This is a genomic window from Pseudomonas fluorescens (genome assembly GCF_041354075.1).
Classification (GTDB): Bacteria; Pseudomonadota; Gammaproteobacteria; order Pseudomonadales; family Pseudomonadaceae; genus Aquipseudomonas; species Aquipseudomonas fluorescens_CE.
In genome coordinates this window covers 1-55403 of the sequence record NZ_JARZGC010000007.1, presented here as the reverse complement: position 1 = coordinate 55403, position 55403 = coordinate 1, and the positions used below count along the sequence as shown (strand labels likewise).

Here is a 55403-nt window from a genome sequence, read left to right as displayed (position 1 = left end):
GAGAGGTTGCTGGCGCTGGGCTCGGCCAGCCTTTCGGATGCCGAGCTGCTGGCGATTTTCATCCGCACCGGCGTGTCCGGCACAAGCGCGGTGGATCTGGCGCGCCACTTGTTGAGTCAATTTGGCAGCCTGCGTTCGCTGCTGGAAGCCGATCAAACAACATTCAGCAAACATTTGGGCCTCGGCCCGGCAAAGTTCGCCCAGTTGCAGGCGATACTGGAAATGGGCCGGCGCCATCTGGCCGAGCGCGCGCGGCACAAGCCGGCGCTGGAAAATCCCCAGGCCGTGCGTGATTATCTGAAGTCGATGCTGCGCCACGAGCCACACGAAGTGTTTGGCTGTCTGTTCCTGGATTCGAAGCATCAAGTGCTGACGTTCGAGGCCTTGTTTCGCGGCTCCATCGACAGCACGAGCGTTCATCCCAGGCAGGTGGTCAAGCGCGCCCTGGCTCACAACGCCGCTGCGTTGATCCTGTGTCACAACCATCCCTCAGGCAACACCAACCCCAGCCAGGCCGACCGCGCGCTCACCAAGCGTCTGCGAGAGGCTTTGGAGTTGATCGATGTGCGGGTGCTCGACCATTTCATCATCGGCGATGGCGAGCCGCTGTCGATGGCGGAGTATGGGTGGATGTAGGAGGAGTAGGTGAACCTTGTAGGAGCGAGCATGCTCGCGATGGACGTCAACGATAACGCTGGGAACCTGATACCCCGAGGCGTTCTTCCGACCATCGCGAGCATGCTCGCTCCTACAGGGGGGGCGGTTACTTGAGCGTCACCTTCGAATAATCCTGGCGACCAAACGGGCTGACCGAATACCCGGTGACGTCCTTGCGCGTCAGGGCGGAGGCGGTCGGGTGGGCCAGTGGCAGCCAAAGCGCCTGCTGCTGGATCTGCGCCTGGGCCTGTTCATACAGCTTGGTGCGCACGCCTTGCTCCCCGGTGGTCTTGCCGGCGCTGATCAGCTTGTCCAGGTCCTGGTTGCAATAGCGGGCGAAGTTGGTGCCGGACTTGACCGCCGCGCAGGAAAACTGTGGCGTGAGGAAGTTGTCCGGGTCGCCGTTGTCGCCAGCCCAACCCATGAACAGCAGGTCGTGTTCACCGGCCTTGGCGCGGCGAATCAGCTCGCCCCACTCGATCACACGAATTTCGGCCTGGACGCCGATTTCCGCGAGGTCCGATTGCAGCATCTGGGCCCCGAGGCTCGGGTTCGGATTGAGCAGGCTGCCTGACGGGCGCGTCCAGATGGTGGTCTGGAAGCCGTCCTTGAGGCCGGCCTTGGCCATCAATGCCTTGGCCTTGTCGACGTCATGGGCGTAGCCCGGCAGGTTCTTCGCGTAGCTCCAGGTGTTGGGTGGGTAGGGACCGTTGGCCGCTTCGGCGGTGTCTTCAAACACGGCCTTGAGGTAGTTGGCCTTGTCGAACGCGAGGTTGATGGCCTGACGCACCTCGGGTTTGTCCAGCGGCGGGTGCTGGCTGTTGATGCCGACGAACGCGGTCATGAAGGCGTCAGTCTTTTCAACTTTCAAGGTCGGTTCTTTCAGCGCGGCCTGCACGTCCAGTGGCTTGGGTGACAGGGCGATCTGGCATTCGTTGCGTCGCAATTTTTGCAGGCGTACGTTGGCGTCCGGCGTGATGGCGAAAACCAGAGGGTCCACCGACGGTTTTCCGCCAAAGTAGTCCGGGTTGGCTTTGTAGCGAACCGAGGCATCCTTCTGGAAGCGCGTGAACACGAACGGCCCGGTGCCGATCGGCTGGCTGTTGAGTTTCTCGGGGGTGCCGGCCTTCATCAGCCGGTCGGCGTATTCGGCAGAATAAATCGAGGCGAAGCCCATGCTCAGGGTCGCCAGGAACGTCGAATCTGCATGGTCGAGTGTGAAGCGCACGGTCAAGAGGTCCAGCGCATCGATTTTCTTGATCAGCGTCGGCAACTGCATTGATTGTGCGTGCGGGAAGCCGCTCTGCGCGACTTTATGCCAGGGGTTGGCCGGGTCGAGCATGCGATCGAAGCTGAACTTCACGTCCTCGGCCGTCAGCTCGCGGGTCGGGCTGAAGTACTCGGTGCGGTGAAATTTCACCTGCGGATGCAGCTTGAACACGTAGGTCAGGCCGTCGGGGGAGACTTCCCAGCTGTCCGCCAGGGCGGCAACCACCTTGCCGCTGGCGGTGTCGAAGTCCACCAGGCGGTTCATCAGCACGTCGGCCGAGGCGTTGGTGGTTGTCAGCGAGTTGTATTGCACCACGTCGAACCCTTCCGGGCTGGCCTCGGTGCACACGCTCAGGGCGGCGGCATGGGCCAATGGGCTCAGCAGGAGCGGGGCAAGCAACAGCGGTAGGGCAGCAAGGCGCATGGTCGGATTCCTTTACAGATCGAAGGCCCATCTGCAAGTGCAGTCTGGAAAAGGCCTACCCTAGTGGGCTCGTTTGCAAATGACTATCCCCTTTTTCATTTTAAGAGGACGATGTGCGCTGGTTTTCTTCGGCGCTGAGTAGGGAAAACCCCTGGCTGGCGTGTAGGACGATTCTCGGCGACGAGCGGTTGCCAGCGTCGACAGCCTTTATTCAAGGCACTCGGCGCCCGAAAATCAGGGTTTTTATTGATTCAGCGCACAGCGAATGTTGTTGCTCTCCAGTCTTTCTGGTATAAAGCAGCGCTCTTTTCTAGGGGCCCGGTTCCTTCACTGTAGGTGTAGCCGGTAAGACCTCTAAAGAATCGCGGCGCCTGGCGCCACAATGACTAGAGATTAAGCGGCCAACCCATGCCGGGTTGGGCATGTGGTTTTAGAGGGCTGAGGCATGTCTAGAGTATGTCAAGTTACCGGTAAGGGTCCGGTGACTGGGAATAACATTTCCCACGCAAACAACAAAACCCGTCGTCGTTTCCTGCCGAACCTGCAGCATCACCGCTTCTGGGTTGAAGAAGAGAAACGTTTCGTGCGTCTGCGCGTATCTGCCAAAGGCATGCGTATCATCGACAAGCGCGGCATCACTGTCGTTCTGGCCGAACTGCGCAAAGCTGGCAAGGTTTAAGGGAGCTAATCATGCGTGAATTGATTCGTTTGATCTCGAGCGCCGGTACTGGTCACTTCTACACTACCGACAAGAACAAGCGCACTACCCCGGACAAAATCGAGATCAAGAAATTTGATCCGGTTGTTCGCAAGCACGTGATCTACAAGGAAGGCAAAATCAAGTAATTGATTTTTCCCGACTTACGAAAAAGGCCCGTATCGCGAGATACGGGCCTTTTTTGTTATCGCTACTCCGGTCACGAGCTAATCAGCAAAAGTTTAACCACACGAAATTTCAGTAATTTTCATGTCTGCATCAGTAACGATTCGCAGGCGATCAGGTACAAATTCTTGCGTATCGGGGTTGATCGCAACCCTGGTCGTGCCTGCTTCCCCGCGTGCCTGCTGCACAATCGCCGGTGTCAGATATTGGCCGATAAGGTAGCTGGCCTGTTGCGCATTGCATTGTTGCGGTTGCTCGGCATGCGCCTGCATCAAAGTCAGTGCAAGGGTGAGGCTTGCCAGAAAACCGCTGGTGAGGACTGTGTTCATGAATATTCGCTTCCTTGTGTACGATGAGGTTTGGCGCCTTTTTCAGGCGCCAGGCCAGCATCGGCAAAGGTTAGCGAAGGCGTGCGGTAACTATTTATCGCGAGTCTCAAAAGGCTTCTGTTCGAACGCCACATAAATCTTGCGGCACGGCTCCAATACTTCCCAGGTGCCCCTGAACCCGGCCGGAATGACGAAGCGATCACCGGCACGCACGGTCTTGCTGTTGCCGTCGTTGTCGCGCAGCACTGAGACACCCTGAACGATTTCGCAGTATTCATGTTCGGTGAAGTTCACCAGCCACTGGCCCACGGCACCTTCCCACACACCGGCATTCAACTGGCCGCAGGGGCTGTTGTAGTGGTTGTACACCACTTGCTCGGGGTCGCCCTTGAGCACCTTGGCCTGGTCCGGCCGGTAGCGCTCGGGCTCGGTGTTGGTCTGGCTGAAGTCGACGATGTTCTGGATGCTCATTGTTGTAATCCCCCGTGATTGCGGCGCGAGTGGCTGGAAGGTCCAAAGTCTATGTTTATTAAATTGAACACCGCAAGGCCGTTTGCCGACCTTATGTCAAATATATTGAAACAAACCCGGTCACTGGTTTAGGGTGGCGGTTGCGCCGGGCCAATTGCAGGTTGGCCGGGCAGAAAGGCTGGGGACGTCCGCGACAAACGCGGAGCGCTCGTATTCTAAAAGAGGAGGACACTCGAATGACCACCCTGACTCGTGCCGATTGGGAGCAGCGTGCTCGCGATCTGAAGATCGAAGGCCGCGCATTCATCAATGGCGAATACACCGATGCGGTCTCCGGCGAGACCTTCGAGTGCATCAGCCCGGTCGATGGCCGTCTGCTGGGCAAGATTGCCAGCTGTGACGCCGCCGACGCCCAGCGTGCCGTGGAAAACGCGCGCGCCACGTTCAACGCCGGCGCCTGGTCGCGTCTGGCGCCGACCAAGCGCAAAGCCACCATGATTCGTTTCGCCGGCCTGCTCAAGCAGCATGCCGAAGAGCTGGCCCTGCTTGAAACTCTGGACATGGGCAAGCCGATCAGCGATTCCCTGTACATCGACGTTCCCGGCGCGGCGCAAGCCCTGAGCTGGAGCGGTGAAGCCATCGACAAGATCTACGACGAAGTCGCCGCGACTCCGCACGATCAATTGGGCCTGGTGACCCGTGAGCCGGTCGGCGTGGTCGGCGCCATCGTACCGTGGAACTTCCCGCTGATGATGGCCTGCTGGAAGCTGGGCCCGGCGCTGTCGACCGGTAACTCGGTGGTCCTCAAGCCGTCTGAAAAATCACCACTGACAGCCATCCGCATCGCGGCCCTGGCCATCGAAGCCGGCATCCCGAAAGGCGTGCTGAACGTGCTGCCAGGCTACGGCCACACCGTCGGCAAGGCGCTGGGCCTGCACAACGACGTCGACACCCTGGTGTTCACCGGTTCGACCAAGATTGCCAAGCAGTTGCTGGTGTACTCCGGCGAGTCGAACATGAAGCGTGTCTGGCTCGAAGCCGGCGGCAAGAGCCCGAACATCGTGTTCGCCGATGCCCCGGACCTGCAAGCCGCCGCCGAAGCCGCGGCCGGTGCGATCGCCTTCAACCAGGGCGAAGTCTGCACCGCCGGTTCGCGCCTGCTGGTCGAGCGTTCGATCAAGGACAAATTCCTGCCACTGGTGATCGAGGCACTGAAAACCTGGAAACCGGGCAACCCGCTGGACCCGGCGACCAACGTCGGTGCGCTGGTCGATACCCAGCAGATGAATACCGTGCTGTCCTACATCGAGTCCGGCCAGGCCGATGGCGCCAAGCTGGTCGCCGGCGGCAAGCGCACGCTTCAGGAAACCGGTGGTACCTACGTTGAGCCGACGATTTTCGACGGTGTCAGCAACGCGATGAAAATCGCCCAGGAAGAGATCTTTGGCCCGGTCCTGTCGGTCATCGCGTTCGATACCGCTGAGGAAGCCATCGCGATTGCCAACGACACGCCTTACGGTCTCGCGGCCGCCGTGTGGACGCAGGACATCTCGAAGGCGCACCTGACCGCTCGGGCATTGCGTGCCGGCAGCGTATGGGTCAACCAGTACGATGGCGGCGACATGACCGCGCCGTTCGGCGGCTTCAAGCAGTCCGGCAACGGTCGTGACAAGTCGCTGCACGCGTTCGACAAGTACACCGAACTGAAGGCGACCTGGATCAAGTTGTAAGCCAGTGAAGAGGCCCTGGCGGGCCTTTGTGGGAGCGGGCTTGCTCGCGAATTCGGTGTGTCATTCAGCGATGATGTTGACTGACAGGCCGCATTCGCGAGCAAGCCCGCTCCCACATTTGCTTTGTGGCGCGTCAAACAATAAATATCCACAGGAGCGTGGAACATGCGTTGGGCGACTTATTTCGCCGTGTTGGCCTCTGTCTTGAGTGTTGGCCTGGCCCTGGGCGTCAGCATGCCGCTGGTGTCGTTTCGCCTGGAAGGCTGGGGCTACGGTTCGTTCGCCATTGGCGTAATGGCCGCGATGCCGGCGATTGGCGTGCTGTTGGGGGCGAAAATCTCCAGTCATCTGGCGGCGCGCTTCGGCACCGCCAACCTGATGCGTCTGTGCCTGTGGGCCGGGGCGTTTTCCATCGGGTTGCTGGCCTTGTTGCCGAGTTACCCGGTGTGGCTGCTGCTGCGCCTGATGATCGGCGTGATCCTCACTCTGGTGTTCATCCTCGGCGAGAGCTGGATCAACCAGTTGGTGGTCGAGCAATGGCGCGGACGCCTGGTTGCGCTGTATGGCAGCAGCTATGCCCTGAGCCAGTTGGCCGGCCCGCTGCTGCTGGGGGTGCTGGGTACCGAGCATGATTACGGATTCTGGGTCGGCGTCGGTCTGCTCATGGCCGCGCCATTTCTGCTCCTGGGCCGCAGCGGGGCACCCAGCAGCGAAGCCTGCAGCGTGACGTTCGGTGACTTGTGGGGGTTCTGCCGGGGGTTGCCGGCGATTGCCTGGGGTGTGTCGCTGTTCGCCGCGTTCGAGGCGATGATCCTGACCTTGCTGCCGGTCTACTGCCTGCGCCAGGGCTTCACCACCGAAATCGCCCTGGCGATGGTCAGTACCGTGGTGGTCGGGGATGCCTTGCTGCAATTGCCGATTGGCGCGCTGGCGGATCGCCTGTCGCGGCGCAGCTTGTTCATCGGGTGCGCCGTGGTGCTGCTGATCTCCAGCCTGGCCATCCCGTTGCTGCTCAATACATTGCTGATCTGGCCGTTGTGGGTGTTGTTCGGCGCCAGTGCCGGCGGGTTGTTCACCTTGTCGCTGATCCTGATCGGCGAACGGTATCGCGACGATGCGCTGGTGCGGGCCAACGCGCACATCGCGCAGTTGTGGGGGATCGGTTGCCTGATCGGGCCGCTGGTCGCCGGGGCGGGCAGCCAGTGGGTCAGCGGCCATGCGTTGCCGTTGTTCATGGCGGCGGGGGCGTTCGGGTTGGTGATTTTGCTGACGCGTCAGGGGGCGTTCGGCACGGTGGCCGAGCCGGCGTGAGCCTGGCGTGTTCCCCTCTCTGCGGGAGCGAGCATGCTCGCTCCTACGGAAGAGCTGCGTTGATCGTGAGGGCTACAACATCTTCTCCAACCCGACCGCATCGCTCATCCATGCATTGAGTCGGCGCCAGAAGCTCCCCGGTTCCTTGGTCAACGTGTGCATCTGGCCGTTATCTTCGGTGACCCAGACGATCCGCTCGTTTTCCAGTTTCACTTGGTAGCTCAGCGGTGGGGCCATCCCTTCCAGCGCTGCCCTGCGAACATGGGCCGCGAGTTCGGGGCTGTCGACCAGCACCCCGACCTCGGTGTTCCACAGCACCGAGCGCGGGTCGAAGTTGAATGAGCCGATGAAGGACTTCTGCTGGTCGAAGATCATCGCCTTGCTGTGCAGGCTGGAGTCGGAGCCGCGGAACGATTTGCTGTAGAAGATATGCGGTCCGCTACCGCCGCTGTCGCCGGGCTGGCGGCGCAATTCGTACAGCTTCACGCCGTGTTCCAGCAGGGCCCGGCGATAGGGCGCGTACCCGCCGTGCACCGCCGGTACGTCGGTGGCTTCCAGCGAGTTGGTCAGCAGGCTGACAGAGACCCCGGCATCGGCGCGCCCGGTGAGGTAGACCAGCCCCGGCTGCCCCGGCACGAAGTAGGCCGAGATCATGATCAACTCTTTGCTCACGCCCGTGAGTTCCGGTGCGAGCTGCGTGGTGAGCAGCAGGTGCGGGTCAGGTTCACCTTCTGACAGCACTTTGCTCGGTGCGTCCCACAAGGCCTGGTTCCAGGCCCAGATCAGCTCCCGGCGCCAGAGGTCCAGGCGTGGCTGTGTGGTGTAGGTCATCAGCTGTTGATAGAGCGCGTGGTTCTGCTTGCGCGTCTCCTCCAGCGATTCTTCCAGGCGGGTACGGGTGTTCTGCAGGTCTTTCTGTGTCGGTTTGCTCGACAGGAACTCGTCGATCGGCTTGCTCAGCGCACTGTTCCAGTATTGGTCGAAGCTGTGGCCGAGCTGCTCGGCGACCGGCCCGACGCTCAGCATGTCGATGTCGGTGAAATTGAGGTTCGGTTGAGCGTCGAAATATTCATCGCCCAGGTTACGACCGCCCACGATGGCGGCGCTGTTGTCCGCCAGCCACAACTTGTTGTGCATGCGTCGGTGTTGCTGCGACAGGTTGAACAGCCGGCCCATGGCCCGCGTGACACCCGTTGCACGCCCCAGGTGCAGAGGGTTGAACAGGCGGATCTGGATCTGCGGATGGGCAGCGAGCGTGGCGATGATCCAGTCCAGGCCGTCACTGGTGGTGTCGTCGAGCAGGATCCTGACACGCACGCCGCGATCGGCTGCCTTGAGCAATTCGTCCACCAGCATTCGGGTGCTGACCCCGTCGTGGACGATGTAGTACTGCAAATCGAGGCTGCTTTGGGCGTTGCGGATCAGTTCGGCGCGGGCCATGAAGGCTTCGCCGCTGTTGGACAGCAGGCGAAACCCGGATTTGCCCTGGTGGGGCTCGGCCTGGGCCTGGATCGAGCGGCCGAAGGCCGAGCCGTTGGCCGGCAGCGCCTGGCTCGGTTGTCGTTGCGCATCGACGCTGGCGCAACCGCCCAGGAGCGAGGCAAGCAGTAGAAGAGCGAGCAGGGGCTGTCTGACTCTCACGTAGGATCGTTCCACAAATGGCGGCAGGTGTCGGCATATGGACGCTGAAATGCGCTGAAAAGTCAGTCGATGAGACTGTCATTTTCCGCGAGCAATTTGATCGCTGCGGCGCCCACCTTGCGCACCGCTTCCTCGATCTGCGGTGTTGGTTTGGCAGCGTAGTTCATCCGCAGGCAATTGCGGTATTTGCCCGAGGCGGAAAAAATGCTGCCCACGGCAATCTGTACGCACTGGTCGTGCAGCGCACGGTTCAGTTTCAAGGTGTCGAAGCCGTCCGGCAACTCGACCCAGAGCATGAAGCTGCCTTGCGGGCGGCTGGCGCGGGTGCCCGCCGGGAAATAACGGCTGACCCAGTCGATCATCAGGTCTCGACTGCGCTGGTACTGGCTGCGCATGCGTCGCAGGTGCGGCTCGAAGTGGCCGGCCTTGAGAAACTCGGCAATGGCGATCTGCGGTTGCGGTGCGGTCGAGCCAGTGCTGATGTATTTCATGTGCAGCACGCGCTCCAGGTATCGGCCGGGCGCAACCCAGCCGATGCGCAAACCGGGCGCCAGGGTCTTGGAAAATGAACTGCAGAGCAGGACGCGGCCATCTTCGTCGAAGGATTTGATGGTGCGGGGGCGCGGGTAGTTGTAGGCGAGCTCGCCATACACATCGTCCTCGATGATTGCCACGTCAAACCGCTGGGCGAGCGTCAATAACGCGCGTTTGCGCGACTCCGGCATGATGTAGCCCAGCGGGTTGTTGCAGTTGGGAGTCAACTGTATGGCCTTGATCGGCCATTGTTCCAGGGCCAGTTCCAGGGCATCGAGGCTGATGCCGGTCAGCGGGTCGGTGGGAATTTCCAGGGCCTTCATGTTCAGGCCCTTGAGCGTCTGCATCGCCCCGTGAAAACTCGGCGAGTCCACGGCCACGATGTCCCCGGGTTCGCAGATGGCCCGAATGCTGGTGGACAGGGCTTCGTGACAGCCGGTGGTGATCACCAGGTCGTTGGCGGTCAGTTGCGAGCCGGAGGCGAGCATCAGGCGGGCGATCTGCTCGCGCAGCTCGGCGTTGCCGTGGATGTTGTCGTAATACAGGCCGGGCATGTCCTGCCGACGGCTGATGCGTGCGAGGTTGCGCAGCAACGGTTTCAGCGTTGGCGTGGTGATGTCGGGCATGCCGCGACCCAGTTGCACCACGTCCTTGCGCGGCACGGCGCGGATCAGCTCCAGCACCTGATCCCACTGCGAAATATCCACCGGACGTTGAGCCGGACGACCGATTGCCGGCAATTCCGGCAGCTTGCGGCCAGCGGGAACGAAATAGCCGGACTTGGGTTTCGGCATCGCCAGGCCGCTGTCTTCCAGCACCCGATAGGCCTGTTGCACCGTGCTCAGGCTGACCCCGTGTTCCACGCTCAAGGCCCGCACCGACGGCAGCCGGTCACCGGGGCGGTAGAAGCCCTGTTCGATCCGCGTGCCGAGCAATTCGGCGAGATTGACGTAAAGGGTCATGGCGCAGTCCAGGTTGAAGTGGTTCGGCTGACCAGTACAGATCGCGTGAAAAAAGCGGATTCAGTGATGAAACCGGCAAATCTGTATGGAGTTAATACCTGAGTATTGAATCTGTAATGCTTTGCAACGTCCGCGCATCATGAAAACTCTGGCTACCCAAGTAAACAGGAGCATTCAAAATGAACGGCTTGAGCGATGTGCGGCTGACGTTACACAGTCAGGAACTGGAGGCAGGGCAAAAAAACGATGCGCGCGAGGCGCAGTTGCGCAATGCGCCGTCCGGCCTGAGCCGCTGGGGCCTGTTCTGGCATCGTCTGCACACGCGCAAGGCGTTGCTGGCGCTGACGTCGGATCAGCTCAAGGATATCGGGCTGACCCGGGAGCAGGCGCGGGAGGAGGGGTTGAAGCCGTTTTGGAGAATTTGAACAAATCTTCCCCTGGAGGAGCGAGCATGTCGAACCGTCGCGATGGACGTCAACGATAACGCGGGGCTTCTGATGCCCAGCGGTGTTCTCGGGTTCATCGCGACGGTTCGACGCCTCGACATGCCCGCTCCTACAGGGTTCAGACCAACTCCTTGAGCCGATGCCACAGCATCCCCAACGCCAGCAACGGCGAGCGCAAGTGCTTGCCGCCGGGGAAGGTGATGTGTGGCACCTTGGCAAACAGATCGAACCCTCCACTGTGCTGGCCGCTGATGGCCTCGGCCAGCAACTTGCCCGCCAGGTGGGTGGCATTCACGCCATGGCCGGAATAAGCCTGGGCGTAGTAGACGTTCGGCTGGTCCTTGAGCCGGCCGATCTGCGGCAGGCGATTGGCGCCGATGCCGATCATGCCGCCCCATTGATAGTCGATCCTTACCCCGCCCAGTTGCGGGAACACCTCGAGCATCTTCGGGCGCATATAGGCCGCGATATCCTTTGGGTCACGTCCCGAATAGTGGCAGGCGCCGCCGAACAGCAAACGCCGATCTGCTGAAAGCCGGTAGTAATCCAGTGCCACTCGCTGGTCACAGACCGCCATGTTCTGCGGCAGCAGTGCCTGGGCCTGCTCCTCGCTCAAGGGCTCGGTGGCGATGATGTAGCTGCCGGCGGGCAGGACTTTGCCGCTGAGTTCGGGGTTGAGCTGGTTGAGGTAGGCGTTGCAGCCCAGCACCAGGGTCTTGGCGCGAACCGAGCCCTGGGCGGTGTGGACCCTGACCTCGGGGCCGTAATCGATACCGCTCACCGTCGATTGCTCGAACAGCTGCACGCCCAACTGCTGCGCAGCGACGGCTTCGCCCAGCGCGAGGTTCAGCGGGTGCAGATGCCCGGAGCCCATGTCGATCAAGCCGCCGACGTAGCGATCGGAGCCCACCACGGTGTGCATTTGATCGGCTTGCAGCAACCGGGTTTCGTAACGGTAGCCGAGGTTGCGCAGTTCTTCGGCGTCTTCGGCGAAGCCTTCCAGGTCGCGGGGCTTGTTGGCGAGGTCGCAGTAGCCCCACGTCAGGTCGCAGGGAATCTGAAACCGTTCGACGCGCTGTCGGACGATTTCCACCGCTTCCAGGCCCATGAGCTTCATCTGGCGTACGCCGTCCGCGCCGATGACGTTGGCGAACTGATCCAGGCCATGGCCGACGCCGCGAATCAGTTGCCCGCCATTACGCCCGCTGGCGCCCCAACCCACTTTGCGGGCTTCGAGCAGCACCACGCGAAGGCCGCGCTCGGCCAGTTCCAGCGCCGTGTTCAACCCGGAAAACCCGCCGCCGACCACGCATACGTCGGCCACCACGTCGCCTGCCAGCGCCGGGTAATCGGGCTGCGGCAGGCTGCTGGCGGCGTAGTAGGAGGCAGTGTGCTGGGCACGGGCATTCATGCGGCGTCATCCTGATGCGGGTGTCTGGAAAATTTGACGGAGCATAAGCCGGCCCTTCCGGCGCAGGCAACATTGGTCGGTTATGGCTGTCTGGATTGCGGCTTATACGGCAGAATCCTGCTCTATTCGCTTTTTGGGTCAGTGCTTCGATGAGTTGCAACAGTCAGAAAATTCGCACGCTGCGACAGCAGATTCCCACTTTCGAGTGCGTGCCCGGTTGTCATGACTGTTGCGGGCCGGTGACCACCTCGCCCGAGGAGATGGCCCGTCTGCCGCGCAAGACGCCCGCCGAGCAGGATGCGGCGATGGATGAGCTCAACTGCGTGCACCTCGGGCCCAATGGCTGCACCGTGTATGACGAGCGGCCGTTGATATGTCGGCTGTTCGGCACCACCAAAACGCTGCCATGCCCGAATGGGCGAGGGCCGGTGGAGCTGATTCATCCGCGGGTGGAGAAGCAGGTATTCGAGTACATGGCTTCGAACCGGCAGGTGCTTGTCTGACTGAAGACCGAGTCGCCTGCCTTCGCGAGCAAGCCCGCTCCCACAAGTGATTGGCGCCAAGGTGGGCGCGAGCCTGCTCGCGAAGGGCGACGAACAGGCGTCGCACACTCTCAATCCGGAATCGGCAGACTCAAGCTCTCCTTCACCTCTTCCATCACGATGTAGCTCTTGGACTCGCGCACATGGGGCAACTTGAGCAGGATGTCGCCCAGCAACTTGCGGTACGAGGCCATCTCGGAAATCCGCGCCTTCACCAGGTAGTCGAAATCCCCTGACACCAGATGGCATTCCAGCACGTGGGGCAGTTTCAGCACGGCGCGTCGGAACTCTTCGAAGGTATCCCCGGATTTGTAGTCGAGGCTGATCTCGACGAACACCAGCAGGCTGCCCTTGAGGTGCTGCGGATTGAGCCGGGCGTTGTAGCCCATGATGATCCCTTCACGCTCCAGGCGCCGAACCCGCTCGGTGCAGGGCGTGGTCGACAGCCCGACCTTTTCCCCCAGTTCGGTGAAGGAGATGCGCCCGTCCGCCTGCAGTATCCGCAGGATGTTGCGGTCGATCTTGTCCAGCTCGCGTTTGGTCTGGGTGTTGGTACGCATAGGGGATGCGCCTCCGTAAAAAGCGTTTTTGCCGAGAATTGTCGCCAAATATAGGCGCTTATATAGTGAAATGCACTGGCTGATCTTTTTTACACTGCCCACATCTACGGTCTGAACAACAAACGTCAGCGGCGTGCCGCGATGAGGGATATGAAAATGCGCGTTATGGTCCTGGGTAGCGGCGTCATCGGCACCACCAGTGCTTATTATCTGGCGCGCGCCGGGTTTGAAGTGGTGGTGGTCGACCGTCAGCCGGCTGCCGCCATGGAGACCAGTTTCGCCAACGCCGGGCAGGTATCGCCGGGTTATGCCTCGCCGTGGGCCGCGCCGGGTGTGCCGCTCAAGGCCATCAAGTGGCTGTTGCAGCGCCACGCACCGCTGGCAATCAAGGCCACTGCCGACATCGACCAATACCTGTGGATGGCGCAGATGCTGCGCAACTGCACCGCCAGCCGTTACGCGGTGAACAAGGAGCGCATGGTGCGCCTGTCCGAGTACAGCCGCGACTGCCTCGACGAATTGCGCGCCGAAACCGGCATTGCCTACGAAGGCCGCAGCCTGGGGACCACTCAACTGTTCCGCACCCAGGCCCAGCTCGATGGCGCCGCGAAAGACATCGCCGTGCTGAAAGAGTCCGGCGTGCCCTTCGAATTGCTCGACCGCGACGGCATTGCCCGGGTTGAACCGGCGCTGGCCAGCGTGACCGACATCCTCGCCGGCGCCCTGCGCCTGCCGAACGATCAGACCGGCGACTGCCAGATGTTCACCACGCGCCTGGCGGACATGGCCGTGAAACTCGGCGTGGAATTCCGCTTCGACCAGGACATCCAGCGCCTGGACTACGCCGGTGATCGCATCAACGGCGTGTGGATCGACGGCAAGCTGGAAACCGCTGACCGTTACGTCCTGGCGCTGGGCAGCTACTCGCCGCAACTGCTCAAGCCGCTGGGCATTCGCGCACCGGTGTACCCGCTCAAGGGTTACTCGCTGACTGTGCCGATCACCAACCCGGCCATGGCCCCGACTTCGACCATTCTCGACGAGACCTACAAGGTCGCGATCACCCGTTTCGACAACCGCATCCGCGTTGGCGGCATGGCGGAGATCGCCGGTTTTGACCTGTCGCTCAACCCGCGTCGGCGTGAAACCCTGGAGATGATCGTCAACGACCTTTATCCTCAGGGCGGCAATCTGGCCGAGGCCAGTTTCTGGACCGGCCTGCGTCCGACCACCCCGGATGGCACCCCGATCGTGGGCGCGACCCCGTTCAGCAACCTGTTCCTGAACACCGGTCACGGCACGCTCGGCTGGACCATGGCCTGCGGTTCCGGCCGTTTGCTGGCCGACCTGATGGCCAAGAAAACCCCGCAGATCAGCGCCGAAGGCCTCGATATTTCCCGTTACGGCAGCAAAATTCAGGAGTCCGCAAAGCATGTCAATCCAGCGCCAGCTCACTAATGAGCGCATGAGCCAGATCGTTGTCCATGGCGGCACCGTTTATCTGGCAGGGCAAGTCGGCGACGACATGAGTGCCGGGATTGAACAGCAAACCCGCGAAACCCTGGCCAACATCGAACGGATGCTCGATCTGGCCGGTACGGACAAAAGCCGTTTGCTCTCGGTGACGATTTACCTGAAGGACATCGACGCGCACTTCGCCGGCATGAACGCGGTGTGGGACACGTGGCTGCCCAAAGGTGTCGCACCGGCCCGCGCCACCGTTGAGGCGAAGCTGTGCGAGCCGCAGATTCTGGTCGAGCTTTCAGTGGTCGCCGCACTGCCATAAGCGCTCGCACCCGTACAAAGATCCCTCTCCCGGCGCTGTTGGCGGTTTACGCCGCCAGCCAGCGCCGGTTTTTATTCCCACGACTGCCTAGAAGCCTGCCGCCATGCGTCCAGCCCGTGCCCTGATCGACCTTCAAGCCCTGCGTCACAACTACCGTATCGCTCGCGAAACCACCGGGGCCAAAGCTCTGGCAGTGATCAAGGCCGATGCCTACGGGCATGGTGCGGTGCGTTGCGCCCAGGCGCTGGAAGCCGAGGCGGACGGGTTTGCCGTGGCCTGCATCGAAGAAGCACTGGAGCTGCGTGCGGCGGGCATCCGGGCGCCGGTGCTGCTGCTGGAAGGTTTTTTTGAGGCCGATGAGCTGTCGCTGATCGTTGAGCATGACTTCTGGTGTGTGGTGCATTCGTTGTGGCAGCTCGAAGCCATCGAGAAAGCGGCGCTGAGCAAACCCATTACGGTCTGGTTGAAGCTCGATTCGGGCATGCACCGGGTCGGTCTGCACCCCAAGGATTATCAGGCGGGTTACCAACGGCTGCTGGCGAGCGGCAAGGTTGCGAAGATCGTGCTGATGAGCCACTTCGCCCGCGCCGATGAATTGCACAGCCAGGCCAGCACCGACCAGGTGGCTGTTTTCGAAGCAGCGCGCCAGGGCCTGGCGGCCGAGATCAGCCTGCGCAATTCGCCGGCCGTGCTCGGTTGGCCGCAGATCCCCAGCGACTGGGTGCGTCCCGGCATCATGCTCTATGGCGCCACGCCGTTCGAGGAAGCCAACGCCGTGGCGTCGCGCCTGCAACCGGTGATGACCCTGGAGTCGAAAGTGATCTGTGTGCGTGAACTGCCCGCCGGTGAGCCGATCGGCTACGGTGCCCGGTTCATCACCGACAAGCCGATGCGCGTCGGGGTGGTGGCCATGGGTTACGCCGATGGCTACCCGCGCCAGGCGCCGACCGGCACGCCGGTCCTGGTCGCCGGGCAACGCAGCCGGTTGATCGGCCGGGTGTCGATGGACATGCTGTGCATCGACTTGACCGATGTGCCGCAGGCCGGCCTGGGATCGACCGTGGAGCTGTGGGGTAAGAACATCCTCGCCAGCGACGTCGCGGCGGCGGCCGAGACGATTCCTTACCAGATTTTCTGCAACCTGCGCCGGGTGCCGATGCTCTATTCCGGGGATTGACGCGCAACGAACGGCGGACGCCAGCCGTATCACCGAGCAGGATTGGGGCCCAAGTGTTGTAAATACTGAACGCTGTCGCCATGATGACGATCAATATTCCAACAACATGATTCCCTGGAGGCTCCAGCCTTGGACGTCGGTGAACGACTGCAATCCATCCGTAAGCTCAAAGGTCTTTCGCAGCGTGAACTCGCCAAACGCGCGGGCGTCACCAACAGCACCATTTCGATGATCGAGAAGAATAGCGTCAGCCCCTCGATCAGTTCGCTGCGCAAGGTCCTGGGCGGGATACCCATGTCCATGGTCGAGTTCTTTTCCGAAGAGATCCTGCAGGAAAAACCGACCCAGATCGTCTACAAGGCCAACGAGCTGATCGACATCTCCGATGGCGCGGTGACCATGAAGCTGGTCGGCCGGGCGCACCCGAGCCGCGCCATTGCCTTCCTCAACGAAATCTACCCGCCGGGCGCCGATACCGGCGACGAAATGCTCACCCACGAGGGCGAAGAAACCGGGATCCTGGTGGAAGGGCGGCTGGAACTGGTGGTCGGTCTGGAAACTTTTGTGCTTGAAGCCGGCGATAGCTACTACTTTGAGAGTACCAAGCCGCACCGTTTCCGGAATCCGTTCGATGCACCAGCGCGACTAATCAGCGCAGCTACACCGGCGAATTTCTAAGAGAAGAGGCGCCCTGCCAGCATGGCAGCGGCACCCGAAGGGTTTTCCCGTGGCGCAACAAGACCCCTTCGACTTTGGGGTTGTTTCAGTGCGACGGGCTAACCGTTATACTTGCGCCCGCCTGCGAACCGTGGCCGCAGGCGTGACTAGCCACCATGAGGGTGAACGCGTGAACCTAATTATCAAAATGCTGGCCGTACCAGCAACCGTATTGGCCCTGTGGGCTGCCAGCGCTCAAGCTGCGACCAATGACGACATCGCCAAGCGCATCGAGCCTGTTGGCCAGGTCTGTGTGACCGGTCAAGAGTGCAAGGGTATGGAAGTGGCTGCAGCGACGGGCGGCGGTGGTGCCAAGGCACCCAAAGACGTGATCGCCAAGCACTGCAACGCTTGCCACGGCACCGGCCTGCTGGGCGCGCCGAAAATCGGCGACAAGGCCGCCTGGAAAGAGCGCGCCGATCACCAGGGCGGCCTCGACGGCATCCTGGCCAAGGCCATCACCGGCATCAACGCCATGCCGCCTAAAGGCACCTGCGCCGACTGCTCCGACGACGAGCTGAAGGGTGCGATCAAAGAGATGTCCGGCCTGTAATACGGCTGTCTCTTGCGCAAGAAGCCGCTTTCGGGCGGCTTTTTTGTGCCTGCTGCAACACCGCCCGTGCAGGAGCGCTTGTACCTGCACAGGCGGGTCAGGGCTGTTCAATGCAACCAAGACCCGGCAAGCTCGGTCCAAGCCCAATCGCCAAGGGAGGATCAGATGGTGCAGCTGTGTTCTATCGAGCAAGCGGTCGATGAGGTGTTGGCACGTTTGCCGGCCCATATCCATATGGGCCTGCCGCTGGGGCTGGGCAAACCCAACCCTTTCGTCAACGCGCTGTACCAACGGGTCGCGCAGTTGCCCGAGCGGCAGCTGACGATCTATACCGCACTGTGTCTGGGCCGGCCTCCGCTGGGCGACGGTTTGCAGAAACGCTTTCTCGAGCCCTTCATCGAGCGGGTATTCGGTGACTACCCGGAGCTGGATTTCCTGGCCGACCTGCGCAAGGAAAACCTGCCAGCCAACATTCGCGTCCAGCAATTTTTCATGCAGCCCGGCAGCCTGCTGCACAGCGAGACGGCCCAGCAGGATTACGTCAGCAGCAACTACAGCCATGCCGCACGGGACATCAACGCGGCCGGTTTGAACCTGGTGGCGCAAATGCTCGCCAGCCATGGCGAGCATCCGGATCGCCTGAGCCTGAGCTGCAACCCGGACATCACCCTCGACCTGCTACCGATGATCGCCAGGCGCCGTGCGGCGGGAGAGACCGTGTTGCTGGTGGGCCAGGTGCACAACGATTTGCCGTACATGCCCGGTGACGCCGAAGTCGGCATCGACGCCTTCGACCTGCTGATCGACGAGAAGGACAGCACCACGCTGTTCTCCACGCCCAACATGCCGGTGGGGTTTCAGGATCATTTGATCGGCCTGCACGCCAGCACCCTGGTGCGCGATGGCGGGACCTTGCAGATCGGCATCGGCGCCATGGGTGACGCCCTGACCGCAGCGTTGCTGGCCCGGCAGGCGGATAACCAGGGCTACAAGGCGTTGCTGGACGATGTGAACCTCAGCCAGTGGGCGCAACTGATCAAGCGTGAGGGCGGCGTGGAGCCCTTCGCCAAGGGCCTGTACGGTTGCAGCGAAATGTTCGTCAACGGCCTGCTGGTGCTCGCCGATGCCGGCATCGTGCGGCGCAAGGTCTACCCGGACGTGCCGACACAGCAACAAGCCAATGCCGGCACGCTGGACGAATCGGCGCAAACCGATGGCATCTCGGTGCACGGTGGTTTCTTCCTCGGCCCGCGCAGTTTTTATGAGCGCCTGCGCGAGCTACCCCAGAGTAAACGGCTCGAATTCAACATGACCCGCATCAGCTACATCAACGAGTTGTACGGTCAGGAGGAGCTCAAACGCCTGCAGCGCCTCGATGCGCGCTTCATCAACACCGTGTTCACCATGACCCTGCTCGGCGCCGGGGTGGCCGATCAGCTTGAAGACGGGCGGGTGCTCAGTGGCGTCGGTGGGCAATACAACTTCGTCGCCCAGGGCCACGCACTGGAAGGTGCGCGCTCGATTCTGCTGCTGCGCAGCTGGCGGGAGGCGGGCGGCGAAGTCAGTTCCAACATCGTCTGGGAATACGGCCATTGCACGATCCCGCGGCACCTGCGGGACATCGTGGTGACCGAGTACGGCATCGCCGATCTGCGCGGCCAGACCGACGCAGCGGTGATCGAGGCCCTGCTGAACATCAGTGACTCGCGGTTTCAGCCCGGTCTGATCGAGCAGGCGCAAAAGGCCGGCAAATTACCAGAAAACTTCCGCCTCGATCCGCGTTTCGCCGACAACACGCCGCAACGCTTGCAGGCGATTCAGGCCCGGCACCCCCAGCTGTTTCCGGAGTACCCGCTGGGCTGCGATTTCACGGCTCAAGAGCAGGACCTGTTGCGGGCGCTGAACTGGCTGAAGAGCAAGTTCAAGCTTACCCAGATGCTGGAATTGGGCAAGGCTGCGCTGGACGCGCCCGAAGCGTCGGAGTACCCGGAGCATCTACAGCGTATGCAGCTGACGAATCCGGAAGGCCTGAAAGAGGACCTGTTTCAGCGGCTGTTGCTCACGGGCCTGAAGGCCACCGCGCAATAACACTCAATACAAACAAATGTGGGAGCGGGCTTGCTCGCGAAAACGGTATGTCAGTCGGCATATATTTGACTGACACACCTTTTTCGCGAGCAAGCCCGCTCCCACAATGGGAAATGCAGTGAGGTGTTACTCGATGAAGGTCACAACCCCACTCGCCAGCGACTGCACCCGCGCCAGCGACTCAACCCGATAACCCTGGGCATCGAGTTCGGCGCGGCCGCCCTGGAACGACTTCTCGATCACGATGCCCAGGCCGGCCACGGTGGCGCCGGCCTGCTTGATGATCGAGATCAGTGCCTGGGACGCTTTGCCGTTGGCCAGGAAGTCATCGATGATCAGCACGCGGTCGCTGCTGGTCAGGTGGCGCGGGGAGATCGCCACGGTGCTTTCGGTCTGCTTGGTGAACGAGTACACGGTCGCCGACAACAGGTTTTCGGTCAGGGTCAGGGACTGGTGCTTGCGCGCAAAAATCACTGGTACGCCCAGGTTCAGGCCGGTCATGATCGCCGGGGCAATGCCCGAAGCTTCGATCGTGACGATCTTGGTGATGCCCGAGTCCTTGAACAGCGCGGCAAACTCATCGCCGATCTGCTTCATCAGGGCCGGGTCGATCTGGTGGTTCAGAAAGGCGTCGACTTTCAGGACCTGGTCGGAAAGCACGATGCCTTCTTCGCGGATTTTCTTGTGCAGTGCTTCCACAGCAGCTTCCTCTGGTGGCGCAATACGCGCCGAAAGTAGATTAAAAAGTAGTCAATTCTAGCGCTTTAACATCGCGCGTATATCCGCCAATGCGCTATTGCCGCGAACGGCTTTGACTTCGGTCGGGGTGTCGTCGTTGCCTTCCCAGGCCAGGTCGTCCGGTGGCAGTTCGTCGAGGAAGCGGCTGGGTGCGCAGTCGATGATCTCGCCGTACTGCTTGCGCTTGGCGGCAAAGGTAAACGCCAGTGTCTGACGCGCGCGGGTAATCCCCACGTAGGCCAGACGCCGCTCCTCCTCGATGGTGTCGGCTTCGATGCTGGAGCGGTGCGGCAGGATTTCCTCTTCCATGCCCATGATGAACACGTAGGGGAACTCCAGGCCCTTGGAGGCATGCAAGGTCATCATCTGCACGCCCTCGGCACCGTCTTCCTCTTCCTGCTGACGCTCCAGCATGTCGCGCAGGACGAGTTTGCCGATGGCGTCTTCGACGGTCATTTCGCCGTCTTCGTCCTTTTCCAGTGTGTTCTTCAAGGCTTCGATCAGGAACCACACGTTACTCATGCGGTAGTCGGCGGCCTTGTCGCTGGAACTGTTGGTGCGCAGCCAGTTCTCGTAGTCGATGTCCATGACCATGCTGCGCAGCGCCGAGATCGGGTCTTCGCCGGCGCACTGTTCGCGGACCTTGTCCATGAAGCGCTTGAAGCGCGACAGGCGATCGGTGAAGCGGCTGTCCAGGTGCTCGCCCAGGCCGATTTCGTCGGTGGCGGCGTACATCGAGATCTTGCGTTCGGTGGCGTAGTTGCCCAGCTTTTCCAGGGTGGTTGAACCGATTTCCCGGCGTGGGACGTTGATCACCCGCAGGAAGGCGTTGTCGTCATCCGGGTTCACGATCAGGCGGAAGTACGCCATCAGGTCTTTGACTTCCTGGCGTCCGAAAAAGCTGTTGCCGCCTGACAGGCGATACGGCACTTGGTGGTGTTGCAACTTCAGCTCGATCAGCTTGGCCTGGTAGTTACCGCGATACAGGATCGCGAAATCGCTGTAGGGCCGGTCGGTGCGCAGATGCAGGCTGAGGATTTCCATGGCCACACGTTCGGCTTCGGCGTCTTCGTTGCGGCAGCGGATCACACGGATCTCGTCGCCGTGGCCCATCTCGCTCCACAGCTGCTTTTCGAATTCGTGCGGGTTGTTCGAGATCAGCACGTTGGCGCAACGCAGGATGCGGCTGGTGGAGCGGTAGTTCTGCTCCAGCATCACCACTTTCAAGGACGGATAGTCTTCCTTGAGCAGCATCAGATTTTCCGGTCGCGCACCGCGCCAGGCGTAGATCGACTGGTCGTCGTCGCCGACCACTGTGAACTGGTTGCGCGTGCCGATGAGCATTTTCACCAGCAGGTACTGGCTGGCGTTGGTGTCCTGGTATTCGTCCACCAGCAGGTAGCGCACCTTGTTCTGCCATTTTTCCAGGATGTCGGCGTGCTCTTCGAACAGCTTCACCGGCAGCAGGATCAGGTCGTCGAAGTCCACCGCGTTGAACGCCTTGAGCGTGCGCTGATAGTGGGTGTAGACGATGGCGGCGGTCTGCTCCTTGGGGTTGCGGGCGTTTTCCAGGGCCGCGGCCGGCAGGATCAGGTCGTTTTTCCAGGCGCCGATCATGTTCTTGATCTCGTCGACGCCGTCGTCGCCCGCGTATTCCTTCTGCATGATGTCCGTCATCAGGGCCTTGACGTCGGTCTCGTCGAAGATCGAAAAGCCCGGTTTGTAGCCCAGTCGCACGTGTTCCTTGCGGATGATGTTCAGGCCCAGGTTGTGGAACGTGCACACCGTCAGACCCCGGCCTTCACCGGCACGCAGCAGGGTGCCGACCCGCTCCTTCATCTCGCGCGCGGCTTTGTTGGTGAAGGTCATGGCAACGATGTACTGCGCGCGAATGCCGCAGTTCTGGATCAGGTGTGCGATCTTGCGGGTGATTACACTGGTCTTGCCGGAGCCAGCACCGGCGAGCACCAATAGAGGGCCGCCGACGTAGTTCACGGCTTCCTGCTGCCGGGGATTGAGTCGGGACATAGATGAATTCAGGGTCATTCACGAAATGGGCCGGCATTTTAACAGGCTCACAGAATTGTGCTGCTCTCTCCGACTTGTGACGCAACACGCGATTCATATTTGCCGGTTTTGATACTTTCACGCAGGATGCGCGGAGAATTTGCGTCTAATGTACGTAATTCCGGATACAAGGACCTCGTTTGATAGCTGATGTCATTTGGTCATTGGTTATCAGCACGGCATAATGCCAGCCGCCTCATCATTGCAGAGTCTAGGGAGCTAGCTTGTCTACGCCTGTCGAACCCTTGCGTTTGCTGCTACTGGCTGAAGAGCCAGCGTGGGCAGCGTTGTTGCGCGAGTGTCTGGCTCCGATGGAGAGCTCGGCCGTGCTCATCAGCGCTCCGAGCTGGGAATCGGTCAGCACTCTGTTCGATGACAACCGCAGCGCGGTGTTGTTGACGGTCCCGGCCCTTCAACCCGCGCCGGGCCGGTGCAATCTGCCGACGGTGTTGCTGCTCGAACAGGAGCCGCAGCTGCCGCCCGATGGCGTGAGCGACTGGTTGGTGCGCGATCATCTCGACGCGGGCATGTTGCGTCGCTGCCTGCGGCATGTCCGCGAGCGCGGTCTGCTGGAAAACACCCTGCAGCGCCTGGCCGAGCAGGACCCGTTGACCGGCATTGCCAACCGCCAGGGCTTCCAGACCCTGCTGGCCGCGCGGCTGGCGGAAAACGAAGGCCGTGGCCTGGCCCTCGGTCACCTTGACCTCGACAACTTCCGCCACGCCAACGATGCCCTTGGCCATCAGGCCGGCGACCGGCTGATCCTGCAAGTGGTCGCACGCCTGAAAAGCCAGCTGGAAGCCGGCGATCAGCTGGCGCGTCTGGGCAGCGATGAATTCGCCCTGCTGATCGACACGCGCCGCGCACCGCAACGCGCCGAGTGGATGGCAGAACGCATCACCGAAGCGCTGGCCGAACCCTACTGGGTCGACGGCGAGAGCTTGCTGATCGGTTCCAGCCTGGGCATCGCGCACGCCCGTGCCCAGGCCGGTGCCGACCCGCTGATGTGGCACGCCCACATCGCCATGCAGCAGGCCAAGAGCACCCAGGGCTGTACCTTTCACATCTTCAACGAACGCATCAACCGCAATGCCCGCAGCATGGCCGACCTTGAAAGCGAGTTGCGCCGGGCGTTGCGCCGCGATGAGCTGGAGTTGCATTACCAGCCACGCCTGAACCTGGAAGACGGGCAGATCGTCGGTCTCGAAGCCCTGGTGCGCTGGCGTCACGCCGAGCGCGGCTTGTTGCCGCCGAGCGAATTCGTGCCGCTGGCCGAGCAGAGCGGTTTGATCGTGCCGCTGGGTTACTGGGTGATCTCCCGGGCGTTGCGCGACATGCAGGTGCTGCGTGAACGCGGGTTGCCGGCGCTGCACATGGCGATCAACCTGTCGTTCCGGCAATTCCAGGACAGCCAGTTGCTGTCGACCCTCAGCCGGCTGATTGCCGAGCGCGGCGTCGAGGCGCAATGGCTGGAATTCGAACTGACCGAAACGGCGGTCATGCGCCGCAGCGATCTTGTGCAACAGACCATGGACGCCCTCGGGCGCCTCGGCGTGCGCTTCTCGCTCGACGATTTCGGCACCGGGTTCTCGTCCTTCGTGCACCTCAACAGCCTGCCGATTGCGCTGTTGAAGGTCGACAAGAGCTTTGTCGGCGGCATGGAAGAGCGCGAGGAGAACCGCAAGCTGGTCCACGCCATGATCAACCTGGCGCACAACCTCAATCTGGAGGTGGTCGCCGAAGGGGTGGAAACGCCGGAGCAACTGGACCTGTTGCGCGGCTTTGGCTGCGATCAGGTGCAGGGTTACCTGATCAGCAAACCCTTGCCGCTGGCGGAGCTGGTGGAATACCTGAGCTTTGGCAGCAGCCAGCAGCCGGTGTTGGAAATCGTGGGCTGAACACAGTCCCTGTAGGAGCGAGCATGCTCGCTCCTACAGAGGGACGTGACAATCACTCAGTCTGAGCGCTCGCAAAGCCGTCTGTGGACGCCGACTCCCGCCGAATCATCCGCTCCATCTTCCACTCGAATGCCAGTGTCAGGCTCACCGCCGCGCACGCCAGTCCCAGGGCCAGGCCCCACCAGACGCCGGTCGGTCCCCAGTTCAGATGGAACGCCATCCACCAGGCGGCGGGCGCGCCGATCAGCCAGTAGCAACCCAGGCCGACCAGGAACGTCGTCTTGGCGTCCTTGAGCCCGCGTATGCAGCCCATGGCGATGGTTTGCGTGCCGTCGAACAATTCGAACCAGGCGGCGACCGCCAACAGGCTCACCGCCAGTTCGATCACCGGGTGAAAGGCCGGGTCGTTGTGGTCCAGGAACAGGCCGATCAATTGGTTCGGCAGCAGCCAGAAGACCATCGCGAAACCGAGCATCGCCGCTGCCCCGAAGGCGATGCCGACCCGTCCGGACATCCGCGCATCCTGCAGTTGACCGGCGCCGTAATGCTGGCCGATGCGCATGGTGATCGCGTAGGACATGCCCGCCGGAATCATGAAGGCCACCGAGACGATCTGCAGCGCAATCTGGTGTGCGCCCAGTTGCGTACTGCCCATGGTGCCCATGCACAGCGCTGCGAACGCGAACAGCCCGACTTCCACCGCGTACGTACCGCCAATCGGCAAGCCCAGGCGCCACATCTCTTTCAGATACTGGCGGTTGGGCCGTGACAGCCCCGGGCGCAACGGATAGGCGTCGTAGGCCGGGTGCCGCCGAATGTGCCAGGCCAGCGCCAGTGCCATGAGGTTGGCGACGATCGCGGTGACCAGGCCGATGCCCACCAGCCCCAGTTTCGGCAGGCCGAACATGCCGGTGATCAAGGCGTAATTGAGCACGAAATTGGCCACGGTGCCGCCCAGGCTGATGACCATCACTGGGGTTGGCCGGCCAATGGCGCTGGTGAAGCCTCGCAGGGCCATGAAGCTCAGGTAGCCGGGCAGGGCGAACGGCAGGAGCAGCAGGAATTGCCCGGCCGCCTGCACGTTGCTCTCGGTCTGGCCGAACAGCAGCAGGAGCGGTTTGATGTTCCACAGCAGCAGCGCGCCCACCAGGGCCATCAGCCAGGCCAGCCACAAACCGGCCTGGGTCAGCCGCGCCGCGCCGGGAATATCGCCGGCGCCGTGACGGATCGCCACCAGTGTGCCCACCGCTGCGATCACGCCGATGCAAAAAATCGAAACAAATGAGTAGGTCGCCGCCCCGAGCCCGCCGCCCGCGAGTGCTTCGGGGCTCAGGCGCGCCATCATCAGGGTGTCGGTCAGGACCATCAGCATGTGCGCCAACTGCGAGGCAATCAACGGCCCCGCCAACCGCAGGATGGCCCAGAGTTCAGTGCGCACAGGATGTTGCATGATCATCACGCCCAATGGTCGAAGGGAACAGGAAAGCGTCGATTCTCGGCGCTCCGGGGCGTTTTCACAAAGGGATAAATAGGATGGATGGCATGATAAAAACTCATCTTGGGACGCTTCTGATAAATTGATGGGATTGCGCTGCCGGAGTTTTCCTAGTGTCCCGTCGTCTTCCTCCCCTTTATGCCCTTCGTGCATTCGAAGCGGCGGCCCGGCACAGCTCGTTCACCCGTGCTGCCGAAGAGCTGTCGATCACGCAGAGCGCAGTCAGTCGGCACATCCGTACGCTCGAAGAGCATTTTGCCTGCCGTTTGTTTCATCGCAGCGGGCGCCATTTGCAACTGACCGAATCGGCGCGGCTGATCCTGCCGGGTATTCGCGAAGGTTTCACCGCCCTCGAACGGGCCTGCAACACCTTGCGCGCCGAGGATGACATCCTGCGCATGAAAGCGCCGTCCACCCTGACCATGCGCTGGTTGCTTGCGCGGCTCAGCCGGTTCCGCCACCTGCAACCGGGCAATGAGGTGCAACTGACCAGCGCGTGGATGGACATCGATTCGGTGGACTTCAACCACGAGCCCTTCGACTGCGCCGTGATCCTCGGCAACGGGCGGTTCCCGCCGGACTGGGAAGCCACCTTGCTGTTCCCGGAAGAGCTGATCCCGGTAGGCGCGCCGAATCTTCTCAACGACCAGCCGTGGGATGTCACGCGCCTGGCCAATGCCGAGTTGCTGCACCCGACGCCGGACCGGCGGGACTGGCGCAGCTGGCTGGAGCGCATGGGGCTGACCGGGCAGGTATCGCTCAAGGGCGGGCAGGTGTTCGATACGCTGGAGTTGGGGATGATCGCGGCGGCGCGGGGCTATGGCGTATCCATGGGTGACCTGTTGATGGTGGCCGAGGATGTGGCGCAGGGGCGTCTGAGCCTGCCGTGGCCGACCGCCGTCGCCAGCGGTGAGCATTATTACCTGGTCTGGCCCAAAACCCGCCCCGGAGGCGAACGATTGCGCCGCCTCAGCGACTTCTTGCTGAGCGAGGTTCAGGCCATGAAACTGCCGGCAGTCGAGCATCTGTGTTAAACGTTTGCGCGCCCGTTTTTTCGGACTTGCGAGATATCCCAGATAACCACTCAAGTATTAGGGTTTCGCGCCGAAAGTATGATTGTGGAACCCTCGTGCAGGTTCTTCGCAACTCCCATTATTAGAAAATTTGCTGAGCAGCCGATCAAGGAGGAAAGGCGCCCGGCCAGGAGCTCTCATGCCTCAACCTCGTGCCCGAATTGCCTCACAGCTAGGCCTCGCGCTAGCCGTGATACTGGCAGTCGTCATCACCGGTAGTACCTTATTCGCCCTGCGTTCGCTGGACACCGCCAACCTCGCCACTCGCGAGGAACACCTGGCGAGTGAAGCGCGCTTGCTGGCCGACCAGTTGACTACCTTTCACGGCACCTTGCGTGAAAGCACCCAGCGCCTGGCCGGGCTGTTCGAAAAGCGTTTTACCGGTGGCCTGAGCGTGCACCCTGAGGAGCAGTACAACGTCGCGGGTACGCAGACGCCCGGTCTGCACCTGGGCGGTGAAGTGCTCAACAACAACTTCAAGGAAGTGGACGAGTTCAAGCAGATGACCGCCGGGGTGGCCACGGTGTTCGTACGCAGCGGTGAAGATTTCATCCGCGTCAGTACCAACGTCAGCAAACAGGATGGCAGCCGTGCCATCGGCACCATCCTCGACCACGCGAACCCGGCGTACGCCCGCCTGATGTCCGGGCAGAGCTTCGTCGGTCGCTCGCTGCTGTTCGAACGCTACTACATGTCGCAGTACACCCCGGTGCGCGACAGCAGCGGCAAGGTGATTGCCGTGCTGTACGTAGGTTTCGACTACACCGACGCGCAAAACGCCCAGTTCGCCAATCTCAAGCGCTTCCGCATCGGCCAGACCGGTTCCCTGGCGCTGCTGGACGAGAAGAACAACTGGCTGGTGCCGATCGCGGGCGTTCAGGCGCTGGACAAGGCCGCTCCGGCCATTTCTGCGCTGGCGAAAACGCCGAGCAAGGGCGGCTTCTGGGCCGACACCGGCGAAGACTTCTACAGCGTCGCCGTTCCGTTCGAGGACGGCCCATGGTCGGTCGTGGCCAGCATGCCGCAGGAGGAGATCAGCGCAGTGACCTGGAGCGTCGGGATTCAACTGGCGATTGGCAGCCTGCTGGCGATGCTGATCGCCGTGGGCTCGGCTGTCTGGCTGCTGCGCAGCAAGCTCGCGCCGCTGGGCGATCTGGTGCGCCAGGCCGAAGCCCTCGGGGCCGGCGACCTGAGCGTGCGCCTGAATGTCTCGAGCAATGATGAAATCGGTCAACTGGCCCGTGCGTTCAACCAGATGAGCCAGGCGCTGTCGACCATGGTCGAGCACATCCGCAAGGCCTCCCAAGAGGTCAACAGCCGCGCCCAGGCGTTGTCCGGTCTGTCCGGTGGCGCCTATGAAGGGATGGAGCAGCAGTCCGGTGAAATCACCAGCATGGCCGGCGCCGTGGAAGAGTTCAGCGCCACTTCGCTGAACATTGCCGACAACATGAGCAGCACCCAGCGCCTGGCCCAGGAAAACGCCCAGCAGACCCGGATCGGTCGCACGTCCATGGACGAAGCGTCGTCGTCGCTGGAACAGATCGCGGGCGCCTTGAACAGCACGGCAACGGTGATCAACACCCTGGGGCAGCGCTCTCAGGAAATTGGCGGCATTGTCGGGACGATCACCTCCATCGCCGAGCAAACCAACCTGCTGGCGCTCAACGCCGCGATCGAAGCGGCCCGTGCCGGTGAGCAAGGTCGTGGTTTTGCGGTGGTGGCCGATGAAGTGCGCAGCCTGGCCTCCCGCACCCGTCAGGCCACCGACGAGATATCCGGCATGATCCAGAGCATCCAGCAGGAAACCGGCAACGCCATCAGCACCATGGAGCAGGGCAACGTGTTGATGCAGGAAGGCCTGTCGCGTAACGCCAACGTGGCATCGGCGCTGGCGCGCATCGATGAGCAGAGCCGCTCGGCGGGTCAGCAGTTCACCGCGATTACCACCGCGACCCAGGAACAGAGCAGCACCGCGACCTTGCTCAGCAGCAACCTGCAAAGCATCGCGCTGGCCAACAGCGAGCAACGTGAAGTGGTGGCGAACCTGGCCGTTACTGCCAAGGAGCTGGAGAAGCTGGCGGCGGATTTGCGTGCCGAGGTCGACCGGTTTCGCTGAGGTGCGGCTGAGATAGCTATCGCGAGCAGGCTCGCTCCCACAAGGTCCGGTGTATGCGGATCCATTGTGGGAGCGAGCCTGCTCGCGATTGGGCACGACTCAATCCCAAGCCTTACTGAGTCGCCGGCCGATACTGCAACGCCTCCGCCAGATGTTCCCGCGTGATCTCCTCAACCTGCTCAAGATCGGCCAATGTTCGCGCCACCTTGAGCAGCCGATGCGCCGAGCGCAGTGACAGGGTCAGTCGTTCGCAAGCCGTTTCCAGCCAATGCTCATCGGCTGTGGATAACGTGCAGTGTCGCCGCAGCCCCGGCAAATCAAGAAAGGCATTCGCACAGCCCTGACGTTTCTGCTGCCGCGCCCGGGCATCTGCGACCCGTGCCGACGCGCTGCCACTGTCGTCGCCGGGCTTGGCGGCCGGGTTAAGCGCCGTAGCTTCCCGCGCGACAGTCAGGTGCAGATCAATACGATCCAGCAGCGGCCCCGACAGCTTGTTGCGATAGCGCTGCACCATGTCCGGGGTACAACTGCATTTGCCGCTGGGTTCGCCCAGATACCCACAAGGGCAGGGGTTCATCGCCGCCACCAACTGAAAGCGCGCCGGAAAGCGCACCCGTTCCCTGGCCCGGGAAATCACGATGTGCCCGGACTCCAGCGGCTCTCTCAGCACTTCCAGCACCTTGCGATCAAACTCCGGCAACTCGTCGAGAAACAACACACCGTGATGCGCCAGGGTGATTTCTCCCGGCTGCGGTTTTGAACTGCCCCCGACCAGTGCCGGCCCGGACGCCGAGTGGTGGGGCTGACGAAACGGGCGCTGTGGCCAGTGGGTCAGCGGTGCACCGCTGGCCACCGACTGGATCGCCGCGACTTCCAGGGCTTCGTGCTCCGCCAGCGGTGGCAGCAACCCTGGCAATCGGCTGGCGAGCAGCGTCTTGCCCGTGCCTGGCGGCCCGGTGAACAACAGGTTATGCGCCCCCGCCGCCGCGATCAGCAGCGCGCGCTTGGCCGCCAGTTGGCCTTGCACTTCATTGAGGTCGGGGTAGGGTTTGGCGGCGTGGATCAAGCCGTCCGAGGCGTAGGGCTCAACCGGCGTATGCCCATTGAAGTGCGCCACTGCCTGCAGCAGGTGATCCACCGCGATCACCGTCAATCCGGAGGCCAGGCACGCCTCTTCGGCATTGGCCCGAGGCACCATCAGCGTGCGCCCGGCCTTGCGCGCCGCGAGCGCCGCCGGCAGCACCCCGCGCACCGCCCGCACCTCGCCGGAGAGCGCCAGCTCACCCAGGCATTCCACGTCGTCCAGGGTCAGGGTCGGCACCTGTACGCTCGCCGACAGGATTCCCAGGGCAATCGCCAGATCGAACCGCCCGCCATCCTTGGGCAAATCCGCCGGCGCCAGATTCAGCGTGATCCGCCGCGCCGGAAACTGCAGCCCCGAATTGATGATCGCGCTGCGTACCCGATCCTTGCTCTCCTTCACCGCTGTCTCGGGCAGGCCGACCATGGTCAGCGACGGCAAACCATTGGCCAGATGAACTTCGACGGTAACGGCAGGCGCATCCACGCCAATCTGGGCGCGGCTGTGGACGATGGCGAGGGACATGGTCGTTCCTTGAGCTAAAACGTAGGCCGCTTCCTGCGGGTGTTTTCAAGGGTAGCCGTGGGGTGGGGGTTTTCCAGGGGGGTGGTGAGGGGGAATGTTCGCAGGATGTTGCGGGTGAACGTTTTGATTCGTAGGTGCGATGTGGCTTGTTTCAACCGTGCCGGGTAGTCTTTTCCTTAAAATGCCGGACATGGTATGCGCCCGGTTCATCCTGGCGAGATCCTCAAGGAGGAATACCTGGAGCCTCTGAGCCTTACGGCAGCAGCATTGGCCAGGGCGTTGGGCGTTTCGACACCCACGGTGAACGATATTGTGTTCCAGCGTCGAGGCGTCAGTGCTGACATGGCTATCAGGCTTTCGATCTGTCTGGATACGACGCCTGAGTTCTGGCTTAACCTGCAATCGACCTTCGATTTGCGTAAAGCCGAAATCGAGCGGGGAGCCGCGATTCGGGATCAGGTTGCGCGGCTGGCACACTGCGCCTGATCGTTGCCCGGATTTGAATGAGCCCCACGCGAAAACGTGGGGTCATCGCGGGCGAGCCTGCTCCGACAGGGGGGGGCGCTATTCGCTGGGTGGGTTCAGCTTTGCTTCCAGTTCGGCGACTTTGGCCTCCAGGCCTTCCAGGCGGGCGCGGGTGCGGGCGAGGACGACCATCTGGCTGTCGAATTCTTCGCGGCTCACCAGGTCCAGTTTGCTGAACGCGCTTTGCAGCAGCATTTTGAACTGGCTTTCGATCTCGCTTTTCGGCAGGGGCGTGTCGCCGCTGAACAGGCGGGAAGCGGTGCCGGTCAGGGCGTCGAGGAAGTCTTTGGGCGCGAGCATGAGCAATGTCCTGTAAACGAGGACGGCAGTGTATCACGCAGCGTCGCGAGGCCATTCCGACCACTGGTCCTGCACGCTTTTCGCGCATACGAACTGACGGCAGCGCACCGTTGTTGTGCGTATACGTTGGGCTATTCCCGCGCAACGGCGCAATGACCCGGGCAAGCAATTGAATTTCGGGGTTTTTGCCGAGATGGCAAGCTTTCTGCTTAGTCGCTGGTAACCCATGCACTGATGCAGTCGCTGTGACGAATGCAGTGCGCCAAGCGAAACGGGGGAAGTGTTTCGTGTGGAGGGCTGGCGTCGGACGGGCAGGTAAGGCCGACGACGCGTTACAAAGCCAGGCGCTGCGCTTAGACTTGAGACGGGTTTGTTTTCCTGGGGCAAGTCCACCAATTCGGGAGAGAGTTTTCATGAAGCTAGTCACTGCCATCATCAAGCCGTTCAAGTTGGACGACGTGCGCGAGTCGTTGTCCGAGATCGGCGTGCAGGGCATTACCGTCACTGAAGTCAAAGGCTTCGGTCGGCAGAAGGGTCACACCGAGCTGTATCGCGGCGCGGAGTACGTGGTCGATTTCCTGCCAAAGGTGAAGATTGATGTCGCCATTGACGACAAGGATCTCGACCGGGTGATCGAGGCGATTACCAAGGCCGCCAACACCGGCAAGATCGGTGACGGCAAGATCTTCGTGGTCAATCTGGAACAGGCGATTCGCATCCGTACCGGCGAAACCGATACCGACGCAATCTAAGCCGCCACAAACCCCAACGCCCCAGGAGAAAACAATATGACTCTGCGTAAATTCGCAGGGCTAGGAGCCCTGTTGTCCATCGTAATGCCCAGCCTGGCCATGGCGGCAGACGAAGTGGCAGCTCCAGTCCTCAATTCCGGCGACACCGCCTGGATGCTGACCTCGACAGCCCTCGTGCTGTTCATGACCATCCCCGGCCTCGCGCTGTTCTACGGCGGCATGGTTCGCTCGAAAAACATTCTTTCGGTTTTGATGCAGTGCTTCGCCATCACCGGCCTGATCAGCATTCTGTGGGTCATTTATGGCTACAGCATCGCGTTCGACACCACGGGCATGGAGCAGGGCGTCGTCAACTTCAACTCCTTCTTCGGTGGCATGGGCAAGGCGTTCCTCGCCGGTGTCACGCCAGCCAGCCTGACCGGCCCGGCGGCATTGTTCCCTGAAGCGGTGTTCATCACCTTCCAGATGACCTTCGCCATCATCACTCCGGCGCTGATCGTCGGTGCCTTCGCCGAGCGCATGAAATTCTCCGCGATGCTGGTGTTCATGGGCATCTGGTTCACCCTGGTGTATGCACCGATTGCACACATGGTCTGGTCCGGCAACGGCGGCCTGATGTGGGACTGGGGCGTCCTGGACTTCGCCGGTGGCACCGTGGTGCACATCAACGCCGGTATCGCCGGTCTGGTGGCGTGCATCGTGCTGGGCAAGCGTAAAGGCTTCCCGACCACGCCGATGGCCCCGCATAACCTCGGTTACACCCTGATGGGCGCCGCCATGCTGTGGGTCGGCTGGTTCGGTTTCAACGCCGGTTCCGCCGCTGCCGCCAACGGCACCGCTGGCATGGCGATGCTGGTGACCCAGATCGCCACCGCCGCCGCTGCCCTGGGCTGGATGTTCGCCGAGTGGATCACCCACGGCAAACCAAGCGCACTGGGTATTGCGTCGGGCGTGGTTGCCGGCCTGGTCGCCATCACCCCGGCCGCTGGCACCGTGGGCCCGATGGGCGCGCTGGTGATCGGTCTGGCAGCAGGTGTGGTGTGCTTCTTCTGCGCCACCACCCTGAAACGCAAACTCGGCTATGACGACTCCCTGGACGCCTTCGGCGTGCACGGCATCGGCGGTATCCTCGGCGCGATCCTGACCGGTGTGTTCGCCGCACCGTCCCTGGGTGGCTTCGGCACCGTCACCGACATCGCCGCACAAGTCTGGATCCAGTGCAAAGGCGTGGGCTTCACCGTTATCTACACCGCGATCGTCACCTACATCATCCTGAAGGTGCTGGACGCTGTCATGGGCTTGCGTGTCACCGAAGAAGAAGAGGCTGTCGGCATCGACCTGGCGCTTCACAACGAGCGCGGCTACAACCTGTAAACGCGCAACAAAAAAACTGCCCGGCTTGCCGGGCATTTTTTTGCCCGGGATTTGTCAGTGAAGGGACTGCTGAAAGGTTTTTTCGTACACGATGGATGGCGTTTAGGCTGAGCGTTTTTTTACGGTCAATCACTTACGTGATCGAAGGATCATCAGGGCCTTTGTTTTTTTCCAGAGCGCGCTAGAATGCGCCCCGAACGTGCGGAGAACTGTATGTGGCAACAGACTCTGATTACCCTGCGGGCCAGGCCCCGGGGCTTTCATCTGGTAACGGACGAGTTACTCGCCGGCCTGCCTGAACTCAAGTCATGTCGGGTCGGTCTGTTGCATTTGTGGCTGCAGCATACCTCGGCCTCGTTGACCATCAACGAGAACGCCGATCCGGCGGTACGTCGCGACTTCGAACGATTTTTCAATCGTCTGATCCCACAAGGCACAGACGGCTATGAGCATAACGACGAAGGCCTGGACGACCTCCCGGCGCACTTCAAGGCCAGCGTCCTTGGCTGTCAGCTCAGTTTGCCGGTTTCGGCAGGCAGGCTGGCGCTGGGCACCTGGCAAGGCGTTTATCTGGGCGAGCACCGTGATCATGGCGGTGCTCGTAAAGTCCTCGCCACCTTGCACGGTGAAGGGGCATGAAACCGCTGGTCACCAGTGGTCACTGAATTTTTCTGGCAGCCTTCGACAGATGGCTAAGCTGGACTATAACTAACCTGCTTTTCGCAAGTCATGAGGTAGAACATGAGCGACGATGATCTGGAAAACGACGACCTCGAAGTAGGTGACGAAGACGAAACCGAAGAAGGTCTTGAAGCAGCGGCGGACGACGTCGCTGAAGACAGCGGTGACGATACGCCGGCCCCGACCGCCAAAGGCAAGGCCAAGGCTGCGGTGTCGGTCGATGAGCTGCCCAGCGTGGAAGCCAAGAACAAGGAACGCGACGCCCTGGCCAAGGCCATGGAAGAGTTCCTGGCGCGCGGTGGCAAGGTGCAGGAAGTGGAGGCCAATGTGGTCGCCGATCCGCCCAAGAAGCCTGACAATAAGTACGGCAGCCGGCCTATCTGAGCCTCTGCCCTTGCTTGCTGAAAAAGCCCGCCGTCGCTGCGGGCTTTTTCATGGGTGAACGAAACGTCTACCGATGCAAATCCCCCTGTGGGATCAGGTCAGTGCTGAGTATTCCAACGCGCCAACAACGCCGGCAATTCGGTCAGGCTGCGAATCTGCGCATCCGGCAGGCGCTCGGCTTCCCAGGCTTTGCCCGTGGGGTTGAACCAGATGGCGCGCAAGCCGGCCTGTTGCGCCCCGGCGATGTCATCCCCCGGATGATCGCCGATGTGCACTGCCGTTTCGGCCGTGGCATGGCCGCGCTGCAGGGCTTCATGGAACAGGCGCGCATCCGGCTTGGCGATGCCGATGTCTTCGGCGCACAAGGCGAACTTGAAGTAGTCCGCCAGGCCCAGCCGACGCACGTCGGCGTTGCCGTTGGTGACCACGCCCAGGGCGTAGTGGTTGGCGAGTATTTCCAGGGTCGGTTGCACGTCCGGGAAGATGTCCAGCTGATGCCGCGCGTGCAGGAAGACCTCAAAGCTCTGGTCTGCCAGGTCTGACGCCTGCGCGTGTTCGTAGCCTGCCTCTTGCAGCGCATGGAACAGCACCCGGCGCCGCAATGCGCTGATGCGGTGCTTGAGCCCTGGCTCGGTGCTCAGGATGCGCTCGCGAATGCCCCACAGATGCTCCACCGGAACTGCGCCGAGGTTCGGTGCATGTTCGATCAGCCATTCCCGCAATACGGCTTCGGCACTGACAATCACCGGAGCGGTGTCCCACAGGGTGTCGTCGAGGTCGAAGGTGATCAGCTGGATAGTCATGAATCATCGCCTTTAATGCGTTTGGCCCGTGGATGGGCGCTGTCGTAGACCGTGGCCAGGTGCTGGAAGTCCAGATGGGTGTAGATCTGGGTGGTCTTGATGTCCGAGTGGCCGAGCAGTTCCTGCACGGCGCGCAGGTCCTGGGACGATTCCAGCAAGTGGCTGGCAAAGGAGTGCCGCAGCATGTGCGGGTGCAGGTTCTGCCCCAGTTCGCGCGCGCCAGCGGCCTTGATGCGCACCTGCACCGCCCGGGGTCCGAGGCGTCGGCCCTGCTGGCTGACGAACACGGCGTCATCGGCCGGGTTGGCCATGGCGCGCAGGGGCAGCCACAACTCCAGTGCTTCCCGGGCCTTCTGGCCCACGGGCAGCAGCCGGGTCTTGCTGCCTTTGCCCAGCACCTGGACCATGCCGTCAGCCAGGTCCAGCTGGTCGAGATTGAGCCCGGTCAGCTCCGACAGGCGCAGGCCCGAGGAGTAGAACAGCTCCATCATCGCCTGGTCGCGACGCGCCAGAAAATCATCCTCGACCGCACCCTCCAGCAGTTGCAGGGCGCGGTCGGTGTCGAGGGTTTTCGGCAGCCGGCGTTCGCCTTTGGGCGGGGCCAGGCCATTGGCCGGGTCGTGGTCGCACAGACCTTCACGATTGAGGTAGTGATAGAGCCCGCGCACCGCCGAGAGCAGGCGCGCCAGGCTGCGGGACGACTGGCCCTGGGCATGCAGGCGGGCGATCAGGCTGCGCAGGCGCTGGATATCCAGGGCGGCCCAGCTGCCGATGTTCTGTTTGACGCACCAGTCCAGGACCTTGTCGAGGTCGCGGCGATAGGCAGACAGGGTGTGGGGCGACACCTGTCGCTCACTGCGCAGGTGTTCGCAGTAAGCGTCCAGTTGCCGTTCCACGATCAGCGTACCGAGCGCAGGGAGTTGTTGACCCGTGGCAGGACGCGACCCATGACTTCGGCGATGTAGCTCAGGAACAGGGTGCCCACCGAGCTCTTGTAGTGCTGCGGATCGCGGCTGGCGATGGCCAGAATGCCGTGGATGCCCTGATGACTGATGGCGACCACGGCCGTGGAGCCGATCTGCTGGCGCTGTTCTTCGCCGAACAGGAAGTCCAGTTCATGCTCGCGCAGGCTGCCGCTGACGCTTTTGTCTTCCGAGAGCAGGCCGCCGATAGCGGTCTGGGCGTCGGCGTGGGTCACCCAGCGGCCGACCGGCATCGGGTTGTCGCCCAGCAGGATCAGGCTGACAAAAGGCACCTGGAAATCCTGGCGCAAGCTGTCTTCGACGCTGATCACCACGTCTTCCAGGCTGGCGGCATCCATCAATGCGAGGATCAGGCGACGGGTTTTCTCGAACAGCCGGTCGTTGTCCCGGGCCACGTCCATCAGGTGCGAGAGACGATGACGCAGTTCGATATTGCGATCGCGCAGAATGGTCATCTGCCGCTCGACCAGCGAAATGGTGTCGCCACGCCGATGCGGGATGCGCAGGGACGCAAGCAGTTCTTCATGCTCGACGAAGAAGTCCGGATGAGCCTCCAGGTACGCGGCAACTGCCGCCGCCTCAAGGCTTTCGCTGGGGGATTCGTCGGGCTGTCGGGCGGGAACTTGAGGCTTGTCGGTCATGGTGTTGGCTCGCTCAAAGACGCACTTGTCCTTCGTAGACTCGGACTGCCGGGCCGGTCATCAGTACCGGTTGGCCAGGGCCTGCCCACTCGATGGACAGGCGCCCGCCGGGCAGGTCGATCAATAGCGGCGAATCCATCCACCCCTGACTGATGGCGGCTACGGCGGCCGCACAGGCGCCGGTGCCGCAGGCCTGGGTTTCCCCGGCGCCGCGTTCCCAGACGCGCAACTGCGCGCGGTTGCGGTCGATGACCTGCAGGAAACCGACATTGACCCGTGCCGGAAAGCGCGGGTGATGCTCGATTTTCGGTCCCAGTTCATGCACCGGCGCGGCATTGATGTCGCTGACCCGCAGCACGGCGTGGGGATTGCCCATCGACACGGCGGCCAGTTCGACCGTCTTGCCGTCGACGTCGAGCGAATAGCTCGAGGCCTGGGCATCGGCGACGAACGGAATGTCAGTCGGCACCAGGCGCGGTGCGCCCATGTCGACGCTGATCTGCCCGTCGTTACGGATGTCCAGCTCAATGATGCCGCTCTTGGTTTCGACGCGAATCCGCCGCTTGGCGGTCAGGCGCTTGTCGAGCACAAAACGGGCGAAACAGCGGGCGCCGTTGCCGCACTGTTCCACTTCGGAGCCGTCGGAATTGAAGATCCGATAGCGGAAATCCACGTCCGGGTTGCTCGGCGCCTCGACGATCAGCAACTGGTCGAAACCGATGCCGGTATGCCGGTCGCCCCATTGCTTGGCGTGCTTGGGCAGGATGTGTGCGTGCTGGCTGACCAGGTCGAGAACCATGAAGTCATTGCCCAGGCCGTGCATCTTGGTAAAACGCAGCAGCATGGTTTTACTCCGGCAGCAGGCTTTCGCCAGCAAACAACTCGGCTACCGTCTCGCGGCGACGCACTTCGAATGCCTGATCACCGTCCACCAACACTTCAGCGGCGCGGCCACGGGTGTTGTAGTTGGAACTCATGACAAACCCGTAGGCACCGGCCGAATGCACGGCCAGCAGATCGCCTTCTTCCAGGGCCAGCTCACGTTCCTTGGCCAGGAAGTCGCCGGTCTCGCAGATAGGCCCGACGATGTCGTAGGGGCGGGCGGCGGTATCGCGAGGGCGCACGGCGGTGACGTTCATCCAGGCCTGGTACAGCGCCGGGCGGATCAGGTCGTTCATGGCCGCATCGACGATGGCGAAGTCCTTGTGTTCGGTGTGCTTGAGGTACTCGACCTGGGTCAGCAGCACGCCGCCGTTGGCGACGATGAAGCGGCCCGGTTCGAACACCAGCGCCAGGTCGCGACCGTCGAGGCGCTCGCGCACGGCCTTGATGTAGTCGGCCACCTGTGGCGGCTCTTCATCACGATAGCGCACGCCCACGCCGCCACCCAGATCGATGTGGCGCAGGTAGATGCCGCAATCGCCCAGGCGATCGACCAGGCCCAGCAGGCGGTCGAGGGCGTCCAGAAACGGTGGCAGGCTGGTCAGTTGCGAACCGATGTGGCAATCGACACCGAGCACTTCCAGGTTCGGCAGCTGCGCGGCACGCACGTAGACGTCTTCGGCGTCGGCGATGGCGATGCCGAACTTGTTTTCCTTGAGACCGGTGGAAATGTAGGGGTGCGTGCCGGCATCGACGTCCGGGTTCACACGCAACGAGATCGGGGCGCGAACGCCCAGCTCGGCGGCGACCAGTTGCAGGCGCTCCAGCTCGTCGGTGGATTCGACGTTGAAGCAGTGCACGCCAACTTCCAGGGCGCGACGCATGTCGTCACGGGTCTTGCCGACTCCGGAGAACACGATCTTGTCGGCGCTGCCGCCAGCGGCCAGCACGCGTTCCAGTTCGCCACGGGACACGATGTCGAAACCGGCCCCCAGGCGCGCCAGGACATTCAATACGCCCAGGTTGGAGTTGGCCTTGACCGCGAAGCAGACCAGGTGCGGCACGCCTTCCAGTGCGTTGGCGTACGCCAGGTACTGGGCTTCGATGTGGGCGCGGGAATAGACATAAGTCGGCGTGCCAAAGCGTTCGGCGATGGCGGACAGGGCAACCCCTTCCGCGAACAGCTCACCGCCACGGTAGTTAAAAGCGTCCATGGCGTACCCTTATTGGTAGACGTCGTGCTTGTGTGCTTTGGAAGGCTGCTTCTGCGAGGACTGCGCCTGTTCGGCGGGGTCCTGGCTGTCGTCAGGCAGGTACAGCGGGCCTTTTTGACCGCAGGCCGACACAAGGCAAGCAAAAGCGACGATCGAAGTGAGCGCAGCAAAGGAAGAGATCAGGCGCTTCATGGCGAAATCCTTGAAAATGCATTAATTGCGCCGGAGTATACCGGCCACCCGGCAGATTGCCTATGCGAGGGGGCTCCCGTCCGGCGGGGCTGTCAGTCAGTACAGTGAACCCTGTGGGAGCGGGCTTGCCCGCGAAGAGGTCGGCACATTCAGCACATCTGTTGGCTGAGCCACCGCTTTCGCGGGCAAGCCCGCTCCCTCAGGGAAAGCATTCGGTGTATCGACAAGGGTTGCTGGTCGTTATCCTTTGCAATCGACGGGCCTCGGTCGTATCTTGCGGCGCTTGAGCCTGATCAGACACTTTTTGAGGTTGCCGTAATGAGTTTGTCCGAAGCGCGTTTCCACGATCTGGTCGATGCCACCCAGCAAACCCTGGAGGACATCTTCGACGACAGCGACCTGGATATCGATCTGGAGAGCTCGGCCGGTGTGCTCACCGTCAAGTTCGAAAATGGCAGCCAGCTGATTTTCAGCCGCCAGGAGCCCTTGCGTCAGCTGTGGCTGGCGGCAGTCTCCGGCGGTTTCCACTTCGACTATGACGAAGAAAGCGAACGCTGGATGTGCGACAAGAGCGAAGAGCAACTGGGCGAGATGCTGGAACGCATCGTCAAGCAGCAGGCGGGCGCCGAATTCGATTTCGAAGGTCTGTGAGACCGTGACCCAACCTGCTCCCGCTCGTCCGCCCAAGCCGCTCTACAGCAACGTCAGCCCGGCGGTCCCTTCGCCGTGCAGCGGCGTGTGTCGGCTGGACGAGCAGAAAGTCTGCCTGGGGTGTTTTCGCCATGTCGAAGACATCCGCGAATGGCGTTCGGCCGATGACGAACGTCGTAGGGTGATCTGCACTCAGGCCGCCCAACGCAAATCCTGCGCCTGATTCCACGTCCCGGTGGGAGCGGGATTGCTCGCGAATGCAGTGATTCAGTCACCTTCGATATCAACTGATAGCCGCTTTCGCGAGCAAGCCCGCTCCCACAGGGGCCCTCCGTAAGCCGACAGCCGTGGAGCCCACCGGCTTGTATATTTTTTGAGCTGTGATAGTGTCCGGGTACGCCTCAACCCATCGAGGCTTGTGAAAACCCCGCCTGATTTTGGCGGGGTTTTGCTTTTTTCGTGCAGAAGAAAGGAGTCTGCCCTGATCATGACCGCACCTTCCATCACCCTTACCCGACTGGACGTGCAACGTCTGGAGCGCCTGATCGAAAGCCTGGACGACACGCTGCCGGGCGTTATCGCGCTGCAAACCGAGCTGGATCGCGCCGATACCCTGGTCGGCCACGATGAAGTGCCGGCTGATGTCGTGACCATGAATTCCCGTGTGCATTGCCGTGAAGAGGGCAGTGGCAAGGACTACCACCTGACGCTTGTCTATCCCAAGGACGCCAATGCCGACGAAGGCCGGATTTCGATCCTGGCGCCAGTCGGCAGCGCGTTGCTCGGCCTGAAAGTGGGGCAGCACATCGATTGGCCCGCACCGGGTGGCAAGACCCTCAAGCTCACCCTGCTCGAGGTCGAATCGCAGCCTGCCAACGGCGGCGCCTTCCCGGAATAACCCCCTTCAGAGCAGTTCGAGCGCGTCGTTCAAGGCGCGCTCCAGGTCGGCCTTGTAGCGCAAATACAGATTGCTCGAGCTCTGGCCATCGCCGATCAGGCCCGAGAGGTCCAGGTCGGTGATGTAGCAGCGATAACGCTCGGTTTCGCGGCGCTGCTCGACGATCTCCCGGGCGACCACGCCGAACAGCTGCTCGCCATGTTCCAGTTCGGAAAACTCCCGCTGATTGCAATACAGCGTGACCTGCACGTGCCCCGGTGCAGCTTTGCCGACGATCGCCTGCACGTCATAAAACGGCTTGGCGACCGGGGTCTGCGGTGCCGGCCGGGCTTCGACCCGACGTGCGCGTCCGGGGCCTGAAGGCAACAATTGGTAATACAGTGTCTCGAGGCCTGGCTGGGCAGCCTCCATCGACAGCAAGGCGTCGCGCCGGTACTGGATCGATTGCAGGAAGCGTTGCAGCGGCACCAGCAGGCTCTGCTCGTCGTGATAGGGCAGGCGCTGTTGCCACAAGGCGTTGAATTCATCCAGCACGTACAGGTCGGCCTGGGTGTCGAGCACCCGGTAGAACACCTGGAGGCAGGCGGGCTGGCCCATCGGCAGGATCAGCGCCAGGTCGTGATCCTCCAGCGCCATCGGGTCCAGGTGCAACGGGCTGTAGCTGGCGAGCTCTTCGCCCAGGTAGTCGAACAGCGCCGGCAGGGTGGCGAGGGCCACGTGGTTGACCTGGCCTGGCACCAGTTCCAGCACGTGGTAATGCTGTTGGACCTGAATCAGGTAGCGATGATTGAGTGTGCTCAGCAGCAGGTTCTGCGCGGTGTCGAGCACTTCCTCGACGCGCCGGGCGATGAACTGCGCGCGGTTATGGCAGAAGCAGCGCACGCGCAACCGGGGTTGCTGCGGGCCGTTCGGCAGGTTGTTGAGGTAATCGCGCAGGCAGTCGAGCAGGGCGTGGGGCCCGTCGAAGCGGCTGACCAGCACCTCGTTCCAGCTGTTGAGCGTGACCTGATCCAGGGTCAGCACCAGGTTTTCCCGGACCCCGGCGTAGCTCAGGGAGTCGGTGCGCTCGGTGGTCATCAGGATGTTCAGGTCGCGATGGTGCTTGAGCGGATCGACGCCGACGTTCACCAGAATCAGCACCTCGCTCGGCACGCTGGCACGCAGCAGCGGTTCTTCGGCGACCGTGGGCAGCGGCAGGGCGATGCTCTGTTGCAGGCTGCCAAGCAGGTTGAACAGTTCAAACTCGCTCAGGTCACTCTCGCCGGGATGCAAGGCCAGACGGGTGCTGCTGTCGATCACGCCGTTGCGGTGGCACCAGCTCAACAGTTCGAGCAAATGGCGGCTGCGCTTGATCGGCGCGAAATGATCCCATTCATGGGCGGTGAGGCTGCCGTTGTACAGGCCCCAGTAGGTTTGTACCGACTCCGCCTTGTTGGGCGCGTGCACCAGCGTCAGGGTGTCTTCGGCCAGGTCCGGCGCGATGCCCGGGTTGATGAACTCGACCTTGTCCGCCTTGCGCTCGAAGGCTGCGTACAGGCGTCGGCCCAGCACATTGAGGTCGCGCTTGTTGATCAGGCTGACGGTCTGTTCGTTGCGAGCGAACTCGGTCAGGAAGCGATAGCTGTAATTGAGTTCGCTGACCAGTGCCCGACGCTCGGCGCTGACCTGGCGCACCTTCCATTGGCTGCGGCTGTCGAGCAGCGCCAGTTGCCGGTGATCCCACTGCCACTCATGGGCCAGGCGCTCCAGCAGCGACCGCTGCCAGCTCTGGGTGCGGCTGTTGCCGGTGAGTTTGCGGTTGACCTTCAGATACAGCGCCCGCCGCACCAGTTCCAGGCGCTCGGGTTCGCCACGGGCGATGAGGTATTCCTCGATGCGCCGGTACACCACGACATAGGGGTCCAGTTCGTCGAGGTCCAGGCGGTTGGCGAATACCGCTTGCTTGAACCGCAGGCTCAGGCACTGGACCCTGGGGTGTTCACTGGCGTAGACCTCGGTCAGCAGCAGCTTGAGCACGGATTTGTAGGGGGACTCGATGCCCTTGAACAGTTGCCATAAACCCGCGCCGATGAATTCGCCGGGGGGGATGTAGGCCAGATGCCCGAGGTCCAGTGTCTCATCGGCACGGATAAAGCGTTTGGACAGCAGCGTATGGGTGTAACGGTCGTAACTGGACTCTTCGTAGACCGGCACCAGCCACCAGATCGGCGTGCGCCCGGCCAGCCAGATGGCGGTGCGGTAGAACTCGTCCAGCAGCAGGTAGTGCTGGGTGGTGCCGCAGTCTTCCGAACTCAACTGCGTATCGCGCTCGCCCAGCACGAAGCGCGCCGGATCGATCAGGAAGAAATGTGCCTCGGCGCCTTGGCTGGCGGCCCAGGCTTCGAGCAACTGGCACTTTTTACGCAGCTCGGCGAGTTCATTTTCCGTCAGGTTCGGCGCGTGGCAGACCCAGACGTCCATGTCGCTCTGGTCTGCCTGGGCGAGCGTGCCCAGGCTGCCCATCAGGAACAGGCCGTGGATCGGGCGCGGCGGGTTGCTGCCATGGCGCGGTTTGTAGGAAAACGAACGAGTCAGACGCTGGGCTTCGGCCAGGGCGTTGGCATCCGGTTCGAAGTTCGAAAGCCCGGCGGGGGTGCTGCCCGAGACGTACCCCGGCAGCAGTGGATGATTGACGTGGAAAAACAGCGGCAGCAGGGTCAGGACGCCTTGCTGGCGGGTCGACAAGCCCTCCATGGCGCGAGCCATGCGACCTTCATTGAGCTTTAAAAAGCGCGCACGCAGCTGGCTGAGCACCTTGCGGTCGATGCCTTCGTCCAGATCAGGGCGTATTTCATGGGTGCGGGTCATGTCAGCTCAAACCGGCTCGCAAAGGCTCGGACATCGTGTCTCGGGATGCAGCGCAGTTTAGCCTCCCGGCAGCGGGACGTTTAAGCGGATTTTGTTTTTTGACGTCAGATTTTCGTTGCGAGGCGACGACAGGCACCGGTGTGCCCGCGGAAATCCCGACGTGGGACTTTCCGTGGGCGATACGGTGCGAGTCAGGCGGTTTCCGGAGTCTTCAAGATGATCAGGAGGGACTGTACGTGTTCGGCGGCATCGTGACCCAAGCGGGTCAGGTAACCGCCATCCGGCTGGTCGATCAGTCCTTTTTCAAACAGGCGTTGAGCGGCAGCGATGGCTTTCGGGGCAGCGGTCTGATGAATTTTCAGACCTTCCTGGGAACTGTCCAGGTTGAAGAGTGCGAGGATTTCCAGTTCGGCAACCAATTCAGGCGTAAGCGACATAAGGACTCCAGACTTTCTAGGAATTGGACGACAGCGCTCTAAAGGTGGACCTGCTCGCGCGGTCTGTCCAGTCCTCTGTAGGAGCCAGCTGGCTCCTGCAGAGGCGGGAGTCATTTCTTTTCCGGGGGCAGCTCCGGCAATGCACGCAGCGCCGCTTCGTACCATTGGGTATTGAACGCGCGGTCTTCTTCGAGGATCGCGTCGATTTCCACCGCCAGGACGTGGGCCATCAGGTTGAGGATCTCTTCACGCTCGTAACCCACCAGGGTCAGCTTGTTGAAGGTCGCCTTGGCGGCCGGGGGATTGTCGCTTTCGATCTGGTTTTCGATCGCTTCGATCAGGGTGTTTTCGGCGAATTCTTCTTCGTCGATGTCGATATCGGTAGGCTCGCTCATGGCCGGCTCCTCAGGGTCAGGCGCCCAGTCTACCTGCATTCAGCGCCGTGATGCTGCTGGCGGGAACGCCCCTGACGATCTATAAGACAGGCACTGCCCACCCCGCACGGCCCGGAGGCTTTGTGATGCTCGAGCTTTATGGTTTTTCCGTCAGCAATTACTACAACATGGTGAAGCTGGCGTTGCTGGAGAAAGGACTGGCGTTCAAGGAGGTGCCGTTCTACGGCGGCCAGACACCTGAAACGCTGGCCATCAGCCCGCGAGGCAAGGTGCCGGTGCTGCGTGTCGAGCAGGGGTTCGTCAACGAGACGTCGGTCATCCTCGAATACATCGAGCAAACCCAAAAGGGCAAACCGCTGCTGCCCGTCGAGCCTTTCGAGCGGGCCCAGGTACTGGCGCTGGCCAGGGAAATCGAGCTGTACATCGAGCTGCCCGCGCGTGCCTGTTACGCCGAGGCGTATTTCGGCATGCCCCTGCCGGAGGCGATCAAGGAAAAAACCAGAACCGAGCTGCTGCTGGGCGTCGCTTCACTGGCTCGGCATGGCAAATTCAGCCCCTTTGTGGCGGGGGACAGCCTGAGCGTGGCGGATCTGTACTTCCTGTACAGCGTGCCGCTGGCCTGTGGAGTGGCGAAGAAGCTGTTCGATATGGACCTGCTGGAGCAATTGCCAGCGGCCAAAGCGCTGCTTGAGCATCTGGAACAGAATCCGAACGTTCAGAGGGTCGCGGCTGACCGGGAAGCGGCGATGCCGGCGTTCATGGCGATGGTGGCGGGCAAAAAGTAGATTTGTAGCGAATTCGAGGCCGTCATCGCGGGCAAGCCCGCTCCCACAGGGATTCGGTTGATCACACTGGATGTGCACACCGGGGAACTGTGGGAGCGGGCTTGCTCGCGAAGCTTTTGGCTTTTGGCTTTTACCGGCCAGCAAGCAGCGCCTGGCCCCGCACCACCGCCGCTTTCACCTGTGCCGGCGCTGTTCCGCCGATATGGTCACGGGCATTCACCGAACCTTCCAGGGTCAGGACGGCGAAAACGTCCTGATCGATCTGATCGCTGAACTTGCGCAGTTCCTCCAGGCTCATTTCCGCCAGGTCCTTGCCGCTCTCGACGCCGTATTTCACGGCGTGGCCGACGATTTCGTGGCAGTCACGGAACGGCAGGCCACGGCGCACCAGGTAATCGGCCAGGTCGGTGGCGGTGGAGAAACCGCGCAGCGCCGCTTCGCGCATGATGGCGTGCTTGGGTTTGATCGCCGGGATCATGTCGGCGAAGGCCCGCAGCGAGTCGCGCAAGGTGTCCGCAGCGTCGAACAGCGGTTCCTTGTCTTCCTGGTTGTCCTTGTTGTAGGCCAGAGGCTGGCCTTTCATCAGGGTCAACAGGCCCATGACCGCGCCGAAAACCCGGCCGGTCTTGCCGCGCACCAGCTCCGGCACGTCCGGGTTTTTCTTTTGCGGCATGATCGAGCTACCGGTGCAGAAACGGTCCGGCAGATCGATGAACTGGAATTGCGCGCTGGTCCACAGCACCAGCTCTTCGGAGAAGCGTGACAGGTGCATCATCGCGATGCTCGCGGCCGCGCAGAATTCGATCGCGAAGTCACGATCGGACACGTTGTCCAGCGAGTTGCCGCCCACGGCATCGAAGCCCAGCAGTTGCGCGGTGTATTCGCGGTCGATCGGGTAGGTGGTGCCGGCCAGTGCGGCGCTGCCCAGCGGCATGCGATTGGTGCGCTTGCGGCAATCGACCAGGCGCTCGTAGTCACGGCTGAGCATCTCGAACCAGGCGAGCATGTGGTGGCCGAAGGTCACCGGTTGGGCGGTTTGCAGGTGGGTGAAGCCGGGCATGATGCTGCCGGCTTCGCGCTCGGCCTGCTCCAGCAAGCCTTTCTGCAGGCGGGTGATTTCGCCCAGGATCAGGTCGATCTCGTCCCGCAGCCACAGGCGGATATCGGTCGCGACCTGGTCGTTACGGCTGCGGCCGGTGTGCAGTTTTTTACCGGTGACGCCGATGCGATCGGTCAGGCGCGCCTCGATGTTCATGTGCACGTCTTCGAGATCGATGCGCCAGTCGAACTGGCCGGCCTCGATCTCGCCCTGGATGGTCTTCAGACCATCGATGATGCTGTCGCGCTCGGCATCGGTCAGCACGCCGACCTTGGCCAGCATGGTGGCGTGGGCGATCGAGCCCATGATGTCGTGGCGATACAGGCGCTGGTCGAAGGTGACGGAGGCGGTGAAGCGGGCGACGAAGGCGTCGACGGGTTCACTGAAGCGGCCGCCCCAGGACTGATTGGTCTTGTCAGTGCTCATGAATTCGCTCGTATCGGCTGGTAAAGGATGGCGTTGAACGCTGGCGCGGATAATAACAGGGTTGCCAAGGCTGTCGCTGACGCTGGTCGACAGGTTTTCCCCGATGTCCGCGCCTCTGGCGAAGCCTGCGCGAGTGCAAATGCGCAACGATATTTTTCAATTGAGCAATAACGTTCCTGCAACCGTCTACAGTTGGACAGTAGGGGCAGTGCACTTCTCGGTGCGGCTGCTGACTATAAGAAGAGGGGGTGTTCATATTGCGTATCAGCAAACCCTGTGGCGATGCCCCGCCAATGCGGGCCTGGGCCGCCAATTGCCCGGCAGATGAAAATTTAGCCGTCGGCCTGGCGGCACTTTTTGGCCCTCGCGCTAGTCTTAGCGTGGATCGCGGTGACGGACGTCACTTCACCTGTCTACGCTATCCTTTTGCGAGACTCACGCAGGAATCCAGCGCAATATGAATGTCCTGATCGTTGATGACGAACCCCTTGCCCGCGAGCGCCTGAGCCGAATGGTTGGCGAACTCGAGGGATATAGTGTCCTGGAGCCCAGCGCCACGAACGGCGAAGAGGCGTTGGCACTGATCGACAGCCACAAGCCGGATATCGTCCTGCTCGATATCCGCATGCCCGGCCTCGACGGCCTGCAAGTGGCTGCCCGATTGTGCGAACGCGAGACCCCGCCGGCTGTGGTGTTTTGCACAGGGTCCGATGAATTTGCCGTGGAAGCCTTTCAGGCCAGTGCCGTAGGCTATCTGGTGAAACCGGTGCGTACAGAACAACTGCATGATGCGTTGAAAAATGCCGAGCGGCCCAATCGTGTCCAGCTCGCCGCCCTGACCCGTCCTGCCGCCGAATCCGGCAGCGGCCCGCGCAGCCATATCAGCGCACGAACCCGCAAGGGCATCGAGCTGATCCCGCTGGGGCAGGTGGTCTATTTCATTGCCGACCACAAATACGTGACCCTGCGCCATGAGGGCGGAGAAGTGCTGCTGGATGAGCCGCTCAAGGCCCTCGAAGATGAATTTGGTGACCGGTTCGTGCGCATCCATCGCAACGCGCTCGTCGCCCGCGACCGTATCGAACGCCTGCAACGCACGCCATTGGGACACTTCCAGCTGTTTCTCAAAGGTCTCAATGGCGACGCCCTGATCGTCAGCCGCCGTCATGTGGCGGGCGTACGCAAGATGATGCAGCAGTTGTAAATTCGTCCGCGCAGGCGAGCTTGTCACCCGATTGCCGGGCGTCCGGGGCCAGGGAGGCCGAGTATTACCTGATACAAGTCAAAGTGGATTTGGCTGAGCTGTTATCATCCGCCGTATCTCTTCCAGTACGGATTGATCCATGTCCTCTCGCGAAATCCGCATCGCCACCCGCAAAAGCGCCCTTGCCCTGTGGCAGGCTGAATACGTCAAAGCGTGTCTGGAGAAGGCCCATCCCGGTCTGCTCGTGACGCTGGTTCCCATGGTCAGTCGCGGCGACAAGCTGCTGGACTCGCCGCTGTCGAAGATCGGCGGCAAGGGCCTGTTCGTCAAGGAGCTGGAAACCGCGCTGCTGGAAAACGAAGCCGACATCGCCGTGCACTCCATGAAGGACGTGCCGATGGACTTCCCCGAAGGCCTTGGCCTGTTCTGCATCTGCGAGCGCGAAGACCCGCGTGATGCGTTCGTTTCCAACACCTACGCCAGCCTGGACGCCTTGCCGCAGGGCAGCATCGTCGGCACTTCCAGCCTGCGTCGCCAGGCCCAGTTGCTGACCCGCCGTCCCGACCTGGAAATCCGCTTCCTGCGCGGCAACGTCAACACGCGCCTGGCCAAGCTCGATGCCGGCGAATACGACGCCATCATCCTGGCCGCTGCCGGCCTGATTCGCCTGGGCTTCGAAGACCGTATCACCTCGACCATCAGCGTCGACGACAGCCTGCCCGCCGGTGGCCAGGGCGCGGTGGGCATCGAATGCCGCACCGCCGACAGCGAAATCCACGCGTTGCTCGCGCCGCTCCACCATCAGGACACCGCCACCCGTGTCACCGCCGAACGTGCCCTCAACAAGCACCTCAATGGCGGCTGTCAGGTGCCGATCGCCTGCTATGCCGTGCTGGAAGGCGAGCAGGTCTGGTTGCGCGGCCTGGTCGGCGATCCGAAGGGAGGCCTGCTGCTGAGCGCCGACGCCCGTGCCCCGCGCGGCGATGCCCAGGCATTGGGTGTGCGAGTCGCCGAAGACCTGCTGGGCCAGGGCGCCGATGACATTCTCAAGGCGGTCTATGGCGAGGCAGGTCACGAGTGAGCGGCTGGCGCCTGCTGCTGACGCGTCCCGAGGATGAGTCGGCGGCACTGAGCGTTGCACTGGCCGAGGCGGGGATTTTCAGCAGCAGCCTGCCGCTTTTGGAAATTCAGCCGATTGCAGTCTCTGACACAATGCGCCAGGTCATCGGGACGCTGGACCGTTACTGCGCGGTCATCGTAGTCAGCAAACCTGCGGCCAGAATCGCCGTGGCACTGCTCCAGGAATGCGGGCAGCATCCTGCGGGACTGAAGTGGTTCAGTGTGGGGGCGGCAACGGCGCAGATTCTCGAGCATCACGGGCTGGATGTGAGCTTCCCGACCCAGGGTGATGACAGCGAAGCCTTGCTTGGGCTGACTTCGCTGCGCCAGGCTGTGAACCGGCCAGACCCGCAGGTGTTGATCCTGCGCGGGGAAGGAGGGCGCGAGCTGCTCGCTGAGCGCTTGCGCGAGCTTGGTGCTAGTGTCGATTATCTGGAAGTGTATCGCCGCCGCCTGCCGCAGCATGGGCCGACGGCCTTGCCCGATCGAATCAGCGCGGAACGCCTGAACGGGCTGGTGGTCAGCAGTGGACAGGGTTTTGAGCACCTGCAGCAATTGGCCGGCGCCGCCTGGCCACAATTGGCGCAGTTGCCGTTGTTTGTTCCAAGCCCGAGGGTCGCCGAGCTGGCACACGCTGCCGGTGCCCAAACAGTTGTGGATTGTCGTGGCGCCAGCGCCGCGGCTTTGCTGACGGCGTTACGGGAGCATCCCGGACCCGTTTCCTAATGCAAAGGATGGATACGTGAACGAAACTGCCTTGCCTAAAGATGACTCCCGGCCAGTGATCGATCTCGATGCGTCGGTTGAAACACCGGTTGAAAGTACGCCTCCCGCTGCCGAGCAGCGTCGGGGCAACGGGCTGGCAATCGTCGCGCTGCTGCTCGGCGCCGCCGGCGTGGCGGTGGGCGGCTGGGGCGTGTGGCAGGTGCGTCACCTGCAAGCCAATACGCAGCAGCAGTTGAGCCAGGTGCAGGCGTTGAACGACCAGGCACAGAGCCTGAAACTCAACGAACAGCGCTTGAGCGCACGCCTCGAACAGATGCCGGCCGCCGAAGAGCTGGATGCCCGCAGTCGCCTGGTGGTCCAGCTGCAGGGTGATCAGCAACGCTTGAATCAACGCCTGGAAACCGTCCTTGGCGCCAGTCGCAAGGATTGGCGTCTGGCCGAGGCCGAGCACTTGCTGCGTCTGGCCAGCCTGCGGCTTTCTGCGTTACAGGACATCAGCAGCGCACAGGCGCTGGTGCAGGGCGCCGACGAAATTCTTCGCGAGCAGAATGACCCGGGGTCCTTTGCCGCACGCGAGCAAGTGGCGAAAACCCTGGTGGCATTGCGCAGCACCGAGCAGCCGGATCGCACCGGCCTTTTCCTGCGCCTGGGGGCGTTGCGTGACCAGGTGATCAGCCTCACCGAGCTGGCCCCCGAGTACAAGGATCGTGGCGAATCGCTGCTGGGCCTGACCGCCGATGGCGACGGTGCCAGTCGATGGGCGCAGTGGTGGGATCAGATTTCCCGCTACATCCGCATAGATTTCAACGCCGACAAGAATGTCCGCCCGCTCCTGGCTGGCCAGAGCCTGAGCCAGGTACGCCTGGCCCTGAGCCTGGCACTGGAGCAGGCGCAATGGGCGGCGCTCAACGGTCAGGCGCCGGTGTACACCCAGGCGCTGGCCGAGGCACGAGACGTGCTCAAGGGCAACTTCAACCCCGACAACCCGCAGAGCAAGGTGATGCTTGAGCAGGTGGTCGAGTTGAGCAAGGAACCGGTCACCGTGGTGACACCTGACCTGACCGGCACCCTGAGCGCCGTTCAGGCCTACCTTGAACGGCGCAATGTCAACGCCGAGGACTCGATCAAACCCCTGGCCAAACCTGCCACGGACACCGCGCAGGAGGCCACGCCATGAAACGCCTCTACGTGATCGTGTTTCTGGTGATCGTCGCTGCCGCCGCCCTGGGGTTGGCGATTGCCGAGCATTCCGGCTACGTGCTTATCGCCTACAAGAGTTTCCGTTTCGAATCGAGCCTGTGGGCGACCCTGGCGCTGGTGGCGGTATTGTGGCTGGTGTTCTGGGGGATCAAGGCCTTGGTCGGGCTGGTGGCAACCTCCAGCGGCGTGGTCAATCCCTGGTCGCGGCGCAATCGCAGCCGTCGGGTTCAGGTGGCGATCGAACATGGCCAGTTGGACCTGGCCGAAGGTCGCTGGGCCAGTGCACAGCGTCACTTGCACCGCGCCGCCGAGGCTGAGCGTCAGCCGTTGCTTTACTACCTGGGCGCCGCCCGGGCGGCCAATGAGCAAGGTCACTACGAGGAAAGCGACAGCCTCCTCGAGCGCGCGCTGGAGCGCCAGCCCCAGGCAGAGCTGGCCATTGCCCTGAACCATGCGCAATTGCAGACCGACCGTGGCGACACCGAGGGTGCATTGGCGACGCTGCAGGCCATGCACGAGCGGCATCCGCACAACGCCCAGGTGTTGCGTCAGTTGCAGCGCTTGCATCAGCAACGCGGTGAGTGGTCGCAGGTGATTCGCCTGCTGCCGGAACTGCGCAAGGACAAGGTCCTGCCACCGAACGAGCTGGCCGAGCTGGAGCGTCGGGCGTGGGGGCAGAACCTGTCCCTGGCGGCACGTCAGGAGGACGCGCAGGTCGGTTTGCAGTCACTCAATCGCGCCTGGCAGCAGCTCACTTCAGCGCAGCGTCAGGAGCCGCAACTGGTCCTGGCCTATGCCGAGCAACTGCGGCAACTGGGCGCGCAGGTCGAGGCCGAAGACGTGCTGCGAACGGCGCTCAAGCGTCACTATGACAGCCATCTGGCGCGGCTCTACGGCCTGGTTCGCGGCAGTGACCCGGTACGCCAGCTGCAGACCGCCGAGGGTTGGCTCAAGGATCACCCGTCCGATCCAAGCCTGCTGCTGACACTGGGTCGCCTGTGCTTGCAAAGCAGCCTGTGGGGCAAGGCACGCGACTATCTGGAAAGCAGCCTGCGGGTGCAGCGCAACCCGGAAGCCTGTGCTGAGCTGGCGCGATTGCTGGCACAGTTGGGGGACACCGAGGGTAGCAACCAGCTGTTTCAGGAAGGCCTGGGCCTTCTGGATGACCGCCTGCTGGCGGCTCCGCTGCCGGTTGCAGCTCGCGCCTGACCCAGTGTTTACGAAGTCGCCGGTGGCCACGCCGGTGACGTCTATAGGTCTGTTCAAGGCCTGCCGAGACGGGAAAATCTGTTCATTTCTGACGGTTTTTTCAGTCCGAGGCAGATTCCTACAAAGGCCTACACACATTCCGCCGGATTCTGTCGGCAACGCCCTACAGGTTCGGTGGAAGTGTCCCTGCTGCGTTGTCTTGAAAGGCTGGCACGCTTTCCTCTACCGTAACCACTTGTCTCTATCGGTACGGAAAAGCCATGTCGTTGGCCTGCTCACGCTCCTTGTTTTTCATGGTTTTCGTTGCTGGTGCCTTGGCCTTGGGCGTTTCCTATTACCTGGAATATGCGGTCGGCCTCCTGCCCTGTGCAATGTGCCTGTTGCAGCGGATTTGTCTCGCATCGCTTACCGGGTGCTGCCTGACGGCATCGGTCCATGGGCCGGGTCGCCTCGGCTCGTTCGGGTATTGGCTGCTTGGCTCGTTGTTTAGTCTGGCGGGGACGGTGACGGCGTGGCGCCAGGTGTTGTGGCAGTCCGAACCGCAGTTGCACCCAGGCCTGTGTTCGCCCAGCCTGGCCGATATGCTGGCCAGCAATCACTGGATGCAGGTCGTGTCACTCATGTTCAACGGCTCCGCCGATTGCGCGCACGTGTCCTGGACGCTGTTCGACCTGAGTCTTCCGGAGTGGAGTCTGCTGTTCTTCGTGGCCATGACGGCCCTGAGCGTTTACCAGTTGGTGCGCCTGCTGCGCTTCGCCTTTCAGCGACCGCTCAGCGGCGAGTCGTCGCACCCGACGCTGGCCCGCGATTAAACACTTGTATGAACTTTATCTCCTGCGTACCTTGAAGCCATTGGCGTGCGGGCATAATCTGGCCCGCACGTGTCGTCGCGTTTATGTTGCTCGAATGGCGCTCTGCCTGACCGATCCTGCCCAACAAGAGCACGACGGATCCAGAGCAGCATGACCCACAAGGGAAGAGAGATCACCATGCTCGAAAGTTGTCAGAATGCTCAGGAACGCTGGGGTGGAGTGCATCTGCTGATCGATCGCTGGTTGCAGGAGCGTCACGAACTGGTTCGGGCCTATGATGCTCTCGGCGCCAAGCCTGAGGCTCTGGCGGAGAACCGCAAGCCCTTGCAGGAGTTTTGTGGCGTGCTGGTCGATTACGTGTCGGCCGGGCATTTCGAGATCTATGAACAGCTGACGGGCGAAGCCAAGGCTTTTGGCGACACGCGCGGGCTCGAGTTGGCCGAGACGATCTATCCGCGAATCGACGTCATCACCGAGAAGCTGCTTGCGTTCAACGACCTGTGTGACGCAGGCAAATGCGTGGCGGAGAAATTCAAGGAGCTGGGCGGCCTGCTGCATGAACGTTTCGAACTGGAAGACTGCCTGATCGAAGTCCTGCACAACGCTCACAAGGAAGAAGATTCGGTTCAAGCCTGAATCACCTTCCGACTCCCCCTCAAAAACGGTGCGCCTGACGCGCCGTTTTTCGTTTCAGGCGTTCAGCTGGTCGCACCGCGCAATTCGACTTCGAACACCAGCGGGGTGAACGGCTCGATCAGGTCGCCGGCGCCATCGGCACCGTAGGCCTGGTCCGATGGAATCACCAATCGCCACTTCGCACCGACCGGCATGTTCTGCAGGGCGCTGCGCCATCCGCTGATCACACTGTCGAGACTGAACCACTGCGGCTGGTTGTTCTGATCGAACACGGTGCCATCGGGAAGACGACCGACGTACAACACCTGCACCCTGCCGTTCGGGCCCGCCTTGGCACCGCTGCCTGGCACCAGTTCCGTGAGCAGGACGCCGTCGGCCAGTTCGCGAACGCCTGGCCTGGCTTTTTCCGCAGCCAAAAAACTTTTCTCTTTGGCCAGGGCTGCTTCGCTCTGCGGAGCGTTTTGCTGCAAGGCCATCTGCGCTTCGTGCTCGGTCAGGATCTGTTCGATCTGCTCGTCTTTCAACGCCAGCGGCTTGCCTTGATAGGCTTGTTGCAAGCCTTCGATCAAGGCCTGCAGTTGCAGCTCGGGCGCCTCCAGGCGCAAGCGTTCACCTAGGCTTGCGCCCAGGCTGTAGGCGAGATCGTGAGCCTCGTTTTCCGCGTTTTTATCGGCGGCCTGAGCCACGGAAAAACACACGCACAGCGATAAAAAAAGATAGCGTGACATTGTCACTCTCCGACCTGAGATGCGGCAGATTACGCCAGTGTGGATGCGCGTGAAAGTGAACTTGTTTTGCGCAGGCGCAGAAGATTTTCTATCCGTTGCAACGCAACGCTTTCGATACTGTCAACATGCCCTAGCGGCGGTAGCAGCAGAGGGCTAGTATGAGCCGCACCCACGTCAGCCAGGAGGTAAACCATGTCGGCCACCAAGAAGTCTGTAAATACCCCGTTGCACTTACTTCAACAACTCTCGGGCAGCTTGCTCGAGCATCTGGAAACCGCTTGTTCCGAAGCCCTGGCTGATGCAGAAAAACTGCTCGCCAAACTGGAAAAACAGCGCGGCAAAGCGCAGGAAAAACTGCACAAGTCTCGCACCAAATTGCAGGACGCTGCATCCGCCGGTAAAGCCAAGGCACAGGCCAAAGCCAAGGACGCGGTCAATGAGCTCGAGGACTTGCTCGACGCTCTGAAAAATCGCCAGTCGGATACTCGCGGCTACATTCTGCAACTCAAGCGCGACGCACAGGAAAGCCTGAAACTGGCCCAAGGCATTGGTCGCGTGCAAGAGGCTGTCGGCAAGGCGTTGTCCCTGCGTTCGGCCAAGCCTGCTGCAGCACCGGCCAAGCAAGTCGCTGCAAAACCCGCTGCTGCAAAAGCAACGGCCAAGCCTGCCGCCAAACCGGCCGCCAAGCCTGCTGTGAAAAAAGCAGTGGCTGCCAGCGCCGCAAAACCAGCAGCAAAATCGACAGCAAAACCAGCCGCAAAACCAGCCGTCAAACCGGCCGCTAAAACTGCTGCTGCCAAACCTGCCGCCAAGCCAGCAGCTGCCAAAACAGCCGCCGCGAAACCGGCTGGAAAAACCACCGCTGCCAAACCTGCTGCGGCGAAAACCGCTGCTGCCAAACCCGCCGCGAAACCTGCCGCCAAAACCGCTGCCGCCAAACCTGTTGCGGGTAAAACCGCTGCCAAGCCAGCGGCAAAAACCGCAGCCAAACCGGCTGTAAAAGCAGCCGCCAAACC

56 protein-coding genes and 1 pseudogene (1 of these 57 running past the window's edge) are annotated in these 55403 nt (G+C 62.0%); 34 read left to right on the top strand and 23 right to left on the bottom strand.

What is annotated here, in order from left to right; translation table 11 throughout:
• A protein-coding gene (gene radC, locus QIW53_RS11305; RefSeq protein ID WP_371049721.1) for a RadC family protein crosses the window boundary here: on the top strand, positions 1-636 show its 3' portion. 39 nt of this gene lie to the left of the window's left edge; 636 of the gene's 675 nt are visible here — the last part of the coding sequence; the start codon falls outside the window, past its left edge; the stop codon is at positions 634-636.
• A gap of 127 nt (positions 637-763) precedes the next feature.
• Here the strand turns inward: radC and QIW53_RS11300 are convergent, their stop codons facing one another.
• Positions 764-2350 carry an ABC transporter substrate-binding protein gene (locus QIW53_RS11300; RefSeq protein ID WP_371049720.1) on the bottom strand — a complete coding sequence of 529 codons (1587 nt, stop codon included), beginning with the start codon at positions 2348-2350 and terminating at the stop codon, positions 764-766.
• A 445-nt stretch (positions 2351-2795) separates the two neighbouring features.
• Here QIW53_RS11300 and rpmB point away from each other — a divergent pair, with 445 nt between their 5' ends.
• On the top strand, positions 2796-3029 hold the full coding sequence (rpmB, locus tag QIW53_RS11295) for a 50S ribosomal protein L28 (protein WP_224541973.1): 234 nt from the start codon (positions 2796-2798) through the stop codon (positions 3027-3029).
• Positions 3030-3040: 11 nt separating this feature from the next.
• Complete coding sequence (rpmG, locus tag QIW53_RS11290; protein WP_007894709.1) at positions 3041-3196, top strand: 50S ribosomal protein L33; 156 nt, start codon at positions 3041-3043, stop codon at positions 3194-3196.
• Between the two features lie 93 nt (positions 3197-3289).
• Here the strand turns inward: rpmG and QIW53_RS11285 are convergent, their stop codons facing one another.
• The gene (locus QIW53_RS11285; protein ID WP_371049719.1) at positions 3290-3562 is read right to left on the bottom strand and encodes an I78 family peptidase inhibitor; all 273 of its coding nucleotides are present in this window, start codon (positions 3560-3562) and stop codon (positions 3290-3292) included.
• Positions 3563-3652: 90 nt separating this feature from the next.
• Positions 3653-4033 (bottom strand): cupin domain-containing protein, encoded by a 381-nt coding sequence (locus QIW53_RS11280; RefSeq protein WP_371049718.1) that lies wholly within the window; start codon positions 4031-4033, stop codon positions 3653-3655.
• 236 nt (positions 4034-4269) lie between these two features.
• Between QIW53_RS11280 and QIW53_RS11275 the strand changes: the two genes are divergently transcribed.
• Positions 4270-5763 carry an aldehyde dehydrogenase gene (locus QIW53_RS11275; protein ID WP_371049717.1) on the top strand — a complete coding sequence of 498 codons (1494 nt, stop codon included), beginning with the start codon at positions 4270-4272 and terminating at the stop codon, positions 5761-5763.
• 165 nt (positions 5764-5928) lie between these two features.
• Positions 5929-7074, top strand: coding sequence for an MFS transporter (locus QIW53_RS11270; RefSeq protein WP_371049716.1), 1146 nt, complete (start codon positions 5929-5931; stop codon positions 7072-7074).
• 72 nt (positions 7075-7146) lie between these two features.
• Here QIW53_RS11270 and QIW53_RS11265 read toward each other — a convergent pair whose 3' ends face one another.
• Positions 7147-8715, bottom strand: a complete 1569-nt coding sequence (locus tag QIW53_RS11265) for a phospholipase D family protein (protein ID WP_371049715.1) — start codon at positions 8713-8715, stop codon at positions 7147-7149.
• Positions 8716-8777: 62 nt separating this feature from the next.
• Entirely contained in the window at positions 8778-10211 is a 1434-nt protein-coding gene (locus tag QIW53_RS11260) for an aminotransferase-like domain-containing protein (protein WP_371049714.1), read from the bottom strand.
• A gap of 179 nt (positions 10212-10390) precedes the next feature.
• Between QIW53_RS11260 and QIW53_RS11255 the strand changes: the two genes are divergently transcribed.
• The gene (locus tag QIW53_RS11255; RefSeq protein ID WP_371049713.1) at positions 10391-10636 is read left to right on the top strand and encodes a DUF1127 domain-containing protein; all 246 of its coding nucleotides are present in this window, start codon (positions 10391-10393) and stop codon (positions 10634-10636) included.
• A 139-nt stretch (positions 10637-10775) separates the two neighbouring features.
• Here the strand turns inward: QIW53_RS11255 and QIW53_RS11250 are convergent, their stop codons facing one another.
• Positions 10776-12068 carry an NAD(P)/FAD-dependent oxidoreductase gene (locus QIW53_RS11250; RefSeq protein WP_371049712.1) on the bottom strand — a complete coding sequence of 431 codons (1293 nt, stop codon included), beginning with the start codon at positions 12066-12068 and terminating at the stop codon, positions 10776-10778.
• A gap of 149 nt (positions 12069-12217) precedes the next feature.
• Between QIW53_RS11250 and QIW53_RS11245 the strand changes: the two genes are divergently transcribed.
• On the top strand, positions 12218-12571 hold the full coding sequence (locus QIW53_RS11245; RefSeq protein ID WP_371049711.1) for a YkgJ family cysteine cluster protein: 354 nt from the start codon (positions 12218-12220) through the stop codon (positions 12569-12571).
• 110 nt (positions 12572-12681) lie between these two features.
• On the opposite strand, the gene QIW53_RS11240 is transcribed toward QIW53_RS11245, so the two are convergent.
• On the bottom strand, positions 12682-13170 hold the full coding sequence (locus tag QIW53_RS11240; protein ID WP_003177284.1) for an Lrp/AsnC ligand binding domain-containing protein: 489 nt from the start codon (positions 13168-13170) through the stop codon (positions 12682-12684).
• 156 nt (positions 13171-13326) lie between these two features.
• Between QIW53_RS11240 and dadA the strand changes: the two genes are divergently transcribed.
• The 6 genes from dadA (at position 13327) to QIW53_RS11210 (ending at position 19491) form a co-directional block, all read left to right on the top strand.
• Positions 13327-14628 carry a D-amino acid dehydrogenase gene (gene dadA / locus QIW53_RS11235; protein ID WP_371049710.1) on the top strand — a complete coding sequence of 434 codons (1302 nt, stop codon included), beginning with the start codon at positions 13327-13329 and terminating at the stop codon, positions 14626-14628.
• Positions 14603-14956 (top strand): RidA family protein, encoded by a 354-nt coding sequence (locus QIW53_RS11230; RefSeq protein ID WP_371049709.1) that lies wholly within the window; start codon positions 14603-14605, stop codon positions 14954-14956. The genes dadA and QIW53_RS11230 overlap by 26 nt, the downstream gene beginning before the upstream one ends.
• Before the next feature lie 103 nt (positions 14957-15059).
• Positions 15060-16133 (top strand): alanine racemase, encoded by a 1074-nt coding sequence (alr, locus tag QIW53_RS11225; protein WP_371049708.1) that lies wholly within the window; start codon positions 15060-15062, stop codon positions 16131-16133.
• 129 nt (positions 16134-16262) lie between these two features.
• Positions 16263-16811 (top strand): cupin domain-containing protein, encoded by a 549-nt coding sequence (locus tag QIW53_RS11220; protein WP_007947433.1) that lies wholly within the window; start codon positions 16263-16265, stop codon positions 16809-16811.
• Between the two features lie 187 nt (positions 16812-16998).
• Positions 16999-17403, top strand: a complete 405-nt coding sequence (locus tag QIW53_RS11215) for a c-type cytochrome (RefSeq protein WP_371049920.1) — start codon at positions 16999-17001, stop codon at positions 17401-17403.
• A 165-nt stretch (positions 17404-17568) separates the two neighbouring features.
• A complete protein-coding gene (locus QIW53_RS11210; RefSeq protein WP_371049707.1) occupies positions 17569-19491 on the top strand; it encodes an acetyl-CoA hydrolase/transferase C-terminal domain-containing protein in 1923 nt (640 codons plus the stop codon).
• Positions 19492-19617: 126 nt separating this feature from the next.
• Here the strand turns inward: QIW53_RS11210 and QIW53_RS11205 are convergent, their stop codons facing one another.
• The gene (locus QIW53_RS11205; protein WP_371049706.1) at positions 19618-20190 is read right to left on the bottom strand and encodes a xanthine phosphoribosyltransferase; all 573 of its coding nucleotides are present in this window, start codon (positions 20188-20190) and stop codon (positions 19618-19620) included.
• A gap of 57 nt (positions 20191-20247) precedes the next feature.
• Positions 20248-22257 (bottom strand): DNA helicase Rep, encoded by a 2010-nt coding sequence (rep, locus tag QIW53_RS11200; protein ID WP_371049705.1) that lies wholly within the window; start codon positions 22255-22257, stop codon positions 20248-20250.
• 263 nt (positions 22258-22520) lie between these two features.
• Between rep and QIW53_RS11195 the strand changes: the two genes are divergently transcribed.
• Positions 22521-24194: a putative bifunctional diguanylate cyclase/phosphodiesterase gene (locus QIW53_RS11195; RefSeq protein WP_371049704.1), complete on the top strand. Its 1674-nt coding sequence runs from the start codon at positions 22521-22523 to the stop codon at positions 24192-24194.
• 52 nt (positions 24195-24246) lie between these two features.
• Here QIW53_RS11195 and QIW53_RS11190 read toward each other — a convergent pair whose 3' ends face one another.
• Complete coding sequence (locus QIW53_RS11190; RefSeq protein WP_371049703.1) at positions 24247-25644, bottom strand: NorM family multidrug efflux MATE transporter; 1398 nt, start codon at positions 25642-25644, stop codon at positions 24247-24249.
• 158 nt (positions 25645-25802) lie between these two features.
• On the opposite strand from QIW53_RS11190, the gene QIW53_RS11185 reads away from it, so the two are divergent.
• Positions 25803-26723, top strand: a complete 921-nt coding sequence (locus QIW53_RS11185; protein ID WP_371049702.1) for a LysR substrate-binding domain-containing protein — start codon at positions 25803-25805, stop codon at positions 26721-26723.
• A gap of 178 nt (positions 26724-26901) precedes the next feature.
• Positions 26902-28878: a methyl-accepting chemotaxis protein gene (locus tag QIW53_RS11180; protein WP_371049701.1), complete on the top strand. Its 1977-nt coding sequence runs from the start codon at positions 26902-26904 to the stop codon at positions 28876-28878.
• Positions 28879-28990: 112 nt separating this feature from the next.
• Here the strand turns inward: QIW53_RS11180 and QIW53_RS11175 are convergent, their stop codons facing one another.
• Positions 28991-30484 (bottom strand): YifB family Mg chelatase-like AAA ATPase, encoded by a 1494-nt coding sequence (locus QIW53_RS11175; protein ID WP_371049700.1) that lies wholly within the window; start codon positions 30482-30484, stop codon positions 28991-28993.
• Between the two features lie 195 nt (positions 30485-30679).
• On the opposite strand from QIW53_RS11175, the gene QIW53_RS11170 reads away from it, so the two are divergent.
• Positions 30680-30970, top strand: coding sequence for a HigA family addiction module antitoxin (locus QIW53_RS11170; RefSeq protein ID WP_371049699.1), 291 nt, complete (start codon positions 30680-30682; stop codon positions 30968-30970).
• Between the two features lie 78 nt (positions 30971-31048).
• Here QIW53_RS11170 and QIW53_RS11165 read toward each other — a convergent pair whose 3' ends face one another.
• The gene (locus tag QIW53_RS11165; RefSeq protein ID WP_371049698.1) at positions 31049-31309 is read right to left on the bottom strand and encodes an accessory factor UbiK family protein; all 261 of its coding nucleotides are present in this window, start codon (positions 31307-31309) and stop codon (positions 31049-31051) included.
• 413 nt (positions 31310-31722) lie between these two features.
• On the opposite strand from QIW53_RS11165, the gene glnK reads away from it, so the two are divergent.
• The 4 genes from glnK to sutA all read left to right on the top strand — a co-directional run bounded on the left by glnK (position 31723) and on the right by sutA (position 34500).
• Positions 31723-32061, top strand: coding sequence for a P-II family nitrogen regulator (glnK, locus tag QIW53_RS11160; RefSeq protein WP_002555808.1), 339 nt, complete (start codon positions 31723-31725; stop codon positions 32059-32061).
• Between the two features lie 36 nt (positions 32062-32097).
• Positions 32098-33435: an ammonium transporter gene (locus QIW53_RS11155; protein ID WP_371049697.1), complete on the top strand. Its 1338-nt coding sequence runs from the start codon at positions 32098-32100 to the stop codon at positions 33433-33435.
• Positions 33436-33648: 213 nt separating this feature from the next.
• Complete coding sequence (locus tag QIW53_RS11150) at positions 33649-34074, top strand: secondary thiamine-phosphate synthase enzyme YjbQ (protein WP_371049696.1); 426 nt, start codon at positions 33649-33651, stop codon at positions 34072-34074.
• A gap of 102 nt (positions 34075-34176) precedes the next feature.
• Entirely contained in the window at positions 34177-34500 is a 324-nt protein-coding gene (gene sutA / locus QIW53_RS11145) for a transcriptional regulator SutA (RefSeq protein WP_371049695.1), read from the top strand.
• Between the two features lie 98 nt (positions 34501-34598).
• On the opposite strand, the gene QIW53_RS11140 is transcribed toward sutA, so the two are convergent.
• The 6 genes from QIW53_RS11140 to lptM are packed head-to-tail and all read right to left on the bottom strand — an operon-like array spanning position 34599 to position 39215.
• Positions 34599-35303, bottom strand: coding sequence for an HAD family hydrolase (locus QIW53_RS11140; protein ID WP_371049694.1), 705 nt, complete (start codon positions 35301-35303; stop codon positions 34599-34601).
• On the bottom strand, positions 35300-36199 hold the full coding sequence (gene xerC / locus QIW53_RS11135; protein WP_371049693.1) for a tyrosine recombinase XerC: 900 nt from the start codon (positions 36197-36199) through the stop codon (positions 35300-35302). Before xerC ends, QIW53_RS11140 begins: the two co-directional genes overlap by 4 nt.
• 2 nt (positions 36200-36201) lie before the next feature.
• Positions 36202-36927 (bottom strand): DUF484 family protein, encoded by a 726-nt coding sequence (locus QIW53_RS11130; protein WP_371049692.1) that lies wholly within the window; start codon positions 36925-36927, stop codon positions 36202-36204.
• 13 nt (positions 36928-36940) lie between these two features.
• Complete coding sequence (dapF, locus tag QIW53_RS11125) at positions 36941-37771, bottom strand: diaminopimelate epimerase (protein ID WP_371049691.1); 831 nt, start codon at positions 37769-37771, stop codon at positions 36941-36943.
• 4 nt (positions 37772-37775) lie between these two features.
• On the bottom strand, positions 37776-39023 hold the full coding sequence (lysA, locus tag QIW53_RS11120; RefSeq protein ID WP_371049690.1) for a diaminopimelate decarboxylase: 1248 nt from the start codon (positions 39021-39023) through the stop codon (positions 37776-37778).
• 9 nt (positions 39024-39032) lie between these two features.
• The gene (gene lptM, locus QIW53_RS11115; protein ID WP_192307087.1) at positions 39033-39215 is read right to left on the bottom strand and encodes an LPS translocon maturation chaperone LptM; all 183 of its coding nucleotides are present in this window, start codon (positions 39213-39215) and stop codon (positions 39033-39035) included.
• A 318-nt stretch (positions 39216-39533) separates the two neighbouring features.
• Between lptM and cyaY the strand changes: the two genes are divergently transcribed.
• The 3 genes from cyaY to rnk all read left to right on the top strand — a co-directional run bounded on the left by cyaY (position 39534) and on the right by rnk (position 40764).
• Positions 39534-39866 (top strand): iron donor protein CyaY, encoded by a 333-nt coding sequence (cyaY, locus tag QIW53_RS11110; RefSeq protein ID WP_123454569.1) that lies wholly within the window; start codon positions 39534-39536, stop codon positions 39864-39866.
• A 4-nt stretch (positions 39867-39870) separates the two neighbouring features.
• The gene (locus QIW53_RS11105) at positions 39871-40089 is read left to right on the top strand and encodes a DUF1289 domain-containing protein (protein WP_371049689.1); all 219 of its coding nucleotides are present in this window, start codon (positions 39871-39873) and stop codon (positions 40087-40089) included.
• A 264-nt stretch (positions 40090-40353) separates the two neighbouring features.
• Positions 40354-40764: a nucleoside diphosphate kinase regulator gene (gene rnk / locus QIW53_RS11100; RefSeq protein ID WP_192307085.1), complete on the top strand. Its 411-nt coding sequence runs from the start codon at positions 40354-40356 to the stop codon at positions 40762-40764.
• A 6-nt stretch (positions 40765-40770) separates the two neighbouring features.
• Here rnk and QIW53_RS11095 read toward each other — a convergent pair whose 3' ends face one another.
• The 3 genes from QIW53_RS11095 to QIW53_RS11085 form a co-directional block, all read right to left on the bottom strand.
• The gene (locus tag QIW53_RS11095; protein WP_371049688.1) at positions 40771-43611 is read right to left on the bottom strand and encodes a class I adenylate cyclase; all 2841 of its coding nucleotides are present in this window, start codon (positions 43609-43611) and stop codon (positions 40771-40773) included.
• Between the two features lie 191 nt (positions 43612-43802).
• Positions 43803-44048, bottom strand: a complete 246-nt coding sequence (locus QIW53_RS11090; RefSeq protein WP_192307083.1) for a TIGR02647 family protein — start codon at positions 44046-44048, stop codon at positions 43803-43805.
• Between the two features lie 110 nt (positions 44049-44158).
• The gene (locus QIW53_RS11085; protein ID WP_371049687.1) at positions 44159-44443 is read right to left on the bottom strand and encodes a hypothetical protein; all 285 of its coding nucleotides are present in this window, start codon (positions 44441-44443) and stop codon (positions 44159-44161) included.
• A 125-nt stretch (positions 44444-44568) separates the two neighbouring features.
• Between QIW53_RS11085 and QIW53_RS11080 the strand changes: the two genes are divergently transcribed.
• Positions 44569-45228, top strand: a complete 660-nt coding sequence (locus QIW53_RS11080) for a glutathione S-transferase family protein (RefSeq protein ID WP_371049686.1) — start codon at positions 44569-44571, stop codon at positions 45226-45228.
• Positions 45229-45358: 130 nt separating this feature from the next.
• On the opposite strand, the gene argH is transcribed toward QIW53_RS11080, so the two are convergent.
• Positions 45359-46753: an argininosuccinate lyase gene (argH, locus tag QIW53_RS11075; protein ID WP_371049685.1), complete on the bottom strand. Its 1395-nt coding sequence runs from the start codon at positions 46751-46753 to the stop codon at positions 45359-45361.
• Positions 46754-47097: 344 nt separating this feature from the next.
• On the opposite strand from argH, the pseudogene QIW53_RS11070 reads away from it, so the two are divergent.
• The 8 genes and pseudogenes from QIW53_RS11070 to rsd all read left to right on the top strand — a co-directional run.
• Positions 47098-47214 (top strand): annotated as a pseudogene (locus tag QIW53_RS11070) (sensor histidine kinase); the annotation flags it as partial.
• Positions 47211-47957, top strand: coding sequence for a LytR/AlgR family response regulator transcription factor (locus QIW53_RS11065; protein WP_192307079.1), 747 nt, complete (start codon positions 47211-47213; stop codon positions 47955-47957). The pseudogene QIW53_RS11070 and the gene QIW53_RS11065, both read left to right, overlap by 4 nt.
• A 139-nt stretch (positions 47958-48096) precedes the next feature.
• Positions 48097-49038, top strand: a complete 942-nt coding sequence (gene hemC, locus QIW53_RS11060) for a hydroxymethylbilane synthase (RefSeq protein WP_371049684.1) — start codon at positions 48097-48099, stop codon at positions 49036-49038.
• Positions 49035-49802, top strand: coding sequence for a uroporphyrinogen-III synthase (locus tag QIW53_RS11055; RefSeq protein WP_371049683.1), 768 nt, complete (start codon positions 49035-49037; stop codon positions 49800-49802). Before hemC ends, QIW53_RS11055 begins: the two co-directional genes overlap by 4 nt.
• A 16-nt stretch (positions 49803-49818) precedes the next feature.
• Positions 49819-50979, top strand: coding sequence for a uroporphyrinogen-III C-methyltransferase (locus tag QIW53_RS11050; protein WP_371049682.1), 1161 nt, complete (start codon positions 49819-49821; stop codon positions 50977-50979).
• Entirely contained in the window at positions 50976-52211 is a 1236-nt protein-coding gene (locus QIW53_RS11045) for a heme biosynthesis protein HemY (RefSeq protein WP_371049681.1), read from the top strand. Before QIW53_RS11050 ends, QIW53_RS11045 begins: the two co-directional genes overlap by 4 nt.
• 260 nt (positions 52212-52471) lie before the next feature.
• Positions 52472-53023 (top strand): disulfide bond formation protein B, encoded by a 552-nt coding sequence (locus tag QIW53_RS11040; RefSeq protein ID WP_371049680.1) that lies wholly within the window; start codon positions 52472-52474, stop codon positions 53021-53023.
• Between the two features lie 177 nt (positions 53024-53200).
• Positions 53201-53659, top strand: coding sequence for a sigma D regulator (gene rsd, locus QIW53_RS11035; RefSeq protein ID WP_371049919.1), 459 nt, complete (start codon positions 53201-53203; stop codon positions 53657-53659).
• Positions 53660-53721: 62 nt separating this feature from the next.
• On the opposite strand, the gene QIW53_RS11030 is transcribed toward rsd, so the two are convergent.
• Complete coding sequence (locus QIW53_RS11030; protein WP_371049679.1) at positions 53722-54387, bottom strand: FKBP-type peptidyl-prolyl cis-trans isomerase; 666 nt, start codon at positions 54385-54387, stop codon at positions 53722-53724.
• A 192-nt stretch (positions 54388-54579) separates the two neighbouring features.
• Here QIW53_RS11030 and QIW53_RS11025 point away from each other — a divergent pair.
• On the top strand, positions 54580-55403 hold an 824-nt coding region (locus QIW53_RS11025), incomplete at its 3' end, for an AlgP family protein (protein WP_371049678.1).

What these genes read in the sequence shown, in the direction of transcription:
- QIW53_RS11230 (WP_371049709.1), top strand. Translation starts at nt 14,603, where the DNA reads ATGTCAATCCAGCGCCAGCTCACTAATGAGCGCATGAGCCAGATCGTT.
- QIW53_RS11300 (WP_371049720.1), bottom strand. Translation starts at nt 2,350, where the DNA reads ATGCGCCTTGCTGCCCTACCGCTGTTGCTTGCCCCGCTCCTGCTGAGC.
- hemC (WP_371049684.1), top strand. Translation starts at nt 48,097, where the DNA reads ATGTCCTCTCGCGAAATCCGCATCGCCACCCGCAAAAGCGCCCTTGCC.
- rsd (WP_371049919.1), top strand. Translation starts at nt 53,201, where the DNA reads ATGCTCGAAAGTTGTCAGAATGCTCAGGAACGCTGGGGTGGAGTGCAT.
- dadA (WP_371049710.1), top strand. Translation starts at nt 13,327, where the DNA reads ATGCGCGTTATGGTCCTGGGTAGCGGCGTCATCGGCACCACCAGTGCT.
- rpmG (WP_007894709.1), top strand. Translation starts at nt 3,041, where the DNA reads ATGCGTGAATTGATTCGTTTGATCTCGAGCGCCGGTACTGGTCACTTC.
- lptM (WP_192307087.1), bottom strand. Translation starts at nt 39,215, where the DNA reads ATGAAGCGCCTGATCTCTTCCTTTGCTGCGCTCACTTCGATCGTCGCT.
- rep (WP_371049705.1), bottom strand. Translation starts at nt 22,257, where the DNA reads ATGTCCCGACTCAATCCCCGGCAGCAGGAAGCCGTGAACTACGTCGGC.
- QIW53_RS11155 (WP_371049697.1), top strand. Translation starts at nt 32,098, where the DNA reads ATGACTCTGCGTAAATTCGCAGGGCTAGGAGCCCTGTTGTCCATCGTA.
- QIW53_RS11180 (WP_371049701.1), top strand. Translation starts at nt 26,902, where the DNA reads ATGCCTCAACCTCGTGCCCGAATTGCCTCACAGCTAGGCCTCGCGCTA.
- QIW53_RS11190 (WP_371049703.1), bottom strand. Translation starts at nt 25,644, where the DNA reads ATGCAACATCCTGTGCGCACTGAACTCTGGGCCATCCTGCGGTTGGCG.
- QIW53_RS11250 (WP_371049712.1), bottom strand. Translation starts at nt 12,068, where the DNA reads ATGAATGCCCGTGCCCAGCACACTGCCTCCTACTACGCCGCCAGCAGC.
- QIW53_RS11045 (WP_371049681.1), top strand. Translation starts at nt 50,976, where the DNA reads ATGAAACGCCTCTACGTGATCGTGTTTCTGGTGATCGTCGCTGCCGCC.
- lysA (WP_371049690.1), bottom strand. Translation starts at nt 39,023, where the DNA reads ATGGACGCTTTTAACTACCGTGGCGGTGAGCTGTTCGCGGAAGGGGTT.
- argH (WP_371049685.1), bottom strand. Translation starts at nt 46,753, where the DNA reads ATGAGCACTGACAAGACCAATCAGTCCTGGGGCGGCCGCTTCAGTGAA.
- QIW53_RS11280 (WP_371049718.1), bottom strand. Translation starts at nt 4,033, where the DNA reads ATGAGCATCCAGAACATCGTCGACTTCAGCCAGACCAACACCGAGCCC.
- QIW53_RS11030 (WP_371049679.1), bottom strand. Translation starts at nt 54,387, where the DNA reads ATGTCACGCTATCTTTTTTTATCGCTGTGCGTGTGTTTTTCCGTGGCT.
- QIW53_RS11255 (WP_371049713.1), top strand. Translation starts at nt 10,391, where the DNA reads ATGAACGGCTTGAGCGATGTGCGGCTGACGTTACACAGTCAGGAACTG.
- QIW53_RS11150 (WP_371049696.1), top strand. Translation starts at nt 33,649, where the DNA reads ATGTGGCAACAGACTCTGATTACCCTGCGGGCCAGGCCCCGGGGCTTT.
- QIW53_RS11215 (WP_371049920.1), top strand. Translation starts at nt 16,999, where the DNA reads ATGCTGGCCGTACCAGCAACCGTATTGGCCCTGTGGGCTGCCAGCGCT.
- dapF (WP_371049691.1), bottom strand. Translation starts at nt 37,771, where the DNA reads ATGCTGCTGCGTTTTACCAAGATGCACGGCCTGGGCAATGACTTCATG.
- QIW53_RS11270 (WP_371049716.1), top strand. Translation starts at nt 5,929, where the DNA reads ATGCGTTGGGCGACTTATTTCGCCGTGTTGGCCTCTGTCTTGAGTGTT.
- QIW53_RS11285 (WP_371049719.1), bottom strand. Translation starts at nt 3,562, where the DNA reads ATGAACACAGTCCTCACCAGCGGTTTTCTGGCAAGCCTCACCCTTGCA.
- QIW53_RS11130 (WP_371049692.1), bottom strand. Translation starts at nt 36,927, where the DNA reads ATGACCGACAAGCCTCAAGTTCCCGCCCGACAGCCCGACGAATCCCCC.
- glnK (WP_002555808.1), top strand. Translation starts at nt 31,723, where the DNA reads ATGAAGCTAGTCACTGCCATCATCAAGCCGTTCAAGTTGGACGACGTG.
- QIW53_RS11085 (WP_371049687.1), bottom strand. Translation starts at nt 44,443, where the DNA reads ATGAGCGAGCCTACCGATATCGACATCGACGAAGAAGAATTCGCCGAA.
- QIW53_RS11040 (WP_371049680.1), top strand. Translation starts at nt 52,472, where the DNA reads ATGTCGTTGGCCTGCTCACGCTCCTTGTTTTTCATGGTTTTCGTTGCT.
- QIW53_RS11210 (WP_371049707.1), top strand. Translation starts at nt 17,569, where the DNA reads ATGGTGCAGCTGTGTTCTATCGAGCAAGCGGTCGATGAGGTGTTGGCA.
- QIW53_RS11095 (WP_371049688.1), bottom strand. Translation starts at nt 43,611, where the DNA reads ATGACCCGCACCCATGAAATACGCCCTGATCTGGACGAAGGCATCGAC.
- cyaY (WP_123454569.1), top strand. Translation starts at nt 39,534, where the DNA reads ATGAGTTTGTCCGAAGCGCGTTTCCACGATCTGGTCGATGCCACCCAG.
- rpmB (WP_224541973.1), top strand. Translation starts at nt 2,796, where the DNA reads ATGTCTAGAGTATGTCAAGTTACCGGTAAGGGTCCGGTGACTGGGAAT.
- QIW53_RS11170 (WP_371049699.1), top strand. Translation starts at nt 30,680, where the DNA reads ATGCGCCCGGTTCATCCTGGCGAGATCCTCAAGGAGGAATACCTGGAG.
- sutA (WP_371049695.1), top strand. Translation starts at nt 34,177, where the DNA reads ATGAGCGACGATGATCTGGAAAACGACGACCTCGAAGTAGGTGACGAA.
- QIW53_RS11065 (WP_192307079.1), top strand. Translation starts at nt 47,211, where the DNA reads ATGAATGTCCTGATCGTTGATGACGAACCCCTTGCCCGCGAGCGCCTG.
- QIW53_RS11240 (WP_003177284.1), bottom strand. Translation starts at nt 13,170, where the DNA reads ATGCGTACCAACACCCAGACCAAACGCGAGCTGGACAAGATCGACCGC.
- QIW53_RS11245 (WP_371049711.1), top strand. Translation starts at nt 12,218, where the DNA reads ATGAGTTGCAACAGTCAGAAAATTCGCACGCTGCGACAGCAGATTCCC.
- QIW53_RS11165 (WP_371049698.1), bottom strand. Translation starts at nt 31,309, where the DNA reads ATGCTCGCGCCCAAAGACTTCCTCGACGCCCTGACCGGCACCGCTTCC.
- QIW53_RS11140 (WP_371049694.1), bottom strand. Translation starts at nt 35,303, where the DNA reads ATGACTATCCAGCTGATCACCTTCGACCTCGACGACACCCTGTGGGAC.
- rnk (WP_192307085.1), top strand. Translation starts at nt 40,354, where the DNA reads ATGACCGCACCTTCCATCACCCTTACCCGACTGGACGTGCAACGTCTG.
- alr (WP_371049708.1), top strand. Translation starts at nt 15,060, where the DNA reads ATGCGTCCAGCCCGTGCCCTGATCGACCTTCAAGCCCTGCGTCACAAC.
- QIW53_RS11090 (WP_192307083.1), bottom strand. Translation starts at nt 44,048, where the DNA reads ATGTCGCTTACGCCTGAATTGGTTGCCGAACTGGAAATCCTCGCACTC.
- QIW53_RS11260 (WP_371049714.1), bottom strand. Translation starts at nt 10,211, where the DNA reads ATGACCCTTTACGTCAATCTCGCCGAATTGCTCGGCACGCGGATCGAA.
- QIW53_RS11275 (WP_371049717.1), top strand. Translation starts at nt 4,270, where the DNA reads ATGACCACCCTGACTCGTGCCGATTGGGAGCAGCGTGCTCGCGATCTG.
- QIW53_RS11175 (WP_371049700.1), bottom strand. Translation starts at nt 30,484, where the DNA reads ATGTCCCTCGCCATCGTCCACAGCCGCGCCCAGATTGGCGTGGATGCG.
- QIW53_RS11080 (WP_371049686.1), top strand. Translation starts at nt 44,569, where the DNA reads ATGCTCGAGCTTTATGGTTTTTCCGTCAGCAATTACTACAACATGGTG.